General features: G+C 42.9%; 50 protein-coding genes and 1 other RNA gene (2 of these 51 cut by a window edge). 23 read left to right on the top strand and 28 right to left on the bottom strand.

Annotated features, from left to right (window positions below; all coding sequences use genetic code 11):
- Positions 1 to 3,761: the 3' portion of an SslE/AcfD family lipoprotein zinc metalloprotease gene (locus ACVBIL_RS01415; RefSeq protein WP_447165204.1), read on the top strand. The gene continues 925 nt to the left of window position 1, outside the view; only the last 3,761 of its 4,686 coding nucleotides appear in the window; its start codon lies off the left edge, out of view; it ends in the stop codon at positions 3,759 to 3,761.
- Positions 3,762 to 3,857: 96 nt separating this feature from the next.
- Here the strand turns inward: ACVBIL_RS01415 and blaOXA are convergent, their stop codons facing one another.
- A complete protein-coding gene (gene blaOXA / locus ACVBIL_RS01410; protein WP_447165280.1) occupies positions 3,858 to 4,649 on the bottom strand; it encodes a class D beta-lactamase in 792 nt (263 codons plus the stop codon).
- A 460-nt stretch (positions 4,650 to 5,109) separates the two neighbouring features.
- Here blaOXA and gadC point away from each other — a divergent pair, with 460 nt between their 5' ends.
- The 8 genes from gadC (at position 5,110) to ACVBIL_RS01370 (ending at position 13,099) form a co-directional block, all read left to right on the top strand.
- On the top strand, positions 5,110 to 6,624 hold the full coding sequence (gene gadC, locus ACVBIL_RS01405; protein WP_447165203.1) for a putative glutamine/gamma-aminobutyrate antiporter GadC: 1,515 nt from the start codon (positions 5,110 to 5,112) through the stop codon (positions 6,622 to 6,624).
- 53 nt (positions 6,625 to 6,677) lie between these two features.
- Positions 6,678 to 7,616 (top strand): glutaminase A, encoded by a 939-nt coding sequence (glsA, locus tag ACVBIL_RS01400; protein ID WP_447165202.1) that lies wholly within the window; start codon positions 6,678 to 6,680, stop codon positions 7,614 to 7,616.
- 382 nt (positions 7,617 to 7,998) lie between these two features.
- On the top strand, positions 7,999 to 8,775 hold the full coding sequence (locus ACVBIL_RS01395) for a nuclear transport factor 2 family protein (RefSeq protein ID WP_447165201.1): 777 nt from the start codon (positions 7,999 to 8,001) through the stop codon (positions 8,773 to 8,775).
- A 271-nt stretch (positions 8,776 to 9,046) separates the two neighbouring features.
- Entirely contained in the window at positions 9,047 to 10,201 is a 1,155-nt protein-coding gene (egtB, locus tag ACVBIL_RS01390) for an ergothioneine biosynthesis protein EgtB (protein WP_447165200.1), read from the top strand.
- On the top strand, positions 10,194 to 11,159 hold the full coding sequence (locus ACVBIL_RS01385) for an L-histidine N(alpha)-methyltransferase (RefSeq protein WP_447165199.1): 966 nt from the start codon (positions 10,194 to 10,196) through the stop codon (positions 11,157 to 11,159). The genes egtB and ACVBIL_RS01385 overlap by 8 nt, the downstream gene beginning before the upstream one ends.
- Positions 11,156 to 11,863 (top strand): hypothetical protein, encoded by a 708-nt coding sequence (locus ACVBIL_RS01380; RefSeq protein WP_447165198.1) that lies wholly within the window; start codon positions 11,156 to 11,158, stop codon positions 11,861 to 11,863. The genes ACVBIL_RS01385 and ACVBIL_RS01380 overlap by 4 nt, the downstream gene beginning before the upstream one ends.
- A 61-nt stretch (positions 11,864 to 11,924) precedes the next feature.
- Positions 11,925 to 12,188, top strand: coding sequence for a nuclear transport factor 2 family protein (locus ACVBIL_RS01375; RefSeq protein WP_447165197.1), 264 nt, complete (start codon positions 11,925 to 11,927; stop codon positions 12,186 to 12,188).
- A gap of 41 nt (positions 12,189 to 12,229) precedes the next feature.
- A complete protein-coding gene (locus ACVBIL_RS01370; protein WP_447165196.1) occupies positions 12,230 to 13,099 on the top strand; it encodes a spore photoproduct lyase family protein in 870 nt (289 codons plus the stop codon).
- 177 nt (positions 13,100 to 13,276) lie between these two features.
- On the opposite strand, the gene ACVBIL_RS01365 is transcribed toward ACVBIL_RS01370, so the two are convergent.
- Complete coding sequence (locus tag ACVBIL_RS01365) at positions 13,277 to 13,528, bottom strand: GlsB/YeaQ/YmgE family stress response membrane protein (RefSeq protein WP_447165195.1); 252 nt, start codon at positions 13,526 to 13,528, stop codon at positions 13,277 to 13,279.
- Between the two features lie 139 nt (positions 13,529 to 13,667).
- Entirely contained in the window at positions 13,668 to 14,447 is a 780-nt protein-coding gene (locus tag ACVBIL_RS01360) for a TSUP family transporter (RefSeq protein ID WP_447165194.1), read from the bottom strand.
- Between the two features lie 120 nt (positions 14,448 to 14,567).
- Here ACVBIL_RS01360 and ACVBIL_RS01355 point away from each other — a divergent pair, with 120 nt between their 5' ends.
- Complete coding sequence (locus tag ACVBIL_RS01355; protein WP_447165193.1) at positions 14,568 to 15,482, top strand: LysR substrate-binding domain-containing protein; 915 nt, start codon at positions 14,568 to 14,570, stop codon at positions 15,480 to 15,482.
- Positions 15,483 to 15,492: 10 nt separating this feature from the next.
- Here the strand turns inward: ACVBIL_RS01355 and ACVBIL_RS01350 are convergent, their stop codons facing one another.
- The 6 genes from ACVBIL_RS01350 to ACVBIL_RS01325 form a co-directional block, all read right to left on the bottom strand.
- Positions 15,493 to 17,469, bottom strand: a complete 1,977-nt coding sequence (locus tag ACVBIL_RS01350; RefSeq protein WP_447165192.1) for an NERD domain-containing protein — start codon at positions 17,467 to 17,469, stop codon at positions 15,493 to 15,495.
- 116 nt (positions 17,470 to 17,585) lie between these two features.
- A complete protein-coding gene (locus ACVBIL_RS01345) occupies positions 17,586 to 17,972 on the bottom strand; it encodes a ribonuclease E inhibitor RraB (protein ID WP_447165191.1) in 387 nt (128 codons plus the stop codon).
- A gap of 19 nt (positions 17,973 to 17,991) precedes the next feature.
- Positions 17,992 to 18,222: an RNA-binding S4 domain-containing protein gene (locus tag ACVBIL_RS01340; protein WP_447165190.1), complete on the bottom strand. Its 231-nt coding sequence runs from the start codon at positions 18,220 to 18,222 to the stop codon at positions 17,992 to 17,994.
- A gap of 78 nt (positions 18,223 to 18,300) precedes the next feature.
- Positions 18,301 to 18,834 (bottom strand): GNAT family N-acetyltransferase, encoded by a 534-nt coding sequence (locus ACVBIL_RS01335; RefSeq protein WP_447165189.1) that lies wholly within the window; start codon positions 18,832 to 18,834, stop codon positions 18,301 to 18,303.
- Positions 18,835 to 18,865: 31 nt separating this feature from the next.
- Positions 18,866 to 19,144, bottom strand: a complete 279-nt coding sequence (locus ACVBIL_RS01330) for a peptidylprolyl isomerase (RefSeq protein WP_447165188.1) — start codon at positions 19,142 to 19,144, stop codon at positions 18,866 to 18,868.
- 134 nt (positions 19,145 to 19,278) lie between these two features.
- Entirely contained in the window at positions 19,279 to 21,111 is a 1,833-nt protein-coding gene (locus ACVBIL_RS01325; protein ID WP_447165187.1) for a DUF885 domain-containing protein, read from the bottom strand.
- Positions 21,112 to 21,175: 64 nt separating this feature from the next.
- Between ACVBIL_RS01325 and ACVBIL_RS01320 the strand changes: the two genes are divergently transcribed.
- Positions 21,176 to 21,682: a GGDEF domain-containing protein gene (locus ACVBIL_RS01320; protein WP_447165186.1), complete on the top strand. Its 507-nt coding sequence runs from the start codon at positions 21,176 to 21,178 to the stop codon at positions 21,680 to 21,682.
- A gap of 101 nt (positions 21,683 to 21,783) precedes the next feature.
- Here ACVBIL_RS01320 and ACVBIL_RS01315 read toward each other — a convergent pair whose 3' ends face one another.
- The 9 genes from ACVBIL_RS01315 to ACVBIL_RS01275 all read right to left on the bottom strand — a co-directional run bounded on the left by ACVBIL_RS01315 (position 21,784) and on the right by ACVBIL_RS01275 (position 35,342).
- Complete coding sequence (locus ACVBIL_RS01315) at positions 21,784 to 23,031, bottom strand: tetratricopeptide repeat protein (RefSeq protein ID WP_447165185.1); 1,248 nt, start codon at positions 23,029 to 23,031, stop codon at positions 21,784 to 21,786.
- Positions 23,032 to 23,033: 2 nt separating this feature from the next.
- Complete coding sequence (locus tag ACVBIL_RS01310) at positions 23,034 to 23,654, bottom strand: energy transducer TonB (protein ID WP_447165184.1); 621 nt, start codon at positions 23,652 to 23,654, stop codon at positions 23,034 to 23,036.
- A gap of 1 nt (position 23,655) precedes the next feature.
- Positions 23,656 to 24,060: an ExbD/TolR family protein gene (locus tag ACVBIL_RS01305; protein ID WP_220759443.1), complete on the bottom strand. Its 405-nt coding sequence runs from the start codon at positions 24,058 to 24,060 to the stop codon at positions 23,656 to 23,658.
- Positions 24,061 to 24,073: 13 nt separating this feature from the next.
- Positions 24,074 to 24,598 carry a MotA/TolQ/ExbB proton channel family protein gene (locus ACVBIL_RS01300; RefSeq protein WP_447161232.1) on the bottom strand — a complete coding sequence of 175 codons (525 nt, stop codon included), beginning with the start codon at positions 24,596 to 24,598 and terminating at the stop codon, positions 24,074 to 24,076.
- Positions 24,598 to 25,953: a MotA/TolQ/ExbB proton channel family protein gene (locus ACVBIL_RS01295; protein ID WP_447165183.1), complete on the bottom strand. Its 1,356-nt coding sequence runs from the start codon at positions 25,951 to 25,953 to the stop codon at positions 24,598 to 24,600. The genes ACVBIL_RS01300 and ACVBIL_RS01295 overlap by 1 nt, the downstream gene beginning before the upstream one ends.
- Positions 25,953 to 26,735, bottom strand: coding sequence for a DUF3450 domain-containing protein (locus ACVBIL_RS01290; RefSeq protein ID WP_447165182.1), 783 nt, complete (start codon positions 26,733 to 26,735; stop codon positions 25,953 to 25,955). The genes ACVBIL_RS01295 and ACVBIL_RS01290 overlap by 1 nt, the downstream gene beginning before the upstream one ends.
- A 1,089-nt stretch (positions 26,736 to 27,824) precedes the next feature.
- Positions 27,825 to 30,671 (bottom strand): TonB-dependent receptor plug domain-containing protein, encoded by a 2,847-nt coding sequence (locus tag ACVBIL_RS01285; protein ID WP_447165181.1) that lies wholly within the window; start codon positions 30,669 to 30,671, stop codon positions 27,825 to 27,827.
- Positions 30,672 to 31,508: 837 nt separating this feature from the next.
- A complete protein-coding gene (locus ACVBIL_RS01280; protein ID WP_447165180.1) occupies positions 31,509 to 32,696 on the bottom strand; it encodes a porin in 1,188 nt (395 codons plus the stop codon).
- A 234-nt stretch (positions 32,697 to 32,930) separates the two neighbouring features.
- On the bottom strand, positions 32,931 to 35,342 hold the full coding sequence (locus tag ACVBIL_RS01275; protein ID WP_447165179.1) for a DNA polymerase II: 2,412 nt from the start codon (positions 35,340 to 35,342) through the stop codon (positions 32,931 to 32,933).
- 100 nt (positions 35,343 to 35,442) lie between these two features.
- Here ACVBIL_RS01275 and dinG point away from each other — a divergent pair, with 100 nt between their 5' ends.
- From dinG to ACVBIL_RS01250, 5 genes are all read left to right on the top strand, one after another.
- The gene (gene dinG / locus ACVBIL_RS01270) at positions 35,443 to 37,515 is read left to right on the top strand and encodes an ATP-dependent DNA helicase DinG (protein WP_447165178.1); all 2,073 of its coding nucleotides are present in this window, start codon (positions 35,443 to 35,445) and stop codon (positions 37,513 to 37,515) included.
- 8 nt (positions 37,516 to 37,523) lie between these two features.
- Entirely contained in the window at positions 37,524 to 38,297 is a 774-nt protein-coding gene (locus ACVBIL_RS01265) for a sulfite exporter TauE/SafE family protein (protein ID WP_447165177.1), read from the top strand.
- Positions 38,294 to 38,956: a primosomal replication protein gene (locus ACVBIL_RS01260; protein WP_447165176.1), complete on the top strand. Its 663-nt coding sequence runs from the start codon at positions 38,294 to 38,296 to the stop codon at positions 38,954 to 38,956. The genes ACVBIL_RS01265 and ACVBIL_RS01260 overlap by 4 nt, the downstream gene beginning before the upstream one ends.
- 9 nt (positions 38,957 to 38,965) lie before the next feature.
- Positions 38,966 to 39,655, top strand: a complete 690-nt coding sequence (locus ACVBIL_RS01255) for a DUF2057 domain-containing protein (RefSeq protein ID WP_447165175.1) — start codon at positions 38,966 to 38,968, stop codon at positions 39,653 to 39,655.
- Positions 39,656 to 40,240: 585 nt separating this feature from the next.
- The gene (locus tag ACVBIL_RS01250; protein WP_447165174.1) at positions 40,241 to 40,501 is read left to right on the top strand and encodes a late competence development ComFB family protein; all 261 of its coding nucleotides are present in this window, start codon (positions 40,241 to 40,243) and stop codon (positions 40,499 to 40,501) included.
- A gap of 214 nt (positions 40,502 to 40,715) precedes the next feature.
- Here ACVBIL_RS01250 and ACVBIL_RS01245 read toward each other — a convergent pair whose 3' ends face one another.
- Positions 40,716 to 40,958: a hypothetical protein gene (locus ACVBIL_RS01245; RefSeq protein WP_447165173.1), complete on the bottom strand. Its 243-nt coding sequence runs from the start codon at positions 40,956 to 40,958 to the stop codon at positions 40,716 to 40,718.
- A 914-nt stretch (positions 40,959 to 41,872) separates the two neighbouring features.
- Here ACVBIL_RS01245 and ACVBIL_RS01240 point away from each other — a divergent pair.
- Complete coding sequence (locus ACVBIL_RS01240; protein WP_447165172.1) at positions 41,873 to 43,345, top strand: KAP family P-loop NTPase fold protein; 1,473 nt, start codon at positions 41,873 to 41,875, stop codon at positions 43,343 to 43,345.
- 78 nt (positions 43,346 to 43,423) lie between these two features.
- On the opposite strand, the gene ACVBIL_RS01235 is transcribed toward ACVBIL_RS01240, so the two are convergent.
- The 3 genes from ACVBIL_RS01235 to ACVBIL_RS01225 all read right to left on the bottom strand — a co-directional run bounded on the left by ACVBIL_RS01235 (position 43,424) and on the right by ACVBIL_RS01225 (position 45,379).
- The gene (locus ACVBIL_RS01235) at positions 43,424 to 44,677 is read right to left on the bottom strand and encodes a tyrosine-type recombinase/integrase (protein ID WP_447165171.1); all 1,254 of its coding nucleotides are present in this window, start codon (positions 44,675 to 44,677) and stop codon (positions 43,424 to 43,426) included.
- Positions 44,678 to 44,750: 73 nt separating this feature from the next.
- An RNA gene (gene ffs, locus ACVBIL_RS01230) (signal recognition particle sRNA small type) lies at positions 44,751 to 44,847 on the bottom strand.
- A 223-nt stretch (positions 44,848 to 45,070) separates the two neighbouring features.
- Positions 45,071 to 45,379: a ComEA family DNA-binding protein gene (locus ACVBIL_RS01225; RefSeq protein WP_447165170.1), complete on the bottom strand. Its 309-nt coding sequence runs from the start codon at positions 45,377 to 45,379 to the stop codon at positions 45,071 to 45,073.
- A gap of 386 nt (positions 45,380 to 45,765) precedes the next feature.
- Between ACVBIL_RS01225 and ACVBIL_RS01220 the strand changes: the two genes are divergently transcribed.
- Positions 45,766 to 47,160 carry an SLC13 family permease gene (locus tag ACVBIL_RS01220; RefSeq protein ID WP_447165169.1) on the top strand — a complete coding sequence of 465 codons (1,395 nt, stop codon included), beginning with the start codon at positions 45,766 to 45,768 and terminating at the stop codon, positions 47,158 to 47,160.
- 59 nt (positions 47,161 to 47,219) lie between these two features.
- Here the strand turns inward: ACVBIL_RS01220 and ACVBIL_RS01215 are convergent, their stop codons facing one another.
- From ACVBIL_RS01215 to pspA, 6 genes are all read right to left on the bottom strand, one after another.
- Positions 47,220 to 48,401, bottom strand: coding sequence for a trans-sulfuration enzyme family protein (locus tag ACVBIL_RS01215; RefSeq protein ID WP_447165168.1), 1,182 nt, complete (start codon positions 48,399 to 48,401; stop codon positions 47,220 to 47,222).
- 329 nt (positions 48,402 to 48,730) lie between these two features.
- The gene (locus ACVBIL_RS01210; protein ID WP_447165167.1) at positions 48,731 to 49,846 is read right to left on the bottom strand and encodes a TIGR01620 family protein; all 1,116 of its coding nucleotides are present in this window, start codon (positions 49,844 to 49,846) and stop codon (positions 48,731 to 48,733) included.
- Between the two features lie 32 nt (positions 49,847 to 49,878).
- Positions 49,879 to 51,324: a YcjX family protein gene (locus ACVBIL_RS01205; protein WP_447165166.1), complete on the bottom strand. Its 1,446-nt coding sequence runs from the start codon at positions 51,322 to 51,324 to the stop codon at positions 49,879 to 49,881.
- An 89-nt stretch (positions 51,325 to 51,413) separates the two neighbouring features.
- Positions 51,414 to 51,806: an envelope stress response membrane protein PspC gene (pspC, locus tag ACVBIL_RS01200; protein ID WP_447165165.1), complete on the bottom strand. Its 393-nt coding sequence runs from the start codon at positions 51,804 to 51,806 to the stop codon at positions 51,414 to 51,416.
- A gap of 65 nt (positions 51,807 to 51,871) precedes the next feature.
- Positions 51,872 to 52,105, bottom strand: coding sequence for an envelope stress response membrane protein PspB (gene pspB, locus ACVBIL_RS01195; RefSeq protein WP_447165164.1), 234 nt, complete (start codon positions 52,103 to 52,105; stop codon positions 51,872 to 51,874).
- Between the two features lie 22 nt (positions 52,106 to 52,127).
- Positions 52,128 to 52,805, bottom strand: coding sequence for a phage shock protein PspA (gene pspA / locus ACVBIL_RS01190; RefSeq protein WP_447165163.1), 678 nt, complete (start codon positions 52,803 to 52,805; stop codon positions 52,128 to 52,130).
- 177 nt (positions 52,806 to 52,982) lie between these two features.
- Here pspA and pspF point away from each other — a divergent pair, with 177 nt between their 5' ends.
- From pspF to ACVBIL_RS01165, 5 genes are all read left to right on the top strand, one after another.
- A complete protein-coding gene (pspF, locus tag ACVBIL_RS01185; protein WP_447165162.1) occupies positions 52,983 to 54,059 on the top strand; it encodes a phage shock protein operon transcriptional activator in 1,077 nt (358 codons plus the stop codon).
- A gap of 64 nt (positions 54,060 to 54,123) precedes the next feature.
- Positions 54,124 to 55,752, top strand: coding sequence for an ABC transporter substrate-binding protein (locus ACVBIL_RS01180; protein WP_447165161.1), 1,629 nt, complete (start codon positions 54,124 to 54,126; stop codon positions 55,750 to 55,752).
- Positions 55,752 to 56,783, top strand: a complete 1,032-nt coding sequence (locus tag ACVBIL_RS01175) for an ABC transporter permease subunit (RefSeq protein ID WP_447165160.1) — start codon at positions 55,752 to 55,754, stop codon at positions 56,781 to 56,783. The genes ACVBIL_RS01180 and ACVBIL_RS01175 overlap by 1 nt, the downstream gene beginning before the upstream one ends.
- Positions 56,770 to 57,660, top strand: a complete 891-nt coding sequence (locus tag ACVBIL_RS01170; protein WP_447165159.1) for an ABC transporter permease subunit — start codon at positions 56,770 to 56,772, stop codon at positions 57,658 to 57,660. The genes ACVBIL_RS01175 and ACVBIL_RS01170 overlap by 14 nt, the downstream gene beginning before the upstream one ends.
- A 4-nt stretch (positions 57,661 to 57,664) precedes the next feature.
- Positions 57,665 to 57,671 carry the start of a peptide ABC transporter ATP-binding protein gene (locus ACVBIL_RS01165; protein ID WP_447165158.1) on the top strand. 1,001 nt of this gene lie beyond the right edge of the window, so 7 of the gene's 1,008 nt are visible here — the first part of the coding sequence; the start codon lies at positions 57,665 to 57,667; its stop codon lies beyond the right edge, outside the window.

Below are 57,671 nucleotides of genomic sequence, written 5' to 3'. Positions count from 1 at the left end.
CAGAAGAGACTGACGCTATTGATAAGGCGCCAAGTTCACATGTTGATAGCAGTTTAACCCCAGAAGTGACCGAGGGAGCCAAGCCTGATATTAATGCAGGCTTTGTGTCTGCCGCAGCAGAAGAGGCTTACACTTATAAGCCTAGCGAAGATGCACGTGTCCTGACGACGAGTGTATTGAGTGATATTAATGGCACTCCTATTGCTGGTATTAACTATTACACCAAGTCTTCTCGCGGAATGACTGATCCCACAGGTGTTATGTCTTACGTTTGGGGAGAAACCATCACCCTAGGTCTAGATACATTTACCTTTGGTTCGGTAAAAGGTAACCAAGTTGAATATACCTTAGCGGATGTGTCGAATAACGAAATCGTTAAACAAAACATTAATGCGTTAATTGCACGCTATGCTAGCGACTCAGTTGATGCCGTCATCTTTACCGAACTGGTACATCAAGTCTTTGCGCAGTACCCTAACGTTATTAACGAAATCATTAATCTCAATCTACCTAACGGCGCGCAAATCGAGGATACTCAGTATCGCGTGCCTAACGAATTTAACGCGCAGTTTGAAAATGGATTAGCACAAATCATTGATGCAGAGCTAAATCCGGCGCGAGCGTTAAACCATCTTGCTACGCCAGTTTTACGCAATAGCCAGTATGTAACTAATACCCTCAATCAGCTCTACACCGGCGTTGACCAGTTCCATGTTTTCCACGATAACGTATCCTTTTATGGCGAAGTCGGTTATGCCCGTTTTATGCGTTCGATGAACACATCTAACACCGCTTTTCCGCTACTCATGCCGCGTAATGATGTGAACTATTGGTTACCATTTGGTTCAGAGCAAGCCTATCGACGTGATGACGGATTCCCTTATGTGACTGACGCGACAATTATTGATGCCGACTCAGATGTGGTGCTTAAGCGCCCTGAAATCGTAGGTGAAGACACCGCAACCTATAACTTGCCCGTTGTCACCGCGGGTGAAATTGGCCAAGGTCATGTCGTGTTTATGGGCAACAGTATGTACCCAAACATTTTAAGTCATCCGACAAACTATTGGGCCGGTGGTGAAGAGGCGGGTAAAGACAACGGCAGCATGCCGCTATTTTTTAAAAACATGTTCACTTGGTTTGCCCCTGGATATCAACATGGCAATACTTCAGTTAATGTCGGTTCAAACATTAATAAGGTTTGGAAATCTAACGTTAACTTTAACCAAACGTATGATTTCTTTATCGATGATTCATACAAATTAAATGTTGAGTCGCTCGCTTCAGGCAGTTATGACGGACTTGACCCACTGACTACGCCAATCTTAATTTTACAAGCCTATGAAACCGGCCTATTTGGTGATGGCATGAGCGTAAAAGTGCTTGCCGACATCACTAAGCCATTACTTTCTGCGACAGATATTACGGCATTGATCAGTTATATCAATGCTGGTGGTAGCGTGTTGTTTATGGATGCAATAGAGCAGTTAAACCCAGAGCCCATTGCCCGTTTAGCCGATACAGCCGGAATATCATTAGGTGGCTCAAACCTAGCACGTACTCGACAAGCCTATTGTGGCGAAAGCTATTATTGCCAAGCGCCAAGGCCAAATCCACGCGCCAGCTTAAAAGACACGCTAGTGACTTATGAAAAGTTTGACGATATGTCTAAGTTCGTGATTAACGAAGATGGCAGCGTCACCTTCCCAGGCCCTATCGATAAACCGACATTCGATGTGGCTCAATATAAAACCCAAAATGACAATGGTGATGAGCAAAACAACGCTGCCTTTTTCAGTGTTAAAACCGAAGCGGAGCGCCTAGAAGCCGTCGCTAAGATTAAAGCCGCCTTCCCTAAAGCCAAAGAGTGCAGTGACGCGAGTTATGATTATGAAATAGGCTGTATCGAAACCCGTCAAGGGCATGGCTATACCACAGGAAGCACATATTTCAGGCCGCGATTTACTCGCTATGAGATAAGCCCTGAAGTCGTCACCACTATGGTAAAAGCTGCAAACCTTGGAGCAAACGTTGACAAACTGTACCAACATGAAATTTACTATCGCAGTAAAGGGGCTGAAGGTACTCGTTTATCACTCAATGAGCTCAATCAAACCTACGATAACTTATCTGTTTGGCTGTGGAATGATGAACAATATCAATATGTGTCAGGTTCACAAGATGAGCTGGGATTCAAAAAAGCCACTGAGTTTTTAAACTGTTATACCTCTGATTTGCACCAACCAGATAACGCTTGTAGTGCAGAAACCCGAGCTAAACTGCACAGCTACAATATGCTTACTGAAAATGAAGAGCTAAACCCAAGCTACCCGCTAAACTATCAAGAGAAGCCGCTCACTCGCATTATGCTGGGTCGCTCTTACTGGGATAATGACATCAGTGTAAACACCGTTATTTACCCAGGTAATACAGCAACGACAGGCAGCAATGCTAGCGTACACATTGAAACGTTCAATAAGGCTGTCGTTGGTACGGCAAACAACATGCAATCAACAGGATTGTGGGCGATTAAGCGCAGCCCTGTCACGGTAACAGGTGCACATGATGCAACCATTACTGTTGCATTAGTTGATGATGTAACGGGTAAACATGAACATGAACTGGCATTAAAACGTCCTTCTCGTGTGCAAAAATCTTGGACTCATACCGCAGGCTCAACAACTAAAATTATTGCCCCTTATGGCGGCCTAATTTACATCAAGCCCACATCGACTGACACCAACAATACGGTTGAGTTTAGCTTTAATGGCGTATTGAAAGCCTCGCTTTGGCGAGACGGTCAATGGCAAAATGCAGTTAACACTGATGTACCACTAGCAGAGATCAATAGCGGCCACTTTGTTTACACCACCCCGGTAAATAATGTTGCTAATACCGATATCCAAGTCTTTGCCGACGGCATGAACGATTTTGCCAATAAAGCCAGTGATTTTCATGCCAGAGACAATAGTGATGGCAATATGCGCTTTACCGGCGAGTTATTGCCTGAACATAGCCACCGCTTTGTTAATGACGTGCAAATATCAATTGGCGCTGCGCACTCTGGATACCCAGTAATGAGCACGAGCTACAATCGAGATGCCAATACCATCCCGACCCAACCAGAAAATGACTGGTTACTGTGGCATGAGGTCGGCCATAACTTGGCTGCAGCCCCTTTCAATGTCAAAGGTGCAACAGAAGTGGCAAATAACTTGTTAGCACTTTATATGCAGGAGCAACGTGATAACGGCAACGGCGAAATGGATCGCGTTAAAACCGATATTCAAAAAGCACCGATGATGATAAGTCGTGATGACGGCCATGTATGGAGCCACGGCAATGCCGGCTCTCGATTGGTAATGTTCGCTCAATTGAAAGTATGGGCAGAAGATCACTTCAAGATTGCAGATCACTTTAAAGGTGAAACCATCCCATCTTACTACGGCAAACATGAAGGTTGGAACATGATTAAGATGATGCACCGCGAGGCGCGCAACATCGACAATCAATCTTGCTCGGCGAAAAATGCAGTAGGATTAACTGAAGGCGACTTACTCATGGCATGTGCGTCTGCTGTATCTGGTTATGATCTGACTAGTTTCTTTGAGTCTTGGAATCCAAGCGAAGTGTCAGTGGTAACCGCTGATGGCACTCGAGATTATGACGGTGGGATCACAGCAAACGGTGTAGGCTATGTGTTGTCACTATCATTACCCGTTCCTGAGGTTAAGCCTGAAACGATTGATAGTATTCATTAATGACTAGATGATAAACGCCCCTTAACTTAATGCTAAGGGGCTTTTTCTAACACGTTAGCTTACACCGCGTTCCAAAAACACTTTAGATCCCTGCGATTAATTAACGGCTAATGCCTCAATAGACTGCAAAATATCCCGCGTAATGGCTTGTCGTTTATATAGGTCATTCATACGATTCGGAGTGTCCATATTGAGCGCAAAAAATACTGGGCCATTTGGCCACTCAACCCAGCCTACCCACCAGCCGTACAGGCCTTGCCAGCCCGTTTTAGCCCGTAAAACCCAATCACTCCCAGCTTCAACAATCATAATATCTTTAACTAAGCGTTGATCCGCCAATTCAAAGGGCAATTGATTTCTATACAGCTTTTGTAGAAACTCCACTTGCTCAACCGCAGAAATAGCCAGCTTACCATCAATCCAATAGCTGCCACTGTCTTCGGTTATATTATTAAAAGTGGGGTCCGCATTACCATAGCCGATTAGCGATAAATATTGCTGTGCTTTTGGCTCACCCAGCTTCTTGGAAAAATCATCATAAACCCACACTGCTGAGTTACGCATAGCACTGCGTAACGTTTGATCTTGATTGTGTGGTGTAAAACTTCTTTTAACGCCGTCCCATTCAAACACTTGAAACTCATCCGTGACTAAATTTGAGTCTAGCGCGAATAAACTATGAGGAACTTTAAATGTCGATGCAGGAGAAAAGCGTTTATCTGCACGTGCAGGGTTATAAACCCAAGTCACAGGCCGAGTTCCACGTTCATCGCGCACCACTATCGTGCCTTCGGCATCATGCAGATTAAAAGACGCCTCCCAATCGGGACGTGCTTGAATCGACTCGTTACTCTTTTCTTGATCAAACGCAAGGGCAAACCCTGGCATACAAATCAACAAATAAAACACCAAAAAAGAGTGCGTAACACATACTTTTCTATTTTTCTTGACTGATATCACTTTTATTACAAGAGTTTTATTCAACAATTGTATCCCCAGCTATTACATTAATTAAGAATGCACTTCATACAACAAACGATTAAACGTCATCAAGATGCATCATTATTGGTTGTTGGTTGTTAGTTGTTGGTTGTTAGTTGTTAGTTGTTAGTTGATTTTTATCGGCCTTTAAAATGATTATCGTAATGATAAATAGCAAAAAAAGTTATTTTCGATACATGTGCTATTTTTAGATAGTGTGTTTTTCATTGAACCAAGCAACTGAGCGCGAGGTAAGCACAAACCATTATATAACAAATACCTAAATCGCAGCTGTCTAGTACCGTTTGTTACCTATGTGACGCAGCCGTCAACCTAGAATGATTTAATACCTATTTGAGAGAAAAATATGAAACAGACAGAAAAAAAAGGAATAAGTATATTCGCCTTAGCAATGCTTAATATCGTTGCTGTGGTGAGTTTGCGAGGGTTACCAGCTGAAGCTGAATATGGTTTGAGTTCTATATTCTATTATATTTTTGCGGCCATTGTTTTTTTAGTTCCTGTATCTTTAGTCGCTGCCGAACTGGCGACGGGTTGGTCAGAAAAAGGAGGTATATTTCGCTGGGTTGGTGAAGCATTTGGCCCTAAGCTTGCGCTAATCGCCATCTTCATGCTTTGGATTGAGGTGACAGTTTGGTTCCCAACCGCGTTAACTTTTGGTTCAGTTTCGCTTGCGTTTATGGGACCGGATCAAACATGGGATCAGTCGTTATCTGAAAATAAATTCTTTGTTCTCGGCATTGTGCTTGCCATTTATTGGCTGGCTACATTTGTCGCCCTTCGTGGTACAGAAGCCTTCTCAAAACTCGCTAAATGGGGTGGTTTAGTCGGTACCGTTATTCCTGGTGTGATCCTTATCGTATTGGGTTTTTCATATCTGTTTGCAGGTAATACGCCGCAAATTCAGTTAGATTGGAAAGATGTTATTCCCGATTTCTCTAACTTTAATAACGTGGTTCTCGCTGCCAGTATTTTCCTGTTTTATGCCGGTATGGAAATGAACGCTATCCACGTTAAAGAAGTTGATGATGCTCCTAGAAATTATCCTATTGCCATTGGTATTGCCGCATTAGGCACTGTGTTAGTTTTCGTTCTTGGTACGCTGGCGATCGCTTTTGTTATTCCACAGTCGGAAATTAACCTAACGCAGAGCTTATTAGTTGCCTATCACGACATGTTTGTTTGGGCTGGTATTGGCTGGGCTGCACCTGTGATGGCAGCGTGTTTAGCACTTGGCGTATTAGCCGGCGTAGTTGGCTGGGTTGCTGGACCATCTTCGGCACTGCTTGTGGTTGCAAAAGGCGGTTACCTTCCTCGCTTTTGGCAGCAAACTAATAAACATGGCATGGCTACGCACATCATGATGGCGCAGGCACTGTTGGTGACCTTAATTTCAACGGTTTTTGTGGTGCTGCCTTCAGTGCAAGCGGCCTATCAAATCTTGAGTCAGTTAACGATTGTGCTCTACCTTATTATGTACTTAATGATGTTTGCTGCAGCCATCTATTTGCGTTATAGCCAGCCAAATCGCCCTCGTCCCTATAAAATCCCTGGTGGCAGTATCGGTATGTGGTTGATTGCAGGGTTAGGCTTTATTGGCTCATTAACCGCTTTCCTCTTTTCATTTATTCCACCATCACAAATATCGGTCGGTAGCCCAGAAACCTTTGTCGCTATTTTGGTGATTCTCACTATCGTCTTTGTCTCTATACCCCTACTTATTTATAAAGTACGTAAGCCTCATTGGCGCGATCCAGAAGTCACAGACTTTGCTCCCTTTACTTGGGAGATTGAGGATAAGCACCCTGGTGTGATTAATCCGTCCGATAAAGTGACTCACACGTTACATCAGTCTAACTAACTCGTTTACAAACAATCGAATTCGAGTAGTTAAAGATAAACAGTCGAGGAAAAATGATGGTCTTATTAGCCGATGTTATGCAACAAGCATACGATAAGTACAAAGACAAACATGGTGGAAAAAACGCGTCTTACATTCCGTACTTAGCCCAAGTGCCTTCAGAGTTAGCCGGAATCGCTTTTGTGTCTGTTAACGGTGAAGTCACCTCCTTTGGTGACTGTGACTATCACTTTGCGATTGAATCAATCTCAAAAGTGATTACCTTAGCCTTAGCATTGGAAGAATCGGGCAGTGAAGCAGTCCATAGCAAAATTGGCGCTGACCCCACTGGGCTACCTTTCAACTCTGTTCTTGCACTAGAGATGCATAATGGCAAGCCGCTTACGCCTCTAGTGAATGCTGGAGCGATTGCAACGGTAAGTTTAATTAAGGCGGATGACAAAGAGCAACGCTGGCAAAAAATTCTAGACTGCCAGTCACGCTTCACTAACAGTGCGACGCAATTATCGGATGAGGTTAATCAGTCTGAGCAGACAACAAATACCCACAACCAAGCAATTTCTTTATTATTAAAGGCTGCGGGTAACATGTACAGTGACCCGCTTGAGGCCTGTGATGTATATACGCGTCAATGCTCAACGTTAATTAACTGCATTGAGCTTGCAACAATGGGAGCAACGCTTGCCAATAGTGGGTTTAACCCATGCAGCAAGCAAACCGTTATCCACTCAAAAAATGTCTCGCATATACTTGCCGATATGATGATGGAGGGGCTATATGAGCGCTCAGGAGACTGGGCTTATGATGTGGGAGTACCGGGTAAAAGCGGCGTGGGCGGCGGTCTTGTTGCTGTTATCCCTAATGTTGGTGCACTTGCCAGCTTCTCACCTCCTTTAGATCCTGCCGGAAACAGCGTTAAAGGACAGCTGATGATAAAACATATCTGCCGTTTAATGGGCTGGAATATGTTTCACACTCAGATTGAGCAGTAATTAGTTCAAAACACGGTATTAAACCATCCCCAAAAAAAGACTCAGAGAGTGCTCAAGCGGCACTCTCTGACGCTCTCAAGTTCATAAGTCCTCAGTCACGAAAACTAAACTAGCAGTAAGTATTGACTAGACACACAACTGACCGGATTTACAATTCCATCACAGCGATCACACCATTTAAATTAGTTAACAAAATGGCTGGCAACTCGCGCCTAGACTGGGGCTTAAACAAAAAGCAAGAGACCAGAGACCAGAGACCAGAGACCAGAGACCAAAATTAACAAGCAAATACCCAGCAAGCAGTAAATCAATAGACTAATATCATTTACAAGCCACGAATTAATAGACAATTTTTACTGCCGCCAATTGCCGAGGAAACATCATGTCCTTATCGAACAAAGAGAAAGCTGTCGCCCTGTTAAACAGTATTCAAAGTGGCGATAACGCGCCTATTGCCTACATCAATCCGAATAAATACATTCAACATAATCTAGATATTGCTGATGGATTAGCTGGATTTGGTGCCGTCATGAAAAATGCACCCGCTGGCGGATTTAAAGTTAAGGTTGTACGCGCCTTTGAAGATGGTGATTACGTATTTACCCATAGCGACTATGATTTTTTTGGTGAAAAAATTGGCATTGATATCTTTAGATTTGAAGATGGGCTTATTGTTGAACACTGGGATAATTTAATCGCAAAAAGTCCACAACCCAACCCAAGTGGCCATACTCAAATCGATGGTCAAACGACGCTAACCGATCTTGATAAGACCGATGCGAATAAAGCCACTGCCAAGGGGTTCATCAACACAGTGTTGGTTAATCAACAATTTGACCAAGCACCAAACTTTGTAGACGCCAATAATTACACCCAGCACCATCCCGACATTGCAGATAACCTTTCAGGGCTCGCTATGGCGCTGCAGCATATGGGCGAGAATGGCATCCACATGCTCTATGATGTTAATCATATTACCTTAGGTGAAGGCAACTTTACTTTAGCCGTGAGTGAAGGCAATTTTGCTGGCAACCCTACCGCCTACTTTGATCTGTTGCGATTAGACAATGGCAAAATTGTAGAGCATTGGGGGGTCATGTCGACTATCCCTGATAAATCTGAATGGAAAAATGATAATGGAAAATTTGGGTTTAAATAATCAAATTAACTTCATATCAAACCGTCTATGGCAGGGCATTCATTGGCTAATAAAACGCTAAACTGCGCTTTATATAACAATGGCTGCCCAGCGAATAACGGTCACAAATCATTGCGAGTTCAAGATTGACTTCGACCAACACTTGCAACCTCCTCGACTTAAGAATAATGCTAACAAGACTGTTTAATATTTTACAAATAAGTATGTTACTGACCCAATAAAACATGCAAAGCATGTGATTTAGAACAATCAAAAGGAAGTGTATATCCTTATGTTATTACAGAAATATTTAACCACTCGCCAGTACACTGAGTCACTATGTACTCCATTAGAAATTGAAGATTATGTTCCACAGGCTATTGAATATACCAGCCCGCCAAAATGGCACCTAGCCCATACAACGTGGTTTTTTGAACGCTTAATTCTTAAAAAATTTGCAGACAATTACTGCGAGTTTAATGCCGAATTTGATTTTTTATTCAACAGCTATTATCAAACGCTGGGCGAGCGCGCTATACGTTCACAGCGCGGGTTATTTACCCGCCCAACCGTTAAACAAGTCTATCAATATCGACAATATGTTGATGAGCAGATGCGTCAATTATTGAGTCCCCCCCTTTCAGATGAGCTCAATGCTCTTGTCACGTTAGGCATCAATCATGAGCAGCAACACCAAGAGTTATTAATAACTGACTTAAAATATATGCTGTCATTAAATCCGCTCCATCCTGAGTATTCACCCGAGTTTACCCTCGTTACAGATACGAACCAACATGATGGCTGGATTCAGATGGCAGATGGGATGTATGACATTGGCCATGGGCAGCAGTCTTTTTGCTATGACAATGAATTAGGACAACACAAAGTTTGGTTATCGAAGTTTCAAATCGCAAATAGATTGGTGACTAACGGCGAGTATATTCGCTTTATTGAAGACGGTGGCTATACCCAGTTTAGTTATTGGCTTGATGAGGGCTGGGAGTGGCTTAATTCAGAACAGATTAGCGCTCCTCTTTATTGGAAAAAAATCAATGGCCAATGGCATTACTACACCCTAGCAGGACTTAAGTTACTCGACCCCAATGCGATTCTTGCTCATATCTCCTTTTATGAGGCCAATGCTTTTGCCTGCTGGAAGAAGATGCGTTTACCTACAGAGTTTGAGTGGGAGGCGGCATCACAACACCTTGATTGGGGCAAACGCTGGGAGTGGACATCCTCCGCCTACCAAGCTTATCCAGGATTTCAAATAAGTGCTGGCGCTGTCGGTGAATACAACGGCAAATTCATGGTAAACCAAATGGTACTTCGCGGCGCGTCTGTTGCTACCGCTAAGAGTCACCAACGTTACACTTACCGCAATTTTTTTCATCCGCATTTGCAGTGGCAATTGTCAGGAATACGCTTGGTAAAAGATCATGATTAAACAATTTATTGATGACGTAAATAACGGCCTAAGTCAGTCACAAAAACAGCTACCCTCTAAATATTTCTATGACAAAAAAGGCGATGAGCTGTTTGTTAAAATTATGAGTTTAAAAGAGTACTATCTGACAAGATCTGAAATGGAGATCTTTAGCGAACAGGTGCACAGCATTATCGCGGCCCTAAAGCTTAATCAATCAAGCTACTTTGAACTTATCGAGCTTGGCGCTGGCGATGGCACTAAAACCCGGAAATTACTGCAAGCGCTATCTGATCAAGGTTACCAATATGATTATATGCCCATTGATATCTCTAAAAATGCATTAGATAAGCTTGAGCACTCACTCGCTAAGGAGTTGCCCAATGTCTGTGTTAAACAACAACATGGCGATTACTTTTCGATTCTAGAATCATTAAAAAATAGCCATCACCCCAAGGTACTGCTGTTTTTAGGCTCCAACCTTGGCAACATGCCTGACAATACTGCAACTGAGTTTATCTATAACCTAGGTAAAAGCCTCAGCTGTGGTGATAAATTACTGATTGGCCTGGATATGATTAAATCCGCCGATATTGTGCTGCCCGCTTATAATGATCAGCATGGGATTACTCGAGATTTTAATCTCAATCTGCTTCACCGGATCAATACCGAGCTTGATGCTGACTTTAATCTTGAGTTATTCGACCATAGTCCTGAATACACAGAGCAAGAAGGCATTGCTAAGAGCTACCTTAAGAGTCTGTGCGATCAAAATGTCACTATTAAGGCCACTGGCAAGGTTTATCAATTTAGCACTGGCGAGAAAATTCATACCGAAATATCCCGTAAATACAGTGATGCGATTTTTGACCGCATTTTATCTCCGACGGATTTCGTCATTACCAGCAAGTTCACTGACAGTCAGCAATATTTTGCCGATTATATTTTAACCCGTGTACGTACTGAATCTGATAAATGAATACAGGTCAGCAGCAAGCAACCATGAAAAACGCTCTCGCTTTGGGGTTGCTGGGCCTAGGAAATCGGACTACCCAGTTCTATTTCGAGCAATTAAATCGCCAATATCATGCCTACTTCGCTGGAGATAGTACCTGCCCTTTGTTGCTGTTAAATACTAACTTTGAAGAATTTAACCCCTATTTGCCCGATCAATATTGCAAGCTAAAGCCAGCCTTAACCCACTATCTGAATATATTGCACGCCATCAATGTAAAGCGAGTCATTATTCCTAATATTACCTTGCACGAGAGTATCGATAACCTCGACTTAACTAGTGGAGACTACCCAGACATTATTAATCCGGTAACGGCAACGATACAGCGGCTAAAGGAAGACGGATACTGTGAAATCATGCTTATAGGCTCATTTTATAGCATGCATTCAAGCAGGCTTTTTAAGCAGTTTTACGATGCAGGGATCTCGGTTACCGTGCCGACAGAATCTGTGATGCAAAAGCTCGATATCATCCGCAAGCGCGTTTATAACGACTGTGAATGTGAGCAAGATGCTGACTATTTCGCAAGCCTTATATCAGATTATCAAACGCATAGCGCCGTTGTTATCGCCTGTACTGAACTGTCTATTCTTGCTCAAACTATAACGGAGTCAGTTTACGATATGGCGACCATTCAGTTGCAAGAGGCTATCAATCAATTGTTATAGCTTAAGCCTAGGCTTGCTAGCAACTGCGAGGAGAAAAACACGATGAATATGAAACTATAAAATGCCAAAAACCTTTCGCTTAGCGGGGTTTAGTCAACATTTACAGCTATTGGCAACACAAGGGGTAAGCCTAAAATATCATAAAATCCATCGCATTATCGGACAGGGAAACTTTGTGGTGGCCTTTAGCCACGTAATACAAAATGGCGCTGATTGGTGTGTGTTTGACCTATTTCGACTCAAGCATGGAAAAATTGTTGAGCACTGGGTTGTTCAAAAAAAGATTCTACCCAAAGCACAATGGGGAAATAGTGGTAAATTCTAATCTTACATCCCCCTTATTCAGTAATAGCAACAGGAGCTAACATGGCGGTTAACATTCAAGAGATCCAAGCTAAATCAATCGTATGTGCAACCAAAGTGCCGAGTGCTGATTATGTCATTAACCCTTACACTGGCTGCCAATTTGCCTGTATGTATTGTTTTGCCAGTTTTATGGGACGCTTCATAGGGGAGAAAATCGGCAACTGGGGCAACTATGTTTATGTGAAAACCAATGCCGTTGAATTGATGCAAAAGGATATATTGCGCCTGTTAAAAAAATCCCCCCATCCAAGAATTTCAATCAGTACTGTCACTGACCCCTACCAAAGAGTTGAAAAGCAATACAGATTAACCCGAGGAATATTGCAGGTGTTTGCTGATAAAAACTATCAAGGTCGAGTGAGTATACTAACCAAATCACCTATGGTGTTTGACGATGTGGAGCTACTAAAGAAAATTCCTAACGCAGAGGTCGGCATTTCTATCACCACAACGGACGATAAATTGAGCCGGTTTTTGGAAGTACAAGCACCTTCAGCAAGTGCTCGATTAAAAACATTAAAAAAACTCAATGATGCAGGGGTAAAGACCTACGTATTTGTTGGGCCATTATTGCCGCATATGACACTAAAACCAGAATTAATCGATAAACTCTTTTTTGAAATCAAAAAAGCAGGCACAAACGATATTAAAATCGAATACCTTAATTTACCTAAATATGTCCGCCCTAAATTAAATGAATTACTCAAAACAGAGCCTAAGGATGTTCAGGATATTTATGCAACATCTCAACTCCAACAGTATCGAAACGAAATGGAACCAATGTTGAGAGCTAATCTTGCTAAGCATGGATTAACATTGCGGTTTGATGAAATAATTCACCATACAACGAATCAAAACCTAAAGGAGTGATTCGTAACTCAATCAAACTTAATAACAAATATCATGCAATTAATATGATAACCGCTGTGACTTGCTGTCATTTTCGACGTGATGTTGCTGAATGTAAAAACCGTCAGACTCAGCTAAAGCGCTATAACTCACTACGAACAGCAAGTCGTCTCGAAATCTGACGATTTCATATCGGCATCATACTTTTTTAATCAAGCTAACGACAAATAGCAGTAGTACGGCACCAACAGTGGCAGTAATAATAGCGCCAATAAAACCACCACTGGCGATACCAAACAAACCAAATACATAACCGCCGACAACGGCGCCAATAACACCGATGACAATATTACCGAGTAAGCCAAAGCCACCGCCTTTGATAATATTGCCAGCTAGCCACCCCGCTATCGCGCCAATTGCTAAGAAAATCAATAATGCTGTAATATCCATGATGTTAGTTCCTGTGATATATGCTTAATATAGGGCTGCTATGTTTGCAATAACATCAATAAGTATAGTCCAATCACACCCGCCAGCTGCGACTCATTGCACTCCTTTGTTCTTCTTTTCTTAGCGTAATCTACCGCCACTATAACCAGCTAAATAAGTCATACTGCGCCGATAACAGCTTAACGCTCATTGCTATCGACATCACCACCACTAATGGCTTAATAATCTTGGTCCCTTTTGTGAGTACTAACCGAGAACCCAGTGTTGCCCCTATCGCTTGACCAACTAACATCACGCCGCCTAGCATCCAAAATACTTTTCCGCCAATGGCAAAAAAAATGAGTGAGGCTATATTAGTTGAAAAGTTTAACACTTTGGCATGAGCTGTCGCCTTCGCAAGCCCGTAGCCTGCTAACGATACAAATGCGAGCGCAAAGAAACTGCCTGTGCCGGGGCCAAAAAAACCATCATAAAAACCAACGCCTAAGGCGGCTGTAAAGGCAAATACTCCGGGGGTGAGCACTTGCAGCTTATCCTCTTCACTGATCTTTTTCGAAAATAGAAAGTAGCCACCTATACCCAACATCAAGAAAGGTAAAAATACCGCTAAGAATGCAGTATCTATCATCTGCACTGCAATCGTGCCAAGCGCCGCGCCGACAAATGCACAGCCAATACTGAGCTTCATATCGCTAAGCTTAACCATGCCTTTACGCACAAAGTAAAAGCTCGCAAAGAAGCTACCACCACAGGCTTGCAGCTTATTGGTTGCTAACGCCACCGTTGGCGGAAGGCCTGCCCACATTAATGCAGGTATGGTTAGCAAACCACCGCCACCAGCAATGGCATCGATAAAGCCCGCCAGCATGGCAACAAAAAATAACAGCGCAAGAAGCTCAAAAGTAAGGTCTAGTGTCATGATTCAATAACAAATAATTAAAGTGCCGCTATTAAACGTGGTTTGCAGTTAAAACACAAAGGAGTTATTGTTCACCTTAAGTGAGTTTATCTCACACTAAATAATATTAAGGCCCCCCGAATGTACCCGCACCTTCCGCCATTAAATGCACTTAGAGCGTTCGAGGCCTCTGCTCGACTAATGAGTTTTACGCTTGCAGGCAAAGAGTTATTTGTCACTCACGGAGCAATAAGCAAGCAAGTCAAGTTGCTGGAGGAGTTTGTGGGTATACCTCTGTTTATAAGGCAACATAGAAGCCTAAAGCTAACTGATGAGGGCGAGCGCTACTTTGTGAATGCCCAAGCTGCCTTGCAAACCATCAATAACGCCACCAGTGACTTAATTACACAACCTCTTAGAACACAAACTTTGGCCATCAATGTTCTGCCGAGTCTCACTATCAGTTGGCTCATACCAAGGATGGAAGAGTTTAAGTCACGCTACCCCCATCTTTATGTCGATTTATCAATCGGGGATTTTGAAGTCGATTTCAACAAGGCGAACTTTGACATTGCTATTCGCAGTAGCACTACCGTGCCCAAAGCGGCCAACGTATTAACCCTGATGGATGAAGACTTGTGTTTAGTCTGCTCGCCAGATTTAGCGCAAGCTCTCAGAAGCCTTGACGACATCAATAATATGACATTATTGCAGCACACAACGAGACCCGGTTTATGGCAACTATGGGCACAAAATGTGGGGCTTACCCTCACCACTGAAAAGAAATTTGGCGTAGAACATTTCTATATGCTGAGCCAAGCAGCAAGCAGTGGTATGGGGATTGCGCTAATTCCACGCTTCTTTATTGAGGATGAACTGGCAACAGGTAAGCTGGTGATCCCGTTTGAGGCCAATTTGGATGTACAGTTCACCAGCCCTTATCGTTACTATTTATTAACCCCGAAATCGAGCAACCTGCCATTAAAAGTGCAATCTTTTATCGACTGGCTACTCGAGCTTTTTAGCCCTTATCGCAGCACTAAGCTTTTGCGATAATCGCCTTAACTTAATGTGTGGGATCCATTTCTGCTAAATCAAACATCTCTAAGTAATTCATGCCAGCATGAACACTTAAGTCAAAGTTAAGCACTTTATGACAAACGTCAAAAAGTGCTTCACCAAACCACTCCCTATCGAAAGCTTCTAGCGCGTTAATTATGCCAGCGTGGCCTAGATCGCCTTTTAAGCTCTCGGGAGCCATGGCATCAATGAAGCTTGCGACTAATCCGTAAAGATCTCTTTCAGCTTCGCCTTCTACTTCCCATAATCTTGGATCTGCATACTGAGACGCATAATGACTCGCGGCAATATCAAGCCCAATACCAAAGTTGACCAGTATCGCTTTATTCGGGTTACAAATGATGTTTTTAGGACAGATAGCGCCGTGATAAATATCCATTTGATGCATGTACTGCAGGCCGGTTAATAGCTGAGTGAACCACATTAACGGTTGACCAAGACGGATCTCCTCAAGCTCATCTATCGAAACACCATATTCCCATGCCCTTGCAATAAACAGGTTTTCACTCTGAGGCATCTGGCCAAAAGCCAAGACTTTTTCAATATGAGGGTGGTAAACCTTAGCAAGCGTGCGATAGATATTGCTCAGCATCGGCCAGTTAGCTTGCACTTTGCTATAGATTGACACACCACACTGATATTGGCCTTGCAGATGCGTGGCACGCCAGAACTGACTGGTTTCTTTGGCTGCAATAAATTGTTCTAACTTAAAGTGATGATCGATAATCGCGCCAATGGTGATGTCAACTTTCTCTGGAACTGTGTCACAGACACCATGATCGATTAACGCCGACAAGTCGCTACGCAGTGCGTCTAAATCTGTCGTGGTACCCGCTACAGCTTCTCGATACCACTGGTAAACTCGCGGCTGATTTGTTTGTTCGGCTATGGCTAAAAAGCCCTCTGCATAAGCCTTAATGTCTTCGCTATTACTGACATTATCTTTAATATCAATAAACTCAACATCGCCCATGTCGGAGACAAAGATACAATTACTGGTCCAACCGCCTACGGTAAAGCCTCGGCGATGGATCTGTTGCAGTCCAGTTACGCTACGCCGCAGTACTTCAAGTAATTGATAGGTGGTCATCTGTTCAGACTGGAGCACATTAAGCGGCACACCACGGGGCATACGGATAGGAAGCACTAACTGCTCACCGTCTTGGATGAGTGGTGCGCAATAGGGAACCCCACAACAGCCAGACAGAGACTGCATACGCAAGAACTCACTTCTGAGCTGTGCTTCATGGGCCTGTGATTGATCGCTGTCAGTAAATTGGGTAGGGATCAGAACTTTTAGTAACCACGGTGCAGTCCATTCCCCTGGATTGTATTCCGCTTGCCAGACTTCGAGCCCACTCTGAATAAACAAACATTTAAGTTTAGTGAAGTCTTGAATTTTATTATTTCGCTTCTCGACAATCGCCACTTGACCGATAGTCTCTAATACCAACTCTTTTTGTGTATCGGTCACTTGATGCTTTCTAGGCGCAGTAAGTCCCCATTCAGTGGTTAACGCCTCGACAATTTGCTTTGGCGTGTAGATACTTAATGAGCCTTGCTGCTTTTCGAGCTCAATCTCCTCGCCTTTACGGCCGGTAACAAACACCATGCCTTGGCACCAAGGAGCATAGACCCCAACAGGAATTTTGTGCTTGACGTTACCCGCTAAAACGCGAGCAACGTAGTTCGCCTTAGCAAGACTGTTATCGACTTCGCGGCCATCTAGCGACCATGCATGCAGACCTGCATCTAAACGGCCAATATAACCCTTCACGTCAACAACATATACGCCCCACTCGCCAATGACCAGCGCATCAACTTCCATGGCTTGACCCGACTTAGCAGGGATTTCAACATTTGTCAGTAGGATATAATCGTCAGGGAGCTCATCAGCTAACAGAGTAAATGCCCAACGCTCGGCATCGTTAACGGGTGTCCCAAAACTTATCATTCTTGCCATTCTATTCTCCTTCGGTGGCAATTTTTTAACTGTTGAACAAATGACATTCTTAACTTTCGGGCACAAAAAAGCCACTAAAATAAGTGGCTTATTAAAAATTGATTTCGCGAGGTTATTTAGTGCTTACAAGCATCGCCGCACTCATGTGCGTCGTCGGCAAAATCGTCATCGCCTTCTTGATGTTGCATCACTCCCCAACCGTCGGTAATACCGCCGAACTCTTGGGCAAATTCATGTAGGTTTAACTCTTGCTCTACAATAGTGTCGTATGCTGGCACCATGTTTAGGCAAACGATCAATTCCCACTTACCTGAATCATCATTCAGTAGTAGTTCAATTTCGCCTTCAAGATCTGATTTACCTAACTCTTCAAGTGCTGACTCGGCATCGCGTTGATCTTCAAACACTAAGAAGAAGTCGACATTTAGCGCAACCGATAAGTCGATACCGGCATCAGCCATGGCTTCAAGCATCTTGCCATTATCATCATCTGGAAATTGCATGTTAATCCTCTCTTGTCACTTACTCAGCGATAATTTTAACGCTTTCGCCGTTAAAACTAACAACTTCACCAGCAACCACTTTTTTGCGTTTGCGGGTATCAACTTCGCCATTAACTGTCACTAGTCCTTCAGAAATCACGTGCTTGGCTTCGCCACCAGCACTCATCATTCCTTGAACTTTCAACACTTTGTATAACTCGATGTAATCTTCGCCTGACTTTAATGTCAACGTTGGAGTATCTGAACTCACGGTATTTCGCCTTAAATAATCAAAACTGACAGCATTATAGCACCCAATTGAGATGCCTATGCATGCTTTCGAATGTCGCTAAACTCTTTCTGCTGCTAAGAGTCCATAAACACAATCGTCAAACCATTGCTCGCCGATTTTACAATTCTCTCGCAACAAGCCTTCACGCTTGAAACCGCACTTTTCCAGCACCTTAGTTGAAGCAATATTTTGCTCCGCACTATAAGCGATAAACTTATGGGGTGCATATGATAGGCATGCCCAATCGACAATGGCCTTTAAGCTCTCACTGGCATAACCACGCCCATGAGTACTAGGGTGCATCATATAACCGACTTCTATTTGGCCCATTTCTGCATGACTATTATGCAAGCCTATAAAACCAATGAAGTCATGATTATGTGCATCTTCGATAATAGTGAGTAACCACTCACCAGCGTCGAAATCATTTGCTTTTAATACACGCTCGAACTTATTTCGTATCTCTGACTCAGCCTGGGGTTTACGAACATACTCGTTCAGTTGCTCACTTGAATGAGTATATAAAAAGTTATCCCAGTCTCCTGCAACAACGGTTCTTAACCTAAGCCTATCGGTATACAGTTCGAGCATGTTAATTCCTCTAAAACAGCCTAAGCAGGATTTAGCCTCTGCTTGTTACTTCTAGAAGGTGGTAGCCGAACTGAGTCTTAACTGGACCTTGAACTTCGTTCAATGGCGCGCTAAAAACCACTTCATCAAATTCTTTTACCATCATGCCAGGACCAAATGAGCCTAAGTCGCCGCCTTGAGCTGAAGATGGGCAAGAAGAGTTTGCTTTAGCTACATCGCCAAAATCAGCACCATCAAGGATCTGTTGCTTAAGATCTTGACACTGAACTTCAGTATCTACTAGTAGGTGTCTTGCAGTCGCTTGTACCATGGTTTAACTCCCATAAAATTAAATGTGTTGCCTTATTTTGGCAAAATAAAACCCAGCAAGTATATACCATTATTTATAGCCAAACGACTCGAAAATACGGTATATCCCTACTGGGTTTTGACTGATTAACTCAGTTACTTTTGCGCAGCGATCCAATCGTTCACTTTTAACTCCATCACTTCCATCGGCAACGAGCCTGAAGTGAGGATTTGGTCGTGATAAGCTTTTAAGTCAAACTTATCGCCAAGCTCTTTTTCCGCTTGTGTGCGCAGTGACAAAATCTTTAACTGACCGACTTTGTAGCTTAACGCTTGACCTGGAATAGCCATATAACGCTCAACTTCTGCAATAATGTCAGACTCCGCCATTGGCGAGTTATCTTTCATATATTGAATCGCTTGCTCACGCGTCCAGCCTTTAGCATGCAGACCAGTATCAACCACTAAGCGCATGGCGCGTAGCATCTCGTCTGAAAGCTTGCCAAAGTATTGGTATGGGTCGTTAAATAGTCCCATCTCAATCCCTAAGTATTCAGCATAAAGTGCCCAACCCTCTTCAAATGCAGTGTAGTTTCCAAAGCGTTGGAACTCAGGGACACCTGATAGCTCTTGTTTGATAGCGATTTGAAAATGATGCCCTGGTGCCGCTTCATGCAGTGATAAGGTCGTCATGCCCCACTTAGGCTGAGCCTTAAGGTTGTAGGTATTGATATAGAACACACCTGGTCGTGAACCATCAACCGCTGGAGCATCATAAGATGCGCCTGCCGCCGATTGCTCTCTAAAACTTTCTACAGGTTTGACCACATAATCCGCTTTAGGCATGATATTGAAGTACTTAGGTAACTCTAGATTAATCTGTTCTTTAAGCCCCATATAACCATCAATCAAACCTTGGCGGTCTGTAAAGAAGTACTGCGGCTCAGATGATAATGATGCAAAAAACTCCGTTAAGTCGCCTTCAAAACCAACTTGTACTCTGACTTTATCCATTTCAGATAAAATGCGCGCAACCTCGTCTAACCCAATCTTATGAATTTCATCTACGGGCATAGTCGTTGTCGTGTGAGAGTTAGCAAGATGCTGATACCAGACTTTACCGTTTGGTAGCCCCCACCAACCATCGGTTGCGCGAGATGATTTAATATAAGTATTTTGAAAATAATCACGCAGGGCTGTTAGCTCTGGCAACAGCTGCTCTGTAATTAACGCTGTATACTCTTGAGTCAGTGCTTGCTTGTCCGCATCTGAAAATGACTCAGGCATCAAGGTGATCGGTGTATAAAACAAGCTGTCACTCGCGTTATCGACGAGCTGGGCGCTCAACTGAGGAATAATACGTTCAACGAGGACACGCGGCAGGACCACTTTGCTCTCTATACCTTCATCCATACGCACTTGAGCGAGCTTGAGCCACTCAATAAAGCCTTGTAGACGCATCTCCCAGTTACGGTAATCTTCAACCGTATTAAACGGCTGCGCACTTTCTCCACTGCCAAGCTGCACCATGCTAATCACAGTGCTATAAAACTGGTTCATCGGCATAAAGTGATTAGGGAATGTCTCATCTGCCAAGGCAACGTTGCGATCATAATTAAACATGTCATAGCTAAGCTTTAGCTCGTTTGACAACTGCTCACGATCTATTTTTTTAACGGCTTTTAAATATCGCGTGTTCAGTTGGTGACGCTCAGTTAAATAAGCATGTGATAAGCCATCACCAAACTGGTCGTTATAGTCATTGACGCCAACAAAAGTCGCGTAGATTGGTTCTAGCTTTAATAAATCATTAAAGTAATTATCTACTAATAACAGATAAGCCTGCTCTGCAGATTGCAATTGGCCAGCCTGCTCCGTAGCTTGCTGCTTAGTCGTCTCTGTCTGCTGAGCTTGCTTGTTATCGCTTTTTCCACAACCTACTAACCCTAAAATTGCGCCTATTGATAACGCAAGAACCGCCTTCCTCATTTTTTATTCCTTTTATTTATTGTTCTTTTCTATACTTAAACCAGAGACACATAAGGAGTCTTTAATGATCTATTCATTCAGTAACTCTGGTTTTAGGGATCCTGAAACAGGCGTTTATAATCAAACCTATTTTATGGAAGTCTTCAATCGCGAATGGCATCGCCATATGCGCGACCATCAAAGTCTTGCCTTATTGTATCTATGCCCACACATTCATGAAACTATTTCTCAACCACAATTGTTAGAATTATTCATGAAGCAAGTACAACAAGCGTTACTGCGAACCACCGACCTGCTCGCGAGACTAGATAATCACGCTTTTGCATTAGGTATTTTTGACGTTGATGATGCTGGTGCTAACGTTGTGATTAAACGAATAGAACAGACAATTAACGAGTTTAATCTCAACCTAAAATCGCAACACCATAACCAAATTGAGTATGAATTGGCTGGTTGCGTGTGCTCACCGAATAAAGATGTTTATTTAGACACCCTATTTAGCACTGTTGAAAAGCACACTTTACAGATGAGAGCCCCCCTATCCGTTGAGCATAAACTGATCCATATCTAATACCAGAAAGAAGAAAGTAAAGCGTTATCCTACTGAAATGACGGGTTTAAAACTGAAACAAAAAAGCCCCTAAAAAGGGGCTTTTTTAACAGCTCATAAGATTAAAGAGCGACGTTATGAACGCGCGCTTTTTCTTTAATGTAAGAGATATAGCTCTTAGCTGAACGCGCAGTCTTCTTATCATTAGCAGCAAGCTTGGCATACTTATATGCTGTCTTGTACTGCTTTTGATTTAAGTAAGCAAGGGCAAGTTCGAACTGAACTTCACCAGGGCTTTTAACCCCCGCATCCAACGCTTTCTTAAGTGCTGTAATAGCAGCTTTATGCTGACCATCTAGCGACAAAATACGGCCTTGTCTGAGGTAAAGCTTACCAGCGTTATTGATTGCAGCCGCTTTACCATAAGTTTGAGCAGCATTTTTCAGCTCCTTAGCATTATGATAAAAACCAGCAAGAGTCGTTAAGCTCTTTTCATCTTCCTTAATTAACCCAGACTTCATATGCTTAGCGTAGATCTGCGATGCATTAAATGGCGCGCCATTTTGTGCAAGCAGTTGGGTCAAACGCGTAATATTACCCGCCGTCTCCAAAAATCCATTTTTATAAGCTAAGTCATATGTAGCAAGTGACTTAGTGAAGTCTTCGGTCATTAGATAAAACTGAGCTAACTGAACCCAAAGGCGCTTGTCGTCTGGAAATAATGGCACCATGACTTCAAGCACATTAACCGCTTGCTTATACTGCTTCTTGTTAAAGTAAGCAGTCAGCTTCATCTGATATAAGCCTTTATCAGGCTTATCAGACAGGGTTAAGCCTTTATCTGCAACCGCAAGCACTTTGTCCCACTGCTTTTGCTCAGAATATGCGATACCGATACGACGGTATACTTGAGCATCTTCTTTACAGGTAAACTCCATCCACTTGTAATACATTGGGATAGACTCTTTAAACTTTTTATCTCCGATAAGAAGATCAGCATAGAGTCGTAGAGTTTGCGCGTGGTCCGTACCGCCTAAGATATCAGCATTTACTGCCGATTTAAGGTACTTAGTTGCGGTACCCATATCACCTTTTTCGGCATAGAAGTTACCTAACATACGGGCGATATAGGCCTTATCGAAGTCATTCTTAGCATTGGCTTCTAGAAGAATCGCAATCGCTTCATCAAGATTACCTTCGGTATAGGCTTCAAAGGACTTCTGCACTTTCTTAGAGGCACTTTGGCCAACGGCTTTCGATTTACGCTTCTCAATTGGGCACTTCTCGGCAGCATAAGCAACCGGTGCTAGCGCAATACTTCCACCTAAACAAAGTAATAAAGCGGCAGCAATCGAATTAACTTTACGCATAATTATCTACCTCCTTTATCTAGAGTGAAATCAAGTTGGACCGTCATGCCAGTTTGTTTAAGGGCTTTACCGTCAACAATCTTTGGCTTGTACTTCCACTTCTTAAGTGCACGACGCGCTTCTTTATTAAAGACACGCTTAGGTTCTGCCTTGATGATTTTAACATCTTCAACACCACCTAACTCGTTGATAGTAAAGCTAAGTTGCACCCAACCTTCTTTACCGTCACGCGCTGCTGCAATTGGATACTGAGGCTCGATTCTCACGATAGGTGTAGCATCACCATCACGAGTCATCATATTGCCTAGTTTAAATCCAGTGTTTGCACCGCCGGTATCAACTCCACCCATGTTAAATGACATATTTGTATCAATGTCAGATGAACTATCTGGTGGCGTAGTATCCGGTTTTGGCGGCTGCTCTGGGGGTGTAGGCGGTTTAGGCTTTACCCTTGGCTTTTTCTGCGCTGATGCATCATCTTTGTTCATGGTGATTTCAATGACAGGCGATTCTGTCGAGGCATCGTGGCGGGTTGGACCGCCACCTACCAAAAATGCCATGAAGACAAACAAAGCAAAAGTCACAGCAGCACCAATTATCAGTGATACTATTCCTCTCAGCATATTATTCGTTCCCCGCCGATACAGATATCTTATCGATACCCGCAGCTTTAACGTTATCAAGAACCTTAACCACTAAACCATGTCTAGCTTCTTGGTCTGCTTGAATCAATACTGCAGCCTCTGGTGCTTCTGCAAGCATACGCTCTACGTTTGCAGTTACACGTTCGATATCAACTTGACGGTTTTCCATCATGATGACACCTGTCTTGCTCACACCGATAAAGATGTTAGCTGAAGGCTTCTTCGTCGCTTGTGACGCTTCAGGCTTGTTATAGTCAAGGCCTGATGGCTTTACAAACGATGTTGTTACAATAAAGAAGATAAGCATGATGAACACGATGTCGAGCATCGGGGTCATATCAATCTCAGCTTCTTCTTCTACGCTTGAATGCTTTCTACGTGCCATGTTCAATCTCTCTCTAGTGGTGAGGCATGCTGTCTTTTAGCTTTGCTAAACTGATTTTCATTTTTGCATCAAGGCGAGTACTAAAGAATACTCCCGATAATGCTGCCACCATTCCCGCCATTGTCGGCATGGTCGCCATTGAAATACCAGCTGCCATCATACGAGCATTACTCGTCCCATGAACTGCCATCACATCGAATACTGAAATCATACCGGTTACGGTACCTAGTAGACCTATCATTGGACAGATTGCTACTAAAGTTTTGATAATCAGCATACGTGCCGTTAAATCTTGCTTCGCTTGGGATACCCAAGCTTCACGGATGCGGTGTGCATACCAAGAGGTTGAATCCTCTCGTGCTTCCCATGCAGCAATGATTGCTTTGTGCTCTTTTGGTGATATCCAATTTAGATACCAGTAGCGTTCAAGCATCAATACCCACATAACAAACAATACAGCTGCCACTAACCAGAGGACGTCGCCTCCGGAGGCCATGAAGCCCCTGACGGAATCCCAGATATCCATCAGGAATAACATTAGGCTTTCCTCTTCTCAGCGTGTGAAGCAACGATACCCGCACTTTGCTCTTCAAGTACTTGAACAATTGTCTTGCTACGTGCAACTACGATTGCATGCATAAGCATTAGCGGTAGTGCAGCAACTAGACCTTGAACTGTCGTCATAAGTGCCATAGAGATACCACCAGCCATTAGCTTAGGATCGCCCGTACCGAACAACTGAATACTTTGGAAGGTTGCAATCATACCCGTTACAGTACCAAGTAGACCCATCATAGGTGCGATAGCGGCTAGAACCTTGATGATAGAGATGCGAGTTTCTAGCGCTGGAGTTTCTTTCAGAATTGCTTCGTCAAGTTTCAGCTCTAGTGTTTCAACGTCAACATCTTTGTTGTCTTGGTATGCTTTAAGAACGCGACCAAGTGGGTTGTTACCTGGATTATCAAGGTTCTTACGCTGAGCCTTAACTTTAGCGCCAACAACACCTAAGGTAACAAGACGCTCGATAGAGATGATTGCACCAAGAACAAGTAAAGCGATAATGATGTAACCGATAGTTCCACCCGCTTCGATGCGCTCTTCAATCGTCGCCTTCTGCGTAAAGATATTCAGAAGAACACCGCGAACAGGGTCAATATAAAGATTTGCTGTACCTGACGTTGTATTTTCGAAAGCAGCAGCTGACTTAACTTGATAACCATCAGGTTGCTGTGACAGCTCCTGGATTAGACCAAGATCGGCGTTATAAACAACATATTGGCCATCGGCAATAAGGTTATATGCACCAACTCGAGTAATAGTCGTGTCATTCACGCTACCGTCGATACCGGTAACAGTGCCTTCAAACTTAACAACCTTTCCAGACTGAGCCATTTCAAACAGCTGCTCTTCCCAGAAACGCTCTAGCTCGTCAATCTTTGGCAGTTGTTTGCGTGCGCCAAGGTCTGCAATAAATACATCACGACCAGGGTACTGTGCAGAGATGTTAGAACCCGCTAGCTTACCAGCGAAATCACCCGCATCACCTTTAACAACACCAAACATCTCACCCAAGTCACCTTGAGCCGTCTTTAAGTCTTCTTCTAACTGACCGATTTTACGCTCGTTATCCAAAAACGCTTGGTTTAAGTCTTTACCGCGTTGGCGCTCTGCTGCTAAAGCATTTTTTTCACGCTTTAGTAGTTGAGCTTTATCGCCACGCTCATTTTTAAATTCTTGCTCACGCTTTACGTTTGTCTTCGATGCATTAGCACGATCAACTTTCACTTGATTAAGTAACTGATCGATTGATTTAGGTGCATCTGCAGCGCTAGCAATACCGGCCGTTAATGACAGGCTCGCAGCAACGATTGCTGTAGTGATAAACTTCTTCATTATTGTGCAGCCTCCGCAGCAGGAATTGGTAACGAGAATAGATCCGGTGCACCCTGTTTACGTGCAATGCGAATACCTTTGGTTAGCTCACGAAGCGTACCATCTTCCAATTGATCCCAACCCTTAGTTTCATCGTTATACATCCAAGCTGACTTTCCGTCTAAGCTCATTGCATACAGTGATACACGGCCAAAGTTTAAGAAGTCTACTAATACTTCTTTGCCATCAAGATCCAGCTTGCCTGTTTTTACAGTCAAGGTTGTACCGTATTCACGCTCGATTGAATATGCGTCTAAAATAAGGCGATACTTTTCAGCAAGGGTGACTTCTGCACTGTTAAGCAATGTCTTAAGGTTCTCGACACGCTCTACACGAACTTCCTTATTGAATGGAAGATCTAAAGCCACAAACTGCTCTAATGCGTCAACCATCTTAAACATCAATGGCACTACGCCTTGACGTAATGAATCAACGCCGTTGATGTCACTTTGAATAGATTTCATGGTAGCTTCTTGGTCTGCAACCAGACTCGCTACATAATCGTTATAAGATTTTAGTGATTCACGTTCATCAGCAACTGACCCGTACTCGAACAACATGTCCTGAGCTTGGTCAAAATACTTATCAACTTTCTTCTGAGACGTTGCAGCTTCAGCGTGAATTTTAGCGTCAGCTTTCTGAACGTCAGAAAGAGGATCGGCAATCACTAAGTTGCTGCCTGCTAAGGCTAGTGCGCCAATGAGCGCTGTAGCGATTTTTGTTTTATTGCTTACCTTGGACATAGTTCCCAACCAATTTGAAGTGATTAAAAAAGCTTTAACTTATCGACAACAGGGTGCATGCGCTTATTTTGCTTTAGTTCCCTATTGCCTAAGCCTGTCTTTCTATTGTGATTGTTAATTATTATCTTCCTTTTCTACATCTTCGAGGATGTAGACCCGCTGGCATCATTTCACAAAATGTTGACCTGTGTCAACATTTTGGATCGCCAAAAAGTACTAGAAAACGAGCTTAAAGGATGGAAAACAATCAAAAGGGGCATTTCCCTACAAAACATGTAAACAAAAATAGTTCCAGATGACTGCTAGCAACACAGATAGCGATTCAACACATTGAAAATAGTGGAAATAATAAGGCGTGCCGCGCCGACACCGATTTAACAAGCCATTAACATTAAGAGGTAAAACCAGTAGGTTATTTACTAAAAACGAATCCAGATCGTGCCTTATAAGTAAACCATCGTTGATAAAAACACTAGACTGGTCGTTATTTTATTGGCAGTTGAGCCCTATGACAGCTTTTAACTTAATCGATATCGAATATATGCTTTTTGTATATAATCTGCCCTTTGCTGATCTCTTTATTAACGTCAAAACCCTCATTTTTCGTATCGAATAGACCTCTTTTCGAACAAAAAAACAGCGCAACAGTAAGATAAAATTCATACTTATCTCATCAAGTCAGAAGGCTTGACTCTGGAGAGTACTGTGTAAAGTGGAGTCTAATGTCGCCCATTAGTAGATAGTATTGACTATTGTCCACATAAGAACTCATGCACACATTTTGAAAAACGTAGTTGAAGTTGCTTCTGAACTTTCATTAAAGGTTCAGAAACACACGAACAGGAAGTAAATATATCTAAATTCATAAATGCCAAAACACAACAATGTAGCTAGTAATCCATCATGAGTGCTACAGACCAACACTCATTACTGCCCTTAACAATTGCACTCACTGCTAATTCCGGCAAAACCCAATTGCTCCTCCCAAAACTGAAGTTAGTGATTTAAGGCTGAAAATAAAAAAGACCGTTAACATTGGTTAACGGTCTTGGCTTATTTAATTATTAAATTGACTATATAGTGCCAGATTTAGAACTTCTGGGTAATACGTGCAAACCAGCTACGCCCAAACAAACGATATGTACTTTCATCGGTACTGATAAATGCAGATTCGATGTAAGGAGGTTGCTCATCAGAGATGTTGGTTACACCAACGCTGATCTTAGTACCAAAATCAAAGTTATAAGCAACTGTTACGTCATGATAGATAAACGAGTCAACTTTATACTTATGATTTCCTTTACTTGGGTCATCTGGATCATTTGGAGTGGTTCCCCAATACGTTAGATCTTCATACTCAAGGCCGGAGATATAGTTCATATTGTAGTTGACTGATAAATCTTCCCAAGTATAGCCAGCTGTGAAGTTAAGCTTATCAGTTGCATAGCTTGTATCATTATTAAATCGACCGTTTACATCTTCCATTTCAAACTCAAGCGTTGTTGAGTTATAAACTTGGTTTTCACGCTCAAGGAAGTGTGTCCAAGAAAGGTTGAAGGCAAAGTCACCCGCTAGTGCTTCTAGAGCATAGTTAGCTTCGATATCCAAACCTTTAGCAGTCATGCGACTTAGGTTGGTAGACTTCTCACTAATATATGATAATTCACCATTAGTACGTTCGATATTGTTACATAAACTAGTAACGCCACCTAAGTAACAGCCATCTAATGAGTCTGCGGCGCCAATTGAATCAATCACATCTGTTAGTTCAATCGCCCAATAATCGACAGTAAAGCCTAATCCATCAACAAAGTTTGGAGAGTAAGCAATACCGACGGTAAAGGTGTCACCTTCTTCAGGCTGTAGTTCAGCGTTACCACCGACTTGAGCTAGCTGCTGTTGGTCACTATTATTACTACCACCAACAGGAACACCGTCTGCAGTACAGTTACCCTGTTGGGCTCCTGTCAACTTACTCCAGTTATCAGAACCACATGGATCTATTGCACTTGGGAATGAGTCAGACTCTGGCGAATAAAGAGAGTAAATACCTGGAGCACGGAACACTGTACCGTAGGTACTACGGAATAATAGACCATCGATGATACCCCACTCTAGACCTAGCTGGTATGTTGTTGCAGCATCAAAAGCACTGAAGTCATCCCAACGTACACCCGCTTTTAAGTCTAAGCGTTCAACTGCTGGTAGATCTGCAAGTACTGGAATAACAAACTCACCAAATAAACTGTTAATTTCCAGTGAACCTGAAGTCCCTTTGCCTTTATTACCTGTTACTTCACCCATAAACTTGCCAGAGTCAGTAACATAATTGAGTTCTTCTTTGCGGAACTCATAACCAACACCACCAGAGATAGTACCGGCAGGTGCATCAAACAGATCGCCACCAACAAAAGCTGTAATAGTTTGCAAAGTATATGTATCAGTATCTGCTAGTGGAGCAGATACATAATCAAGCATCTCTTGAGATACAGAACCTGGACCGCCAAATACGTTCATTGATACACAATCAGCAATTGGTGCATCAGGTGTGCCACACACGATATCGCCATCATCATTCTTAAACGAAGGTCCCATTGCTTTAGCAAGGTTTGGACCATATAACTGACCAAAGTCTGTAGTCGCTATTGAGCTGTGGCCATAGTTATAGTTGACATCATAGTAATAGTTATCATTGATGTCACCTTCAAAACCAATAACTTGCTGGAAACGAGTTACATCTTGCTCGAAGCTACGACCGCCTTCTAACATACGACGACGTGAACGTAACACATCTTCACCAAACGGGTTATAGTAGTTGTCTACTGAAACACCATTGAAAGACGTTCCATCAGGTGTTGTTCCAACATAAGCAGGATCATAAGCAGTATCGTATGGAACTGCCGCTAACTCTTGACGAGACTTACGGTGGTTAATTCGGGTTTCAGAATATACTGATACGTGATCGTTATAATCAAAGTGCCCTTCTACGAAAAAGTTTAATTTTTCATATGGTGTTTGCAGGTAGTTCACTGGGTTGTAGTTATAAGTGTCAGCGTCGGTGAAGTCACGCATATCACCTAGAGAAGCAATACCACCATCACATACACCGTTTGTTTGGTTAGGGCCTGAAGCTAGGTAATACTGACCACACGGTGTTGAACCACTACCGAGGAAATATGGATTAGCATCAGGGCCTGAACCGATAAGACCATTTTTCCAAAATGATTCTTCCTCTGCTTCACCATAAATAACCCATGGATTATTTAAGAAATCGACATCTGTGTCACCTTGGTAAACAGCATCTTGTTTAACATAGTCAACACCAACAACAAAGTGTCCATCATCAAATGCTTTACCCGCAACCAAGCTAAAGCTGTTTTGCTGATTAACATCAACATCAAATGAATTACTTGTTTGGAATGTTGCTTCGATACCTTCGAAATCGCGTCGAGTAATAATGTTAACTACACCCGCAACAGCATCAGCACCATATGTAGCTGATGCACCATCTTTCAATACTTCAATACGATCAATCATTGAGCTTGGAATTGATTGGAAGTCAGAAGACACCGGGCGACGACCGTTAACTAAAACAAGCGTGCGTGAAGAACCTAAACCACGAAGCTCTACGAATGTGCCACCACTACCACCGTTATTGGTAGTTGTCATAGCTGGCGAACCCGACATGACTGCACTGTTTTGCAGGAACTGACCAACATCTTGAATACCTTGCACAGCCATTTGCTCTGCAGTAATGGTCGTCATTGGTGATGCTGTTTCTAAATCAGTTCTTTTGATTCTTGAACCGGTAACTTCAATACGCTCAACCGTATCTTCTGCTGCTGCTAATACTGCTGGAGCGGTAAAAGCTGCTGTCATTGCACCACTAACTAGTGCTAAACGCACTGAGTTAGATAGAAAGTTATTCTTATACATTGTAAATCTCCCTGGACTCTCTTTTATTTTTTTTAGCCATTCACATCAATTAACGAAAAGTTACATAGATGCGAATTTGCACACAAATAAAAACACACGAGAAACATATTTACAACATTTGAAACGTATAAGCCTTTTTCTGATACAAACACAAAGAGTTAGCCTATAAAACACTTAGCCTCTAAATTAACTTTTATGAATATTAACTACTGAACTTGATCTCTTAGGGAGGTATAAAAAGCGTTTCGACATAGGGCGCCGGCTTTAGCGGCAGACAAAGCGAGTAACCACAAATAGCTGAAAGTCAAAGATTTTGTAAGAATGAGAAATTCAAAAACAATAAAGTTAAAGCTCTACAACCTGATTTTTTTTGATTGATTTAAGTGAAGGTAAGACAAACGTATTGCTCTCAAATTTCGTTATATTTGCAAATAGAATTGCTAAGATTTCACCTCAGATCATGACTATAACCAGCTTGCAGTACATGTAGTGTAAACTATTAATTCCACTAAACTGCGCGTTAAAAAGCAAAGCGCAGCCAACCTAATATCCTGATAACAAAAAGAATAGCATTCACTCAGAGGGCCAACTCATATAAAATTCAAAAAAAATTGAAAAATATGCTGACTGCACACTTTTCAGCCAAACGTAGAATTTCAGTATTACAAAGTATTAATATTGGTGAGCGTCGCCTAGCTAAAGTCTACTACAACCTCTTCAAACTCTCGGGCTGCAAATATATTTTTCCGAACCGTTATAGCCAAATGGAATAAACCGCTTATATTAAAGCCAAAAAAAAGCGCCTTTAATAAGGCGCTTTTAATAAATCAGACAGTGTTACATGTAGTATCTGATACCGATAGAAATAGCGTCATCTTCTGAAAGGCCCATTGCAGTTTCTTGGGCTTTATTTTTGCTGGAGAAGTCACTTAAGTCTTTACGAGCTTCAAGATACAACATAGTGTTGTTATCCCAAACATAGTGTAGACCTACAAATATTGACTGACGCTTAAACACATCACCATCATATGCTGCACCGTACTCATCATTCGCGTCTAAGATGTTATACCCGATTAGCGGACGTAAACCGTTGTCAAAGTGATAAGATGCTAGCGACTCTAAACCCCATGCTTCTGGGATGTAACGGTTTAGGTTGTCAGTGTCGTGGTATTCTTGCTTGTTAACGTTAACCGCACCGTAGAAGCCTTTAGCGTTAAACTCACCCCAAGTTGCGCCAGCACCAAAGATTAAATCAGTTTCTTGTACAGACTCACCTGATTGATAAGTGGCATCGAACTCACCAACGTTCAAACCTGCTGTTAGAATTAGGTTTTCAGTTGCGCTATATGTCGCTGATGCGCCGTAAGTATAATCGTACTCTACCGTGCCAATAACATTAGATGAAATAAGGTCACCAGTAGAACCAGGGAAGATGTCGCCCTCATATAAGTCAAAGCTATCTTGCTTCAACTGTGCTTGCACTGCGAAACTGAAATCACCAAACGCGTTACGATATTGAACCGTCTTGTCACCACGGCCAGTGCCGTTGATCGCGCCATCAGCTTTGTTTAGTGTGTAAGTACCTGATGTGTTACCGTCCCAAGTGTTTACTAGGTTAGTATTGTTAACCACATCATACCAAGCGCCCCACTGCTTACCGATAGTCAATGAACCATAAGTGTCATGAGTAAGACCTACATAGCCTAAACGAGTGCTGATGAAATCATTGCTTTCAGATGTAAATCCATTGCTTGAATTCTCAATTGAGCTATTACCTACTAGGTTTAGACCTAGCTCAACTTTTGCAAACGTTTTCCAGCCTTCGCCCATATCACGGGTAAAGCCAAAATTAATACGAGATGAGCCGTTTTCTACCTTTGTAGAACCTTGAGTATTAATTACTCGAGCATCAATCCAGCCACCGATTTCTACTGCATTTTTATCATCTTTATACACTTCAATTGCTGATGCTGTTGGCACGAATATAACTGCTGCCAAAGCCGATGCTACTAGAGTCTTTTTCATGTAATTTGCCTAACCTTAATGTTGTTCAGTCTGCTTCATTCAAATTGTCATCCATTTCGTTGTTTTCTTTCTATCCTGATTAACTGCGAGATTAACAAAAGATTATCAGCCACTCAAAGACGAACATCACACTATTTGCCAGTTTTTGCACTTAATTAACTGGCAAACACAGAACACAAAAAAGATTGAACCACCCATTAACATTTACTTAGCGAGGCGTTAATAACGTAACACTTAAATTAACGACATTTGATTTGAGGTTATTTCACTGAAAGTAGTTTTCAGTATTGTAAGAATGGGTTCAGCAATAGGCTCTAATTGCCGAGTAAGGTAGTAGTTATAATCAATTATTGTTGATGCATGTTGTACAGGTTCAGCACCATTTAATGTCATGACATATTCAATTCTCGCTCCCCGTTTACCATATTGAGCATCACCTGTTGCATCACAGAGTTTGCGTGCAGCTTTCAAATGGGGAGCTGACTTAGCGGTGTACTCCTCTAGATCACGTCTTAACTGTTTTGTAAAAATAAGCTCATTATCGAGTTCGCCACGATTCAACTTATCAGCAGTGTCTCTCAAATAAGACTCAACATCTTGTTGTTGAAACAACCTCTCGTAAAGTTCATATTGAACTCGTCTTGCCAAAGGCGACCAATCGCTACGGACTTGCTCCATCCCCTTAAAGATTAATTCGGAGTCATCTTGGCTATTGCGCTTAGTGCCCACATAGCGTTTTTTGGACCCCTCTATTGAACCTCTTAGTGTGGGCATAAAAAACTGTTCAAAATGGGTTTCAAACTCTAATTCTAAAAAACTCGCTATCGCAAAATCACTGCGAAGTTTATCACTCCATAATTGATTCACCTTTTCAGCTAGCGCTTTGCCTGTTTGTTGCACCTTGGTGGCTTCAAAGTCATTACCTAGCCACACAAAGGTAGAATCCGTATCACCATAAATCACCTCATAGCCTTCAGCTTCAATCCACCGCCGAGTTTGCTTCATGATTTCATGTCCCCGCATGGTGATAGAGCTGGCGAGCCTTGCATCGTGAAAAACACAGCCACGTGATCCCAATACACCGTATAACGAATTCATGATAATTTTTATCGCTTGAGACAAAGGCGCATTTTGGTGCTGTTTGGCTAGCTCTCGTTGTTCGGATAGTTTGGTGATCAACATCGGTAGAATAGGCTTATCGCGGCTAAACTGCGCCCCTAGAAAACCGGGTACCGTTTTGCCTTGCTGTTGACTAGCGCCAAGGTTAAGCCCCTCAATCAAGCCTTTAGGATCGATAAGGAAGGTGCGAATAATTGAGGGATATAAGCTTTTAAAATCGAGCACTAAAATATGGCGGTATAGACCCGGTACCGAATCCATCACATAACCACCTGGGCTTTCAATACCATCACTAACGGGCTTACTCGGTGCTACAAACCCAGCTCTATGCAGATGAGGTAGATATAGATTGTTAAATGCCGCCACAGAGGCGCCAACTCGGCCAAGCTCTAACCCGGTAAGCTTTGCACGCTCAATAACAAAATCAAATAACTGGGTCTTCTGAAAAATATCCCAAACTAAGCGACTATCGGTAAGGTTGTAATGCGCCAAGGCGGGTTTATCATTAAAAAATAGATCGTTGATTTCATCCATACGGTTATCAACATTATGAATCGCTTTACCTTCATCTAAAAGCTGCTGCGCAACGAACTCCAGTGAGTAACGGTCAAATTGATAAAACGCTGCCTTAAGCCAGTCAATCCCATCTAATACAACGCGCCCAGGAAGCGACAAGGTTTCGGGTCGAAACTTATCTTCTACTTTCCAACTCAGCGGTTGCTTATTACGGCCGATATTAAGCGCGATGTTATGCAACTTTGCTCGACGATAAAGTAACGCCAAATCAAAAGTAACCACTGACCAACCAATAATAATGTCGGGGTCATAGTCAGCAAACCATTTGATTAAGCCATGTATTAACTCGACCTCGTCTTGAACCCACTCAATGTAATCTTGCTCAGTGGTTTGGCTTTCACCGACCATAATCACTTTCTGATAGACAATATCATCGCTGGTTTGCCCATAAAGCCCAACGGAGTAGAGTTCACCAGAAAAACTACACTCAAAATCCAAAGAAATGGCTTTAAGACTTATTGTCGACTCAGCCTTCCTAGCTCGGGTAGCAACAAATAGCGGCTGCTGGTAAACACTCTCAGATACTTGCTGACGTTCAACAAAATGCCCATAAAACTGTGCATCTAATGCAATAAAGCGTTCAATCAGAAATCGGTGCTCAGCTTTAACATCTGATTCAAACAGCTCGATATCGAGATCTCTTGCCGCTCTCGTCATTGAGCGTAATTGGCGTGTATCGCCACAATAAAGTGCAGATACGGGGACGTTTGCAAAACTCTTAAGTGCCAATGCGCTACAGCGAACGCCTCTGAGTTCATTGCTTTGCAATAAGCGGGACTCATCACTCGTATGCACAAAACAAACATGCTCTTGTTCGATTACCTCAACCGTAACCGGGCCAGTTGCAGTTTGAACGAAATATTGCAACACAAGACCACCCTGCCGATGCACCGCATGGCGAGTCAGCACCCGACCGGTAATCACTTGCTGCTCGCTCACCCCTGAATTCATACTTTATACTCAATTAAATGCACTATTAATCACTAAACACTTCTTAGGCTAAGTAATCACTGTTATTATGTACAGCACTATTTATTGGCTTAGTGCATTCATGTTATCCGCAGACGTTAAAACTCAAATTCGTACGATATATAAAGGCATTTCAAGCTCGCTGCCTAACTTTTGCCCTCGCCGGGAACAAAATTATATTGTTGCGGAAATATCAAAAACGCTTGCGGGTGAATATGACAAAAACCGCCGCATTATCGTGGTTGAAGCAGGCACAGGTATTGGTAAATCGCTGGCGTATATTCTCGGTTCTATCCCGCTCGCCTTAGCGAGTAAGAAAAAAGTCTGTATCGCAACCGCGACAGTGGCACTGCAAGAGCAACTACTGCATAAAGACCTGCCTTTTTTTCTACAGCAATCAGGGCTAGATTTTACCTTTGGCTTAGTCAAAGGTCGTCAACGCTATGTGTGTTTATCTAAGCTTGAGATGCTTGTTGGCCCAGATAACAGCAGCCAAATGGCAATGTGGCAAACCAAACCCGACCAAAGCCAAGTCGACATGTTAGAAGCCTTGCTTAAGGATTATCAATCTGGCACTTGGAATGGCGAGCGCGATACATTAACCAAACCGCTGCCAGATCATCTATGGCTGCAAATAGCTTGCGACAAGCATAGCTGTCATCGCCAACTTGCCAGTCATAGGAATTGCCCTTTTCATAAAGCTCGTGAAGATATCGACACTTGGGATGTGCTCATTGCCAACCATAGTTTGCTATTTGCCGATTTAGAACTTGGCGGTGGCGTGATTCTACCGGATCCCGAAGATGTGTATTACATCATCGACGAAGCGCACCATTTACCGATTGTTGCCAGAGACTTTAGTAGTGCGCAGGCGACGGTACGTGGCTCAATCGACTGGCTCGATAAGCTGAGTAAAACCACCAGCAAGCTTCAAAATCAGATTAAGAGCAATTATATCATCGCACCTGCGCAATCGATGCTCGATCATATCGGTGATATTGCAGGGCTACTGAATCAAGTGGCACAGTTTTGCGACGCTCAGTCGGCAAAATTCGATAATCCAGAAAACCGCTTTAGGTTCGAGCATGGAAAATTACCGTCTGCATTATCTGTTCAGGCCGAAAACTTAGCGACCGCATCGAATGTAGCCCTAAAGCAATTTAATAAAATGCTGTCTTTACTCAATGAAGCGATTAAAGATGGCGAGATCCCCAAGCATCAGTCTGAAGGCTTACTGTCTGAAACCGGCTTTATGTTGCAACGGCTTGAGAATCTGCAAAAGCTATGGAAGATGATGGCTAAAGAAGATAGCCCCAAAGGCGCCCCTATGGCTCGTTGGATTGAGCAGCTAACAGGTAAACAACCCGACTATCTATTTAATGTGTCGCCCATCGAAGTCGGCTTTATGCTGGAAAACCTATTATGGAATAAAGCCGCCGGAGTTGTGCTTTGTAGTGCAACCTTGCGGGCATTAAACAACTTTAACCATTTTACCCATCAAGTCGGCCTATCTATCAACGATGGCAGCCGCTACCTTGCATTAGACTCACCATTTGATTTTGAACAAAATGCGACCCTATTTTTGCCCAAAATGAACTGCGAACCTACGGATGATAAATATACCGATGAGCTGGCTAAGCATATTGTGGCACTCGTTGAGGATGAAACCGCAAGCTTGGTCTTGTTTGCCTCCTATTGGCAAATGGAGAAAGTCGCTGACTTGGTTGAAGGTAAGATTAAGACAGGGCTGCTTATTCAAGGTACGCTACCAAGACAAGAAATTTTGAAACAACATAAAGCACGTTGTGATGAAGGTAAGCCGAGTATTATATTTGGTACTGGCAGTTTTTCTGAAGGTCTCGATTTACCAGGGGACTACCTAACGAACTTAATTATTACCAAGTTGCCTTTTGCCGTTCCAACCTCTCCGGTAGAGCAAGCGCATTCGGAATACATCAAGATTAAAGGCGGCAATCCATTTATGCAGCTGACTATTCCAGATGCTTCACGCAAACTGGTGCAAAGCTGTGGTAGATTATTGCGTAAGGAACTGGATTATGGTCGGATTTCAATTTTAGACAGACGTTTAGTGACTAAACGCTATGGAAAATCGCTACTCGATGCCCTTCCACCTTTTCGCCGTGTAATTGAATAGGACCACCATTGGATTTACTTCTCGACCCAAGTAGTTGGGCCATACTCGCATTAGTGGGTTTTATTGCAGGATTTATTGATGCCGTCTCCGGCGGCGGCGGCCTGCTATCAATCCCCGCATTGCTGACCATGGGCGTTTCGCCTCACATGGCATTAGGTACCAATAAACTAGCCGCCAGTTTTGGCTCCTCAATGGCTGCTTACACCTATTATAAGCAACGCCTTTTTTCGCCCTCTTTGTGGTATCACACTTTTATCGCCACCTTTATTGGCGCTGTCATTGGTACATTCATCGTTTATCTTATTGATAATCAATGGTTGGAAAAGTGGCTACCTATCATGATTATTGCTATCGCGCTTTATACGCTATTTCAGCCCAATGCTATGGGCGATAATAATCATAAAATACCGACTAAAGCTAAAAGTAAGCTCAAGCAATGGCTGCAGGGGTTACCGTTAGGCTTTTACGATGGATTTGCAGGCCCTGGGATTGGCGCTTTTTGGACAGTATCGAGTACCGGGATACATAAGCTGCCGCTACTTTATAGCTGTGGCCTTGCCAGAGCCATGACCTTTACCAGTAACTTAACCTCATTAATTATCTTTATCATGTTAGGAAAAGTTCATCTGGTTATCGGGTTATCGATGGGGCTTTGTATGATGGTAGGCTCTTATATCGGCGCGCACTCAGCCATTAAATTTGGCCTGCCCTTTATACGGCCAATCTTTATCACAGTTATACTATTAATAGCAGCGCAATTAGTGTGGAGTGCATGGCTATGACAACTGATGAACTAGTCAAAAAACTGAAACAACAGCTCAAACAGCTGGAACAAGAAGTGTTACAACACGACTCTCGTCTGCCTGCAGGGCAGCGTAAAATGATGCAAGATATCGAACGCTTTAATAACGAGTTATTTATTCAAGTGGGTGGTCAGCTTCAGCCTTGTATCGATCAACTCGCTAAAAACATCGCCCAACTTGAGCAGCTATTAAAAGCCAATCGCTCACCCTATACGGTCGTCTCTAGTTGCGAGAAAATTCAAGACAGATTTAGTGCACTTAGACGTGCGCTAATGACAACCGGTATCAATGTAAAGTCTATCGAGCAACAAAAACGTAGCCGCAGAGCCTATGCCATTAAGCGAGGTGTTAAGTCTCATAATGACAGTGGTTTTAGCTGGATCGCTTCAAACGTGATGCAAAATAGCCATCAACTCTATGAAGAACTTAATAAACATTTGAACTGGGCTAAAATTATTGAACAAAAAATTGAAAATTTGCAATCTTCACTTGAAAACTGTCATAGTGCTGACAAAATCAAACTGCAGAATGAGATCCTTTCGCTGCATAGCCGTCTAGGCAAATGTCGACAAGCTACTAGCTATATTGAGGATCGCATCCAATTATTCGAGCGACCTTTTAAGAGCCAAAACCGTTAAGGAACAAAAATGAAACCAGGTTTAACCATTACCGCACTTCTCGCTCTATGTGGTTCTTCAGCCGTTTTTGCCGCTGACTTCAACATCCCAATGGCTTTTGAATACATCGCAGTTGATGGACAAGAGATCAAAACGAGCCTTTTTAATCATAAATCAGAGATTGAACTTGATAAAGGTTCTCACAAAATCGCTATTCGCTATAACGACTTAGTTGAAGATGACTTTAGCGATAGTGAAACTAACATCAAATCAAATGCCTTTATTGTCACGATTGATGTCGATGGTGATTATAGCTATCAATTAAAACCTGCTGATGGTGAGTTTGTTAAAAACCCTAAAAGCTTCGCTAAATCTCCGCAAGTCGTTATTACTCGTGAAGGCAACGGCAATGTTAGCTATAAAGTGACTCAAACAAACATTACTGAAGAGTCTTTTGTTTCGCGTCTATTTAGTGGTAATAACCCTACCGATGTCGATGCTGAAGCAGCGGTAGCTACAGGAGCTGCAGTTGCTGCTGCATCAACGCCTAGCGCACCGGTTAGCAAGCCATCTCCTGCCGCTGCCGCTACGTTGCCAGCAGTCGCTGCGACTTCTGCAGAAGATGCGGCTAAGGCCGAGCAAATGCTACAATACTGGTGGTTACACGCTGATGAAGCAACCCGTAAAGAGTTCATGAGCTGGGCTATTAAGCAGCTTTAACGACAAGTGGGATCAGACACCGACATTGAGTATGATCCCATTGGTCTATCACGCCAGCGACTCTAAGCTGGCGTTACCTTCACAACATCGATTTCCTATCACCCTGTACGGCGCTTTATACGCGTACCTGCTAATCAAGCTATTGCTCAGTCATCAAGCCAGGTAATCGCCTGTTCAATTCACTGCCAAGCGAATTATCCAGCTCGTAAACAAACATCTGACGATGACGTAGAACTCTGTTGCTGTACCCAAGATAAACAAACTTAAAAACAGTCAGCCAAACGTTAGCGTATTTAATCCGATTACATAAACCCGAGCTCATTATCTACGATGCTAGTATGGATATTCATTGCGATGATAATCGCAACTATTAAAATATCAGCATCGACGGGATCTATGCGCGAGACAAACTCGTCATTCAATAAGCAAAATCATCCCCCCCATTGCTTGTGTCATCGCTGACGGCTACAGTAACGAATCGGAACAGTTGAACCTTAAGCACAGCCAGTTATTTATTGCTGCTAATACAATGTGGTAATGTCAGGGTTATCGTGATTCAAATCTGTTTAATACAAGGAGTGTTATATGCAATTAGAAATAAGAAACTACTATGAAGTCTTATTGCTCGAGCTATTATCTGATGAAGGTTTGCTAGACGAACTACCCGCCGACTATCTTGCAGATCTCTGCTGCATCACGCTCAATCAACTCCCCGTGCGTTATATCAGGCACTTAGTCGACACCTACTTTTTCGAAGACTACAACGAACTGCATCAGATGAAAACAGAAATTCAGCAAGCGCTAGAAAAGTCTCGAGCGTTTTTAAAAGAGGCGAATAAACAGTAGTCACTTTGCAGAGCTTAAGCTACGACTACTCACGCGAAAAAATGCATGACGAGATTGAAATAGATAAGAATGACAAGCAGTTTGAATGAGTCAATATGTACCACCAAGTGTATCACTTGCAGCACCAGTTCATACATTTAAGGTAAACAATTGAATTTTAACAAATAGAGGGGAGTTTTGGAGGCTCCCCTAGAGCCGCACTCCGGCACATGAGTCACTTGCTACGGTTGCTCTCTTCCAGTGAGAGACCACTCATACAAGCGGCCATTGCAGGAGATGCGAGGTAAACACCCATTAACTCGTTCAGAAAATAACCCATGATGTTTAAACGGGCAAATTCCTTTGCACCACCATCAAGAAATGTCTGATTGATATGCGCTAAGGTTAGTGACCCGCTGCCACAACAAATATCGGCAAAGTCCTCTAACCCAGAGCTGCCGCCCATCATCTTTGCCATTAGGGTACTTAGAGCTGGTGGTGTCCTGAAGAACGACTGGTGACCAGAGCCACCGCACACCTCTATTAGATAACCAATAGAATCTTCATCTGGACACGTTTTCCAGGCACTTCGAATGACATGTGACAACTGATGGGCAATCTTGCTTTGCGCCTCACTCAGAGGCTCTCAGCATAGCCTTCGAGTTCAACATATCGGTGTCGTATAGCTGGTGATTGGTAACTTAAGCTAGGAGTTGAGGAAGGTGTTAATGCGTTAGGACGCTTGTTGCTTGAGGTATGTGATTTACTTTGAGATTCTTTAGATACTGCACCGTCAATGGCTTTAAAGAGACTTCAGATCTCCCGCAGCCATGACAACAGCTTTTTGAATAGATGTCGAAACATAGATTTTCCTTTGTAATGAGGTTTACTCTATGTTTCTTATAACAATTCGAGGAGGGAAATTGAATTAGCATATTAACCCTAAGCTCGGGTGATTGTTGACGAACTTTTAATTCCCCTTCTTCCTTACTTTGAGCTACTCCAAGGTCTTGCAACCCTATCGATAGACCATATATACGACAACCCTATCATTTACGCTTCATTACCTGTTAAATGATAGCCAACCATATAGCTACCTGATGGGTATAGGGAAGTGATAGACCTCTATGCCTCAGGGATTTTAAAATTCTCAAGCTACCCCCACCAACTACTTGTGACCCCCTTAGCACCTCAACATTAATAACCATTGAGTATTTGACCAAATAAGCTGAAAGGATTAATGTCTATTGCTTGTGGTAACTATATGTTTATTTGTTCATTTATAACTGATAATGATTTTCCGCTAGGGTTTAACTACCTCTTCCAGAAATACAAAGCGCCAACAAGGTGCATACCCAACCAAGCTTACACAAGAACTTTACGGAAAAGCGTATGAATATTTCAAATCACGCCAGCAAATTCATAGACTGGGAACAGCAGTACAATTGGGGCACCTGTAAAACCAACAGGGAAGAGTACGGTAAATTTATAGCTCATTTCCTAACGACCGATAGTAGAGTCATTAACCTAAATGGAATATACGGTTCAGGTAAGACTGAGTTTATAAGGCGTCTTTATATTGAATTAGCAAAACAAGGGTATCCAGTTGTATATATTGATGCTTGGGAAAGTGATTTTTCTAATAACCCTCTTGCCGTGCTTTGTAGCGAACTGCTACAACAGATTGAGTATGTCTTTAAAGAAAGAGCACCAAATGGAAAAGCGAAAGAAAAAGAGCTGGCAAAAAAGACACTTAACACATTAAAAGGAAAGCTAGGCACCTGCTTAAGATACCTAGAAGTTAGCACGCTAATCACGGGAGAACCAACTACTATAGCGACCGCTAAAACAGCTAGAACATTTGTCGATGCGATTCCCGATTTAAGTGTCCAAACAAAATCTAAAGAATATGTTGAAATCATCCAGAAAAATCATATTGAAGCTGTTCAAGCAATTAAAGATATCAAAGGGTATATAACCTACCTATCCGACTTGATTGAAGTCATTTATGAGCTAAATATCCCCATAGTTATTTTAATCGATGAATTGGATAGATGTAGACCCACCTACGCTATCGAAGTTTTAGAAGTTATAAAGCACTTCTTTGAAACGAAAGGGTGTACATTTCTAGTAGCAACAAACACTGAGGTTCTTGAGCATTCAGTTCAGTCGATTTACGGTACAACATTTGATGCAAAATTATATTTGCGTAGATTTTTTGACCGAAAAATATGCTTACCACAAGTATCAATTTTAGATTACCTGAGCGTACGAAAGCTAAATTTAGACAAATACAAAAACAATAACATTTACCTTCACCCATTTACCTCAAACCAACAAGCTAATATCAAGTTGTTTGCGGATTTGTTTGAAAATGCCAATCTTGAACTTAGAGATGTGGAGCAGATACTTAATAGGTTTTTTGCTAGCTTAGATTATGCCGCAGGGTTATTAACGGTATCCCACGTGCTAATAAACACTGTTGTTTTAATGGTTGGGCTGATTGAGCAACACCTTGATATACTCCCCCCGAATCGAACGAACAAAAGTGCCAGCTCAAATTTGATATCAGTTATAAATTATGACACCAAATCTAATTCCTTGAGCGGGATGGTTGAAGCTATGTTTCGTTGCGTAACTGTAACTTCTTCACATGAAATGTATACCGCTAACAACGCAAGAACAACCTTTGCAACCCCAAGAGAAATGTTAGCCTTACAGGCTGCAGGGTTTGACGACATTGCGTATCTAAAAACTAACAATCTACTGTGGGAGCTTTCTGGGCACTACGATGATAAAGATTGCAACGTTTGGCTATGGGAAGACTATCAAAAGATAATTGAATTATCAGGACATATCCAATAGCTCACAACCTTCAGCGCACCACTAAAAGCGTCCATTTAGGTCTTTGACTAAAATAGACGCCCCCTTCCCTTTGTTAATTTAAAGCCCCCAATCCAACGCCTTAACTAGCTTCAACATATTCTCAATTTTGTACTCTTTACCATAGCGGTCAAAGGTTATCGAGCCATGAGAATGACCAAGCAAACCAGCGACCATATCTGAGCTGTACTCTTTATGTTTGAGCTGAGTAGCCACCGCATGACGAATGCCATGTAAGGTGTCTCGCTCACCCCAGCCCAACTTAGGCTTAAAGGTGTAGAACCATTTAGAGACCTGATGTGAATAACCACGAGTCGATATCTTCCTGAGTTCTGGGAATAGTCGCTCGTGGCCGCTAGCCTGTTGCTTATCAACAAACTGAAGGAAGCCCATAGCGATTAGCTTAGGATGAATAGGGATGACACGTTCACTGGTCGCTGTCTTAATGGACTGATCTGGATGTGTCGCTCTAATGTGAATGCAGGGATAACCATCAATAACGGTAAAGTCATCTATATATAGTTGAGCTAGCTCCCCTAACCTCGCGCCAGTATAAGCAGCAAGCCTTGGCAACCATGCACGGTACGGCATCTTATGCTCAGTGGTCGGTGGGATTTCCCTGAATAGCTGTTTGATTCTGGTCTCGCTCAGTGCATCTCTAGCCTTAGAGGCCTTAACCTTAGCCGACACCTTAATACTTAAGCCTGTCATAGGGTTGCTAGTGCCGTAATGGAGAGCAGCCCACTGTAATAATGCAGAGACTCGAGTCAGTCGCTTGTTAACTGTAGAGACTGCAAGGTCTGCTTTGGATGAGAAGTGTCGTTTGTATTCCAGCGCTTTAGCCAATGTGAACTGTTCAAGACGTATATCGCCTAGAATACCAATCATGTCTTTAAAGGTCTGACGGTTAACCTGTTCACTGTGTGGAGACCAAGCGCCTTGCTTACGTTTCTCTTGGCAAAACTCTTCTACAACTTGGCTAAGTCTTGGGAGCTTAGGATGACTGTTGTTGCTTTGGGCGGTAATAGTGGGAGCAGAGACATTGGCTGGTCTTAAGGCCTCTTGCGTACAGGCTTGAGTATGAACCGCCTCAGTAGTGCCTTGAGTATCACCATCAGCAACACTGCGTAACTGACTTAACACCAGCCAAGACTTACGAACGGCTTCAAGACGGTCTCTAGTCGCTAATGACTTTCTGATTTCACGTTGACCGAGGATAGACCGAAGATTTTCAGGTACGACTATTCGCGCATACCAAATGCCATGACGAGATTGAAACAAATATGGGGGAGTTTTATGTAAACTATTTCTCATCGAGTGTACCACCAAGTGTATCACCTGAGGTCTTTCTGAGATAAGTCTTTGATTAGACTTTAGTTTGGAGGCTCCCCTAGAGCCGCACTCCGGCACATGAGTCACTTGCTGCGGTTGCTCCCTTCCAGGCCTGGCCGAGTTCACAAGTTATCATTGCGGAGGGACCCTAGGGTCACCATAGATTTCTTAAGGAGTGTAACTCCAAAGAACGGCTGCATTATCTATCATGCATCCCAAGCAATCAAGTGATTATCGTCTAACTTGCCCTAGTTTTGGTTTGATCGGCGATTCTATAAACAAAAGCCCTTAAAAAAGGGCTTTTTTACACTATATGGTGGAGCCAATAGTGTGAGGGTTTCGGGTATTGTCCGTCTTTAGCTAGCTATAAGTTCACTATAAACTGAGCTGGCTGCGATTTTTCTCGATCAACTTTTCACCAATACCTTTAACCTCAGTGAGTTGCTCGACTGAACTAAAATTACCGTGAGTTTTTCGATACTCTACAATTGCCGCAGCTTTTGACTCACCAATGCCATTTAGCACTGACAACTCTTCGACTGTTGCACTATTAATTTTAATCAGCTCGGATTGAGATTGTTTTGCTTGCTGAGAAGCGGGGGTTTCTGCAACCTTGGTTGCCGATACTGCGGGGAATATTAATAAACTAGATAGGCATAAAACAGACAAAAATACTTTGTACATAGAAAACTCCTTTTATTTATCCTTAAATTCGCAGCCACAATCCTTTTTCCTTGGCCACGATTAAAATGTAGATCATGCTCGCGGATTTTTCCAGCGCGCGCCCACCATCACACTAGCAACCACACAAAAGAGATCGTGATCACACTAAGCGTATAACAATTAACTTTCAGTAACTTGTATGACTAATACAATAAGTGGCAGTTTGACTAATAAATTCGAAATAACAGCACAAATTTAAGTGATACAAATCCTCATTAAGCGGTTTTTGCGACGTCAATCGTCATTCCATCCTACCAAAACTGTAAGTTATAAACGCCACTTCATATTTTGAAGTTAGCTAAAGCTGAACTAGAGTGAGCCAACCTATAAAAATAATGGACATTACAATGTCATTTGAATCAACAAAAGTACCCGACAATACCAATGGCATGATGTCTACACAGCAGAAAAAGTTACTTATTTTGGCTGCTGATATCATACTGTTATTTATGATGTATAACTTCTTACCCTTCGACCAAGGGGTTAATACTGGCCTTGCCTTACTGGTATTTACGGCAATCTTATGGTTAACAGAAGCAATTCATATCAGTGTCACCGCTATTCTCATTCCCATCTTGGCCGTGCTATTTGGGGTGTTCGAAACACAATCGGCGATGAGTCACTTTGCAAACCCAATTATCTACTTATTCTTTGGTGGTTTTGTTCTCGCCGCGGCTTTAAACCATCAAGGTATCGATAGATTGATAGCCCAAAAGGTTCTTGGAGTTTCAAAAGGGCGCTTATCTGTAGCCTGCGTGATGCTATTTGGGATCACCGCGGGTCTATCGATGTGGATCAGTAATACTGCGACAACCGCAATGATGCTGCCGCTTGCTCTAGGTATTTTACATCAAATAGATATCGCTAAACATAAAAGTACCTATCTGTTCGTGTTGCTAGGCATCGCTTACTCAGCCAACATCGGCGGTATAGGCACTTTAGTGGGAAGCCCTCCTAACGCGATTGCAGCAGCTCAAGTAGGACTGTCATTTGCCGATTGGCTTGAGTTTGGCCTTGTCACCGTAGCATTTATGCTGCCAATGATGTTGATTGCACTTTACTTATACTTAAAGCCCGATCTTTCAATGATATGTGAAGTAAAAACTGAGCAGCAATCGCTCACTTTCCAAGGTAAGTTAACACTGCTTATTTTTATAGCAACAGTATGCAGCTGGATTTTCAGTAAACCCATTTCACAAGCCTTAGGTGGCATCGCTAAATTCGATACCATTGTTGCACTGAGTGCGGTTGTGCTATTGGCGGGTCTTGGTTTAGTGCAATGGAAAAAAATTGAAACTACAACGGACTGGGGTGTGCTCATATTGTTTGGCGGTGGTTTAACCTTAAGTGCAGTACTTAAAGCCACAGGTACGAGTGTATTTTTAGCCCACTGGATCACCGATATTTTTGGTAATACTCATATGGCGCTATTTACGTTTGCAGTCATTGCTTTTGTGATCATGCTAACTGAATTTTCCAGTAATACTGCCAGCGCGGCATTGCTGGTGCCCGTCTTTGCCGCCATTGCCGAAGCGTTAGGCTTGTCACCCGTTATGTTGTCGGTGTTAATTGGTATCGCTGCATCTTGCGCCTTTATGCTACCTGTTGCGACACCGCCAAATGCGATTGTGTATGGCTCTGGTTATATTAAGCAGTCAGAAATGATGAAAGCTGGTGTGATTATCAACTTTATCAGTATGGTAGTGCTATATATTATCGCTCATACGTTCTGGGATATTTAATCTGATACAAAAGAGCCTGACCTCTAGTCAGGCTCTTACTTTCCATTTCTGTATTCACTCTAAACTAACTGATCTAAACCACCTTCAAGCGCCTCAATAATATCTTCTACCGATTCAAGCCCCACTGAGATCCTCAGTAAATTGTCAGAGATCCCCGCCATGCTCCGCTCCTCATCTGTATACGGAGAGTGTGTCATTGAGGCGGGGTGCTGGATCAGCGACTCGGCATCGCCAAGACTGACCGCAATAGAAAATAACGGCAAGCCATTGATAAAATTTATCGACTCCTCAAGACTTGCGTCAAGCTCGAACGCTATTACGCCTCCCGATCTTCGCATCTGGCTGCCAAGCAATTTATGGCCTGGGTGGCTCTTAAGCGCTGGGTAGTAAACCTTTGATATTTTAGGGTGATACTCAAGGTAACTAGCAATTTTTTCAGCATTATCACAATGCCTTTCAAGGCGGACATCTAAGGTTTTTAACCCGCGAAGAATGAGCCACGCATCATGCGGAGACAGCACTGCACCAACATCTTTGAGCACTTCATATTTAATCACTTCCATCTGCTCATTGCTTGCACATACAAGCCCAGCGATAACATCACCGTGACCATTGAGGTATTTAGTTGCACTGTGAATAACAATATCGATGCCATGCTTAATCGGTTGCTGCAATAACGGGGTCATAAAGGTGTTATCCACCACACTCACTAAATGGTGTTGCTTAGCAATGGCGGCGATTAGATCTAGGTTATACACATCTAAATGGGGGTTTACCGGTGTCTCGCAAAAAATCACTTTAGTATTGGATTTTATCGCGGCTTTAATCGCGGCTTCATCACTAAAGTTAACAAGTGTTACTTCAATACCAAACCTAGCTAATTGAGATGTCATCAGTGAAAATGTACAGCCATAAACAGCATTGGATGCCACTAAATGGTCGCCATGGCGTAAATTAGCCAACAGCGCAGCCGATACAGCAGCCATACCTGAGGCTGTTGCAGCCGCAGCTTCACTGCCTTCGAGTGCGGCAATTTTTCGCTCAAGCTCTGCTGTTGTCGGGTTTCCCAAGCGGGTATAAATATACCCTTGCTCAGTTCCTGCAAACCTCGCTCCGCCCTGCTCAGCGCTATCAAACACAAAGGTAGCGCTTTGGCATAATGGCGTCACCAGTGCACCAGCTTGGTTACTTTCCCGTCCGGCATGGATTACTTTTGTGGCGAGTTTCCATCTATCTTGCATATTGCTCTCCCTACTAGATCTGCACTGACTTTTTAATCGTTGTGAATGTCAGCTTCATCGTTTTAATTTCAGATGAATTTGCCAACCCATTTAATCGACAAATCAAACAACAGGCTCAGTTCAGCGTTGTGCAATCAACATGAACTACTCAGGCTAAAGATCATACTATTTGAGGCGAATAGGAGCTAAACCGCTTGTAAACTGAATGTTACAAACGGCTTAATATGTAAGGATGGGCGTGATGTGAGAGAATGCTTTTTAGCAAGTGCCCAACGTATAAATGCTTATACGTTAGCGCTCAAGCCGTCAGATGCTGGTAATGTTCAGGGCTAGTCTTTATGGACTTTGCTCTTCTCCGCTTTAACCGTTTTAGATAGTACGCTCGCTGATAGCTCTTTTAAACTGAGTAACAACTCTTTATGGATCCCAGAAAGCTTCGGCTTAGATTGCGCCGTAAACTCAAGCGGACGACATAACGCCATCGCTTGATAGCCAAGCCTTGCCGTTAACAGCCCGCCACCTAAGCCTTGAGCAAGCCTTGCTGATAACTTTCCAGACATCTCAACCGATAGTAATTGCGTCCCTAAGTCGGTAATTACCTCACTCGAGCCAGCATAAATGATATTGCCGATAATGCTACGAATGAGTTTTATGCGGCTCCAATAACCCAACTCTATACCATAACAGGCGGCAAGCTTATTAATCATGCTCTGGTTGCGCCAAAGAATAATCGCCATATCCAGCATAGCCAAAGGACTGGCTGCCAGTAATAAGGCTGACTCCTGAGCAAATCGACGCACGATTTTTTTAGCTGCTAAATCACGCTCGGTTAATACTAGAGAATCGAATAAGCTAAGCTTTTCAGCGTCGTTATGTTCAGCTGTGGCACTTTGCTGATAGCGACTAACTTGCGCCGTTTTAGGCAGCTTCTCAATAATGTCATCAATAAATGGATCGGCCTCTCCCATCTGCATACTGTGTACCAGACGGTTACCAACACTTTGCGAGTCTTCGATATGTTTTAAGGCTTTTAGCTTACGCCACTCGGCGAAAGTCATTTTAGCTGCCCATAGTGTCACCAGCCCTGTGACACTGGTATAAAGACCAAATAACCAGCTACTCTGCAAAAGTGCCGCTTGTAGGCTCAAAACGGTCTCGACTAACACGACCAAGGCGATACCCGCTAAACATATCTTCCCCAGCCAACCGCGCTTTCGCGTTGGGCGAGAGCCTGTTATGGACTCTTGCTCTAATGGATCAAAACCCGACAGACGCTCATCGACCAAGGTTTCTAGCTCTGCCTCTGCAAGACTATCGGTTTCGATAAACTCTAACTGCGCATCAAAGCTTGTTGCAGCGCTAAGCTTCAACTCTGGCTCATTGCCATGGTTGTTATCATTGTCGAATCGCTGCTGCTTTTTAATTGAATTATCACCTTGTGACATAACTACTCACTTGCCTACATCCTGATCCAAAATTATTTTAACTTGTCGCCAAGCAAATACTGTAAAACATGATCTAAGCGTATATGCTCAAAGTCTGCATTACTGCGCTGCGAATGTTGATTACCTGCTGGTGCAAAATTGACAAATTCAAAGCCCTGATTCTGCCAAAAGTCGCTAGAAGGTAGGGATTTAGGGACTTCCCCAGGAAACAGAGTCACCGGAACTTGTTCACTAAGCTCAGTGCCACGCACCACTTCAATATCACGTCCGTCTTGTTTTACCATGCCATGGCTGGTTGATTTAATGGCGCTAATCGCCATGGTTTCAACCTCACAACCTTCAAACTTAGCGTGTTGCTGACTCTGTTGGACTAATTGAGTCAGCAGAGACAACACATTACCTTGCTGATCACGAGTCACATGATCTACTTTACTCGCAGCAAACAACAGCTTGTCTATTTTTGGCGAGAATAGCCTTTTGAGCAAGCTAGACTGGCCGAATTGAAAACTTTCCATCACCGCATGAATCGCTGACTTCATGTCTTCAAATTGGGCGCGGCCACGGTTGAGCGGTGTAAAGCAATCGACGAGTAATAGCTGCCTATCAAATTTGGCAAAGTAATCATGATAGAAAGGTTTAACCACCTTACTCACATACTCTTTATAGCGCTGCTTCAAGGTATGATAAAAACTGTTAGCCCCTGATTGCTCAAGCGTTTGATAACTGAGTTCATCAATATCAAGTAATGGAAACAGTGCCAAGACGGGTGTGCCATCTAATTCACCGGGTAACAATAGCCGTCCCGGTTGAGCATAATAAAACCCATGATTGCTCACGCAATCTTGCAACAGTTTGCGATAACTATCTGCAATTTGCTGTAACTTAAGTTCATCAGCTTCGCTGGCCAAATCAATGCTGTTAAGTAATTGAGTAAATTCAGCATAATAAGTCGAACACTGAAAAACGGCCTTTCTTTCGGCTTGAGTATTTGACCACTGTTGAAATGACAGCTTTAGCATGGGCAGATCGAGTAACCACTCACCGGGATAGTCAACAATGTCTAAATACAGGGTCGCGCTATCGGTAAGTTTTGCTAATAGGCCTTTTGCTGGACGATATCGAATAGCGAGTCTCAGTTCGCTAATACTGCGGGTAGATACTGGCCAAGTTGCAGGCTCCCCTTTTAATGACCTCATCGCGCCATCATAATTAAAACTGGGAATGGTTAAGTCGGGTTGCATATCGCGTTTTACGCCATACAACCTGCCGTCTCGTGAGACTTGCCATAATGGCAGTGCTGAACTCGTCTCAGCAATGCCGCTATGGAGTAGTTGATTGACCAAGCCAGTAATAAATGCCGTTTTACCGGCGCCCGCTAAACCTGTTACCGCAAGACGTAGGTTTCTGTCGGTTGTCCTAAGTGCAACAGCTTGGGTATGCTGACTGAGTTTTTTGAGGGAGCGTTTAAGACTTGCCATAGAGTGACGTAAAACCCGCTTGAGAAAGTTCTAGGGCAGTATAACCTGCCCCGTCATTGAACTATAGATGATTGACTATCAATGATTCACTATAAATTATTGATTTGATCTTTAAGATCATAATTGTCGGAAGTGACGTGACGTTCAAGATTTTGTAACCTAAGTTCAAGCGACCTAAACTGGCTATTCACATCCCTTAACGCCATTTTAGCGGGCTCTCCAGACTGCCAAATCTTCTTTTTAAGTCCAATTTCTTTACTTGAAACTTGGTTCTTGCCAGTGCCAGGTTTGATATCTAATATCATCCAAAGTAACACGTAGATTATCAGTACAATCCCAGAGCCACCCAATAAGAAAATTGAAGCGGCTAACACCCTGACTAACCAAGTTTCAAAATTAAAGTAATCTGCTATACCTGCGCAAACACCCGCAATTTTACCTGACTGAGGAATTCGATATAACGTTCTTTTGCCTTCGTTCATCTCTACTTCCTCCTTGTTATTTATTTAAATAGTGGCACTTGTCTACAGCTTTTAGTCGATGTTGTTTAATCATTTCGACTCCTCCACTGCGGTGCCTCACTATCTAAGATTGCTTCTAAGGTCTCGATGCGATGTGACATCTTGTCAGCCTTGGCAATCAACTCATTTAACTGGCTAAATTCTTCTTCAGTAAGTCCCTGGCTAACCTGTTTCTTACTGCGGTAATGAAGTATTAGCCATATTGGAGCCACGATTATCAAAAAAATAATAATTGGGGCCATCAAAATATCCATGTCCATAACTCACCTCTGATCTCATCGATTACTTAGCTTTAGTTTTACTTCCCTTCATTTTCGCTTTAAGCGCTTCAAGCTCAGCATTAACTGAATCTTCAGCTTCTAGCGCTGCAAACTCATCGTTAAGCGTCTTCTTGTTACCTAAATCATAAGCATCAACTTGAGACTCTAAGCCTTCAACACGACGCTCATACTGCTCAAACTTGCTCATGGCGTTATCAATCTTGCTTGAATCAAGCTGCTTCTTTACTTCTAAACGTGAAGATGCAGTCTGCTTGCGCATGATAATCGTCTTTTGACGTGCTTTAGCGTCGGCTAGCTTCTCTTGTAGCAAGTTAACTTCTTCTTTAAGACGCAAGATGTGCTCTTCAACAACCACTAACTCAGCAGCCAGTGTTTGCGCAAGGTCATTGGCTTTTTGTTTTTCAACTAAAGCCGCTTTAGCAAGATCTTCACGGTCTTTCGATAATGCGAGTTCAGCCTTACCTTCCCAATCTTGTACCTGCTCTTGTACTTTAGCGATACGGCGAATGATCTCTTTCTTCTCGGCTAATACTTTTGCAGAGGTAGAGCGCACTTCAACTAACGTATCTTCCATCTCTTGGATGATCAGACGAACCATTTTCTCTGGATCTTCAGCCTTATCAAGTAATGCACTGATATTCGAGTTTATGATGTCTGCAAAGCGTGAAAAGATTCCCATAATAATTTCCTCTAATTAACGTTGGATTCAATAATTATAATCCACATTCCGTGCCAACTATCCATTTCACCTACAATACAATAACTTAAACAATTATTTAACTTTTACTTTCATTTATAAACTGGTCGTCATATTATTATTTTCACCAATTATTAGCGTGAAAGACTAAAAATTACTGTGAGAAAGCAATTTCAGCAAGATAATCTTATCGGACAATCCAATGCCTTACTGGAAGTCCTTGAGCATATTTCACAAGTGGCACCGTTATCTAAGCCGGTCCTCATTATTGGTGAACGCGGCACAGGTAAAGAGCTTATTGCCGAGCGTTTACACTATCTGTCAAGACGTTGGGACCAAAGCTTTATCAAGCTTAACTGCTCATCGTTAAGTGAGAATTTACTCGAAAGTGAGTTATTTGGCCACGATGCTGGCGCATTTACTGGCGCGAGCAAAAAACATGAAGGCCGTTTTGAACGCGCAGATGGCGGCACCCTATTTTTAGATGAGCTGGCCAATACCTCTGGGCTTATTCAAGAAAAACTACTGCGAGTTATTGAGTACGGCGAATTTGAGCGGGTCGGTGGTAGCAAAACGGTGCAGACAGATGTGCGCCTTATTTGTGCAGCCAACGAAGATCTGCCTTCTCTTGCTGAAGCTGGTGAATTTAGGCCCGATCTGCTCGATAGACTCGCTTTCGATGTAATCACTTTACCGCCATTAAGGCACAGATCTGAAGATATCATGCCACTAGCAGAGTATTTTGCTGTAGGTATGGCAAGACAGTTAAAGCTGGAGTTATTTGAAGGCTTTAGCAGTAATGCCATCAGCCAGCTTATGGAATATCAATGGCCAGGTAATATTCGCGAACTTAAAAACGTGGTGGAGCGTAGCGTTTATCGCAATGCGGACACCAATACCGCATTAGATCAGATTATTATCGACCCATTCGCCTCTCCCTATCGACCAACGAAGCGCGTTAAAACTAAAGAGCGCCAGCAATCGCTATCAAGCGAAACCAACACGACGGCACCTGAGAGTAGCAATGAAGTGAGTGCTAACCCTAGTCCACAAACTAACGTCGCCGTAAGCTTTCCTATCGACTTTAAAACCCATTGTGAGCAGGGCGAGGTGCACATCTTAAAGCAAGCATTAGAAGCTGGGCAGTTTAATCAGAAGAAAACCGCTGAATTGCTGGGATTAAGCTACCATCAACTGCGCGGGATCTTAAAGAAATACAACTTACTGGATAAATAATTGCTGTTAGCTGGCCAGCACTGTTAAAATGGCTATTAACGTTCAGCTTAAAAATGATTGTTAAATGAAACTGCTGCTAAAGAGAATAAAGTTAATCACTGGGATTGCTGCGATTAACTTGTTACTCATCGCCTGTGGCCCACAGCAAGTTCCCGCGGGGTTGGTTTACTGCTCTGAGGGAAATCCTGAAATCTTTAACCCGCAATTGGTTACCTCTGGCACAACTATTGATGCCACCTCGCAGCAGTTATACGACAGTTTAGTCGATTATGACCCGGTTTCTGGCGACATTATTCCTGCGCTTGCAACGTCATGGGAAACCTCCGACGATGGCTTAAGCTACAGCTTTAAGTTGCGTCCAGGCGTCAAGTTTCATCAAACAGCTTGGTTTACACCAAGTCGTGAATTTAATGCCGATGACGTGCTATTTTCTTTTAATCGCATTATAGATAGCGATAATCCCTATCATCAAGTTTCTCAAACGGGTTACCCCTTCTTCCAGAGTATCGGCTTTAGCAACAATGTAACTGAAGTTGAAAAAGTCACCGATAATGAGGTGATATTTCATTTACGTCAAAGTGACGCGTCATTCCTCGCTAACTTAGCAACGGGGTTTTCGGTTATTTTATCGAAAGAGTATGCTGATAATCTTCTGGCACAAGGCATACCGGAACAACTGGACAGAAAGCCTGTTGGCACTGGGCCATTTAAGTTAGTTAAATACGTAAAGAATGAGTTTATTCGCTACCATCGTAACGATGATTTTTGGCGTACTCTGCCCGAATTTGAACAACTTGTTTTTAATATTACCCCACAGAGTAGTACCAGATTGACTAAGTTAATTACTGGTGACTGCAGTGTTTCTGCACTGCCAAAAGCCGGCGAGCTTCCTGTGATTAAGCAGCACCCCAATCTTGAGCTGGATACCCAGCTTGGTTTCAATGTCGCGTTTTGGGCTTTCAATACACAAAAGAAACCCTTCGATGATGTCCGAGTACGCCAAGCCTTAGCCTATGCCGTAGATAAGCAGAATATTCTTAGAGCGGTTTATCAAGAAACGGCGATTAAAGCGACAGGCATACTTCCACCGCAGTCTTGGGCCTACTATTACAATAAAAGTAGTTATCAATATAACCCTGAAAAAGCGCGGGCATTATTAGAAAGTGCCGGTGTTAAAGACTTAAGTATCGATATTTGGGCTATGCCCGTTGCACGCATTTATAATCCTAATGCACTGAAAACGGCTGAACTAATTCAAGCGGACTTGGCAAATATTGGCGTTAAAGTAAATATTGTCACCTACGATTGGAGCGTGTTTAATCAAAAACTTAATCGTAATGACTATGATTCAGTCTTGATTGGCTGGAATGCCGATAATAGTGATCCGGATAACTTTTTCTCGCCGATTATGAGTTGCGCATCGATGGACTCATCGAGTAACCGTGCCCGATGGTGTAACCTAGAAGTGGATCGGATCTTAGAAAAAGCCAAAGCGACAACATCGGAAACCGAACGTAAAGCGCTTTATCAACAAGCAGAGGCACTGTTTATCGAGCATGTACCTATGATGACATTTGCCCATGCCACACAGCTGACCTTTAAGAATAAAAGCGTAAAACAAACCCAACTGACTCCTTTTGGCGGGATTTCGTTTGAACGAGCCAAGAATATAGTGCCTGAAGGAGACTTATAATGGGTCGATATCTTTTACGTCGATTAAATCTATTTATCGCAACGAGTTTTGTTTTGATTGGTGTCTTGTTTATTACCACAGGACACTTTCCGGCTGACAGAGCTTACGCCTTGAGCGGAATTATAGCGCCAAGCCCTGAGCAACTGCTGCAAATTGAAGATGACTATCAATTAAATGGTAATCAATTCGAACAGTTTTTTGCCTATGCCCAAACGCGGTTAAGCGGAGATTTAGGTTTATCAATCACATCTCAACGCCCAGTAATTGAAGAGTTAACCCAAGCACTGCCGGCCTCTTTCGAGTTAGCTACAGTAGCTGGCTTAATCGCAGTACTGCTTGGTGTGCCACTCGGTGTACTAGCGTCATTAAGTAACCATAAAGTCACCCAACATAGCATTATGGCCATCACGCTTACAGGTTACTCCATACCAGTATTTTGGCTAGGTCTGACTCTATCATTGTGGTTTGGCGTTGAGCTCGGTTGGCTGCCTGTATCTGGACGTATCAATCTATTATATGAAATCGAACCCGTTACCGGATTTATGTTAATTGATACATTATGGTCCGATTCTATCTATCGCCTTTCGGCCTTTAAAGACGCCCTATTTCATATTATATTGCCATCGTTAACTTTGGCCGTATTGCCTTTTACTGTCGTGGTACGCATTACCCGCGCGGCCATGCTAAACATCATGGATCAACCCTACATTAAGGCTGCTGAAGCGCGTGGCTTGCATACTGGGACGATTGTTCTGCGTCACGCACTGCCAAACGCGCTCATTCCAGTCCTAAAGAACATGGGACTCATGCTGGGTACATTTGCAAGTTACGCCATGATAGTTGAAGTCATTTTTTCATGGCCTGGTGTAGGCAGCTGGTTAGTTGCTGGAATTTATCAACGAGATTATACGGTTATTCAAGGCGGCGTATTAGGAGTGGCATTGATCATCATCTTTATAAGTATCTTAATAGAGGTGCTGCATAACGCTTATAACCCGCTTAGTAGGAAAGAGCTCTATGCCGCGAATTAGAATTTACCAAGAAGACCATATTCCATCGCCTATGCAAAAGGTCTGGCAAGCATTTGCGGATAATCCATTCGCATTAATGGGGCTCTGGGCAGTATGCTGTTTGTTAACGCTGGCTATTTTTGGCCCCTGGATCGCACCATTTTCACCAGAGCAACAAGACCCGTTAGCGCTGCTGTTACCGCCATCTTGGGACGCTAGCGGTACGGTTGAGCATTTTCTCGGTACCGACGACTTGGGTCGAGATATTTTTAGCCGCTTGCTGCACGGTGCACACCTTACTTTTGGCATGGCACTCGCCATCGTATTAGCATCCTTATTGGTGGGATTCATCATTGGCTCGATTTCGGGCATGATGAAGGGGCTTAAATCATCAATTTTGAGTCACCTGCTCGATGCCTTGTTATCCATTCCGTCTTTACTACTTGCTATATTAGTCGTAGCAGTGACGGGGCCCGGATTAGAAAACGTATTTTGGGCGGTAGGTATCGCCTTAACACCACAGTTTGTCCGCGCAATCCATCAGGCTGTGCATGAAGAACTACAAAAAGATTATGTCACTGCAGCCAAATTAGACGGGGCCAATTCTGTGCAGGTTTTCTGGTATGTGATTATGCCGAACGTATGGGAAACCGTCATCATCCAAACGACCCTTGCTATTTCAGCTGCGATTTTAGACATAGCTGCGCTAGGTTTCTTAAACCTGGGCGCACAAGCACCAAGCCCAGAATGGGGAGCCATGGTGTCCCAAGGATTAGATAACTTATTAACCGCACCATGGACTGTAACCATCCCTGGTGTTGCTATTTTATGTAGCGTACTTGCTATTAACTTAGTCGGTGATGGTTTGAGATCGGCGTTATCGCCCATCAGAAATTAATACTATGCCTT

Source organism: Shewanella sp. 125m-7, from assembly GCF_052977045.1.
The sequence above is the reverse complement of the archived record's forward strand: the minus strand, read 5'-3'. Positions and strand labels throughout refer to the sequence as shown.

What these genes read in the sequence shown, in the direction of transcription:
- blaOXA (WP_447165280.1), bottom strand. Translation starts at nt 4,649, where the DNA reads ATGCCAGGGTTTGCCCTTGCGTTTGATCAAGAAAAGAGTAACGAGTCG.
- gadC (WP_447165203.1), top strand. Translation starts at nt 5,110, where the DNA reads ATGAAACAGACAGAAAAAAAAGGAATAAGTATATTCGCCTTAGCAATG.
- glsA (WP_447165202.1), top strand. Translation starts at nt 6,678, where the DNA reads ATGATGGTCTTATTAGCCGATGTTATGCAACAAGCATACGATAAGTAC.
- ACVBIL_RS01395 (WP_447165201.1), top strand. Translation starts at nt 7,999, where the DNA reads ATGTCCTTATCGAACAAAGAGAAAGCTGTCGCCCTGTTAAACAGTATT.
- egtB (WP_447165200.1), top strand. Translation starts at nt 9,047, where the DNA reads ATGTTATTACAGAAATATTTAACCACTCGCCAGTACACTGAGTCACTA.
- ACVBIL_RS01385 (WP_447165199.1), top strand. Translation starts at nt 10,194, where the DNA reads ATGATTAAACAATTTATTGATGACGTAAATAACGGCCTAAGTCAGTCA.
- ACVBIL_RS01380 (WP_447165198.1), top strand. Translation starts at nt 11,156, where the DNA reads ATGAATACAGGTCAGCAGCAAGCAACCATGAAAAACGCTCTCGCTTTG.
- ACVBIL_RS01375 (WP_447165197.1), top strand. Translation starts at nt 11,925, where the DNA reads ATGCCAAAAACCTTTCGCTTAGCGGGGTTTAGTCAACATTTACAGCTA.
- ACVBIL_RS01370 (WP_447165196.1), top strand. Translation starts at nt 12,230, where the DNA reads ATGGCGGTTAACATTCAAGAGATCCAAGCTAAATCAATCGTATGTGCA.
- ACVBIL_RS01365 (WP_447165195.1), bottom strand. Translation starts at nt 13,528, where the DNA reads ATGGATATTACAGCATTATTGATTTTCTTAGCAATTGGCGCGATAGCG.
- ACVBIL_RS01360 (WP_447165194.1), bottom strand. Translation starts at nt 14,447, where the DNA reads ATGACACTAGACCTTACTTTTGAGCTTCTTGCGCTGTTATTTTTTGTT.
- ACVBIL_RS01355 (WP_447165193.1), top strand. Translation starts at nt 14,568, where the DNA reads ATGTACCCGCACCTTCCGCCATTAAATGCACTTAGAGCGTTCGAGGCC.
- ACVBIL_RS01350 (WP_447165192.1), bottom strand. Translation starts at nt 17,469, where the DNA reads ATGGCAAGAATGATAAGTTTTGGGACACCCGTTAACGATGCCGAGCGT.
- ACVBIL_RS01345 (WP_447165191.1), bottom strand. Translation starts at nt 17,972, where the DNA reads ATGCAATTTCCAGATGATGATAATGGCAAGATGCTTGAAGCCATGGCT.
- ACVBIL_RS01335 (WP_447165189.1), bottom strand. Translation starts at nt 18,834, where the DNA reads ATGCTCGAACTGTATACCGATAGGCTTAGGTTAAGAACCGTTGTTGCA.
- ACVBIL_RS01330 (WP_447165188.1), bottom strand. Translation starts at nt 19,144, where the DNA reads ATGGTACAAGCGACTGCAAGACACCTACTAGTAGATACTGAAGTTCAG.
- ACVBIL_RS01325 (WP_447165187.1), bottom strand. Translation starts at nt 21,111, where the DNA reads ATGAGGAAGGCGGTTCTTGCGTTATCAATAGGCGCAATTTTAGGGTTA.
- ACVBIL_RS01320 (WP_447165186.1), top strand. Translation starts at nt 21,176, where the DNA reads ATGATCTATTCATTCAGTAACTCTGGTTTTAGGGATCCTGAAACAGGC.
- ACVBIL_RS01315 (WP_447165185.1), bottom strand. Translation starts at nt 23,031, where the DNA reads ATGCGTAAAGTTAATTCGATTGCTGCCGCTTTATTACTTTGTTTAGGT.
- ACVBIL_RS01310 (WP_447165184.1), bottom strand. Translation starts at nt 23,654, where the DNA reads ATGCTGAGAGGAATAGTATCACTGATAATTGGTGCTGCTGTGACTTTT.
- ACVBIL_RS01305 (WP_220759443.1), bottom strand. Translation starts at nt 24,060, where the DNA reads ATGGCACGTAGAAAGCATTCAAGCGTAGAAGAAGAAGCTGAGATTGAT.
- ACVBIL_RS01300 (WP_447161232.1), bottom strand. Translation starts at nt 24,598, where the DNA reads ATGTTATTCCTGATGGATATCTGGGATTCCGTCAGGGGCTTCATGGCC.
- ACVBIL_RS01295 (WP_447165183.1), bottom strand. Translation starts at nt 25,953, where the DNA reads ATGAAGAAGTTTATCACTACAGCAATCGTTGCTGCGAGCCTGTCATTA.
- ACVBIL_RS01290 (WP_447165182.1), bottom strand. Translation starts at nt 26,735, where the DNA reads ATGTCCAAGGTAAGCAATAAAACAAAAATCGCTACAGCGCTCATTGGC.
- ACVBIL_RS01285 (WP_447165181.1), bottom strand. Translation starts at nt 30,671, where the DNA reads ATGTATAAGAATAACTTTCTATCTAACTCAGTGCGTTTAGCACTAGTT.
- ACVBIL_RS01280 (WP_447165180.1), bottom strand. Translation starts at nt 32,696, where the DNA reads ATGAAAAAGACTCTAGTAGCATCGGCTTTGGCAGCAGTTATATTCGTG.
- ACVBIL_RS01275 (WP_447165179.1), bottom strand. Translation starts at nt 35,342, where the DNA reads ATGAATTCAGGGGTGAGCGAGCAGCAAGTGATTACCGGTCGGGTGCTG.
- dinG (WP_447165178.1), top strand. Translation starts at nt 35,443, where the DNA reads ATGTTATCCGCAGACGTTAAAACTCAAATTCGTACGATATATAAAGGC.
- ACVBIL_RS01260 (WP_447165176.1), top strand. Translation starts at nt 38,294, where the DNA reads ATGACAACTGATGAACTAGTCAAAAAACTGAAACAACAGCTCAAACAG.
- ACVBIL_RS01255 (WP_447165175.1), top strand. Translation starts at nt 38,966, where the DNA reads ATGAAACCAGGTTTAACCATTACCGCACTTCTCGCTCTATGTGGTTCT.
- ACVBIL_RS01250 (WP_447165174.1), top strand. Translation starts at nt 40,241, where the DNA reads ATGCAATTAGAAATAAGAAACTACTATGAAGTCTTATTGCTCGAGCTA.
- ACVBIL_RS01245 (WP_447165173.1), bottom strand. Translation starts at nt 40,958, where the DNA reads ATGGCAAAGATGATGGGCGGCAGCTCTGGGTTAGAGGACTTTGCCGAT.
- ACVBIL_RS01240 (WP_447165172.1), top strand. Translation starts at nt 41,873, where the DNA reads ATGAATATTTCAAATCACGCCAGCAAATTCATAGACTGGGAACAGCAG.
- ACVBIL_RS01235 (WP_447165171.1), bottom strand. Translation starts at nt 44,677, where the DNA reads ATGAGAAATAGTTTACATAAAACTCCCCCATATTTGTTTCAATCTCGT.
- ACVBIL_RS01225 (WP_447165170.1), bottom strand. Translation starts at nt 45,379, where the DNA reads ATGTACAAAGTATTTTTGTCTGTTTTATGCCTATCTAGTTTATTAATA.
- ACVBIL_RS01220 (WP_447165169.1), top strand. Translation starts at nt 45,766, where the DNA reads ATGTCATTTGAATCAACAAAAGTACCCGACAATACCAATGGCATGATG.
- ACVBIL_RS01215 (WP_447165168.1), bottom strand. Translation starts at nt 48,401, where the DNA reads ATGCAAGATAGATGGAAACTCGCCACAAAAGTAATCCATGCCGGACGG.
- ACVBIL_RS01210 (WP_447165167.1), bottom strand. Translation starts at nt 49,846, where the DNA reads ATGTCACAAGGTGATAATTCAATTAAAAAGCAGCAGCGATTCGACAAT.
- ACVBIL_RS01205 (WP_447165166.1), bottom strand. Translation starts at nt 51,324, where the DNA reads ATGGCAAGTCTTAAACGCTCCCTCAAAAAACTCAGTCAGCATACCCAA.
- pspC (WP_447165165.1), bottom strand. Translation starts at nt 51,806, where the DNA reads ATGAACGAAGGCAAAAGAACGTTATATCGAATTCCTCAGTCAGGTAAA.
- pspB (WP_447165164.1), bottom strand. Translation starts at nt 52,105, where the DNA reads ATGGACATGGATATTTTGATGGCCCCAATTATTATTTTTTTGATAATC.
- pspA (WP_447165163.1), bottom strand. Translation starts at nt 52,805, where the DNA reads ATGGGAATCTTTTCACGCTTTGCAGACATCATAAACTCGAATATCAGT.
- ACVBIL_RS01180 (WP_447165161.1), top strand. Translation starts at nt 54,124, where the DNA reads ATGAAACTGCTGCTAAAGAGAATAAAGTTAATCACTGGGATTGCTGCG.
- ACVBIL_RS01175 (WP_447165160.1), top strand. Translation starts at nt 55,752, where the DNA reads ATGGGTCGATATCTTTTACGTCGATTAAATCTATTTATCGCAACGAGT.
- ACVBIL_RS01170 (WP_447165159.1), top strand. Translation starts at nt 56,770, where the DNA reads ATGCCGCGAATTAGAATTTACCAAGAAGACCATATTCCATCGCCTATG.